52 protein-coding genes, 1 tRNA gene and 2 riboswitches (1 of these 55 only partly in view) are annotated in these 57069 nt (G+C 62.2%); of the genes, 21 read left to right on the top strand and 32 right to left on the bottom strand.

Annotation, left to right across the window (positions count from 1 at the left end):
• The 4 genes from sucC to ACFX4T_RS23225 all read right to left on the bottom strand — a co-directional run.
• A protein-coding gene (gene sucC, locus ACFX4T_RS23240) for an ADP-forming succinate--CoA ligase subunit beta (RefSeq protein ID WP_216926067.1) crosses the window boundary here: on the bottom strand, positions 1-1039 show its 5' portion. It extends 131 nt beyond the left edge of the window; only the first 1039 of its 1170 coding nucleotides appear in the window; it begins with the start codon at positions 1037-1039; its stop codon lies beyond the left edge, outside the window.
• A gap of 265 nt (positions 1040-1304) precedes the next feature.
• Positions 1305-1994 (bottom strand): hypothetical protein, encoded by a 690-nt coding sequence (locus ACFX4T_RS23235; protein WP_377654491.1) that lies wholly within the window; start codon positions 1992-1994, stop codon positions 1305-1307.
• Positions 1995-2017: 23 nt separating this feature from the next.
• Complete coding sequence (gene pcrA / locus ACFX4T_RS23230; protein ID WP_377654489.1) at positions 2018-4570, bottom strand: DNA helicase PcrA; 2553 nt, start codon at positions 4568-4570, stop codon at positions 2018-2020.
• 76 nt (positions 4571-4646) lie between these two features.
• On the bottom strand, positions 4647-5492 hold the full coding sequence (locus ACFX4T_RS23225) for an inositol monophosphatase family protein (protein ID WP_377654487.1): 846 nt from the start codon (positions 5490-5492) through the stop codon (positions 4647-4649).
• A 33-nt stretch (positions 5493-5525) separates the two neighbouring features.
• Between ACFX4T_RS23225 and ACFX4T_RS23220 the strand changes: the two genes are divergently transcribed.
• On the top strand, positions 5526-6152 hold the full coding sequence (locus tag ACFX4T_RS23220; protein ID WP_216926063.1) for a hypothetical protein: 627 nt from the start codon (positions 5526-5528) through the stop codon (positions 6150-6152).
• Here ACFX4T_RS23220 and ACFX4T_RS23215 read toward each other — a convergent pair.
• Positions 6091-6906, bottom strand: a complete 816-nt coding sequence (locus ACFX4T_RS23215; protein ID WP_377654485.1) for a hypothetical protein — start codon at positions 6904-6906, stop codon at positions 6091-6093. The genes ACFX4T_RS23220 and ACFX4T_RS23215 overlap by 62 nt on opposite strands.
• A 239-nt stretch (positions 6907-7145) precedes the next feature.
• A complete protein-coding gene (locus ACFX4T_RS23210; protein ID WP_377654483.1) occupies positions 7146-7949 on the bottom strand; it encodes a hypothetical protein in 804 nt (267 codons plus the stop codon).
• 106 nt (positions 7950-8055) lie between these two features.
• Here ACFX4T_RS23210 and ACFX4T_RS23205 point away from each other — a divergent pair.
• The 3 genes from ACFX4T_RS23205 to ACFX4T_RS23195 all read left to right on the top strand — a co-directional run bounded on the left by ACFX4T_RS23205 (position 8056) and on the right by ACFX4T_RS23195 (position 8992).
• Positions 8056-8128 (top strand) — tRNA-Arg (locus ACFX4T_RS23205).
• A gap of 1 nt (position 8129) precedes the next feature.
• Positions 8130-8588, top strand: coding sequence for a DUF6314 family protein (locus ACFX4T_RS23200; protein WP_377654481.1), 459 nt, complete (start codon positions 8130-8132; stop codon positions 8586-8588).
• The gene (locus ACFX4T_RS23195) at positions 8585-8992 is read left to right on the top strand and encodes an NUDIX domain-containing protein (protein WP_377654479.1); all 408 of its coding nucleotides are present in this window, start codon (positions 8585-8587) and stop codon (positions 8990-8992) included. Before ACFX4T_RS23200 ends, ACFX4T_RS23195 begins: the two co-directional genes overlap by 4 nt.
• A 64-nt stretch (positions 8993-9056) precedes the next feature.
• On the opposite strand, the gene ACFX4T_RS23190 is transcribed toward ACFX4T_RS23195, so the two are convergent.
• Complete coding sequence (locus tag ACFX4T_RS23190; RefSeq protein WP_216926059.1) at positions 9057-10973, bottom strand: ABC transporter ATP-binding protein; 1917 nt, start codon at positions 10971-10973, stop codon at positions 9057-9059.
• 2 nt (positions 10974-10975) lie between these two features.
• Positions 10976-12637, bottom strand: a complete 1662-nt coding sequence (locus tag ACFX4T_RS23185; protein WP_216926058.1) for an ABC-F family ATP-binding cassette domain-containing protein — start codon at positions 12635-12637, stop codon at positions 10976-10978.
• 279 nt (positions 12638-12916) lie between these two features.
• Between ACFX4T_RS23185 and ACFX4T_RS23180 the strand changes: the two genes are divergently transcribed.
• From ACFX4T_RS23180 to ACFX4T_RS23160, 5 genes are all read left to right on the top strand, one after another.
• Complete coding sequence (locus ACFX4T_RS23180) at positions 12917-13639, top strand: hypothetical protein (RefSeq protein ID WP_216926057.1); 723 nt, start codon at positions 12917-12919, stop codon at positions 13637-13639.
• The gene (locus ACFX4T_RS23175) at positions 13636-14343 is read left to right on the top strand and encodes a hypothetical protein (protein ID WP_216926056.1); all 708 of its coding nucleotides are present in this window, start codon (positions 13636-13638) and stop codon (positions 14341-14343) included. The genes ACFX4T_RS23180 and ACFX4T_RS23175 overlap by 4 nt, the downstream gene beginning before the upstream one ends.
• Positions 14344-14585: 242 nt before the next feature.
• Positions 14586-15401 (top strand): amino acid ABC transporter substrate-binding protein, encoded by an 816-nt coding sequence (locus tag ACFX4T_RS23170; RefSeq protein WP_216926055.1) that lies wholly within the window; start codon positions 14586-14588, stop codon positions 15399-15401.
• Positions 15402-16061, top strand: a complete 660-nt coding sequence (locus tag ACFX4T_RS23165) for an amino acid ABC transporter permease (protein ID WP_216926054.1) — start codon at positions 15402-15404, stop codon at positions 16059-16061. It begins immediately after the preceding gene.
• Entirely contained in the window at positions 16048-16887 is an 840-nt protein-coding gene (locus ACFX4T_RS23160; protein ID WP_377654475.1) for an amino acid ABC transporter ATP-binding protein, read from the top strand. Before ACFX4T_RS23165 ends, ACFX4T_RS23160 begins: the two co-directional genes overlap by 14 nt.
• Positions 16888-16940: 53 nt before the next feature.
• Here ACFX4T_RS23160 and ACFX4T_RS23155 read toward each other — a convergent pair whose 3' ends face one another.
• From ACFX4T_RS23155 to ACFX4T_RS23110, 10 genes are all read right to left on the bottom strand, one after another.
• Entirely contained in the window at positions 16941-19967 is a 3027-nt protein-coding gene (locus ACFX4T_RS23155; RefSeq protein ID WP_377654473.1) for an alpha-mannosidase, read from the bottom strand.
• A 171-nt stretch (positions 19968-20138) separates the two neighbouring features.
• A complete protein-coding gene (fdhD, locus tag ACFX4T_RS23150; protein ID WP_377654471.1) occupies positions 20139-21005 on the bottom strand; it encodes a formate dehydrogenase accessory sulfurtransferase FdhD in 867 nt (288 codons plus the stop codon).
• 1 nt (position 21006) lies between these two features.
• Positions 21007-23316: an FdhF/YdeP family oxidoreductase gene (locus ACFX4T_RS23145; RefSeq protein ID WP_377654469.1), complete on the bottom strand. Its 2310-nt coding sequence runs from the start codon at positions 23314-23316 to the stop codon at positions 21007-21009.
• Between the two features lie 57 nt (positions 23317-23373).
• Positions 23374-24717 (bottom strand): molybdopterin molybdotransferase MoeA, encoded by a 1344-nt coding sequence (locus tag ACFX4T_RS23140; protein WP_216926049.1) that lies wholly within the window; start codon positions 24715-24717, stop codon positions 23374-23376.
• Positions 24714-25652, bottom strand: coding sequence for an NTP transferase domain-containing protein (locus ACFX4T_RS23135; RefSeq protein WP_377654466.1), 939 nt, complete (start codon positions 25650-25652; stop codon positions 24714-24716). The genes ACFX4T_RS23140 and ACFX4T_RS23135 overlap by 4 nt, the downstream gene beginning before the upstream one ends.
• A 42-nt stretch (positions 25653-25694) precedes the next feature.
• Complete coding sequence (locus ACFX4T_RS23130; protein WP_216926047.1) at positions 25695-26195, bottom strand: HNH endonuclease; 501 nt, start codon at positions 26193-26195, stop codon at positions 25695-25697.
• Positions 26196-26549: 354 nt separating this feature from the next.
• Positions 26550-27302 carry an NlpC/P60 family protein gene (locus ACFX4T_RS23125; protein WP_216926046.1) on the bottom strand — a complete coding sequence of 251 codons (753 nt, stop codon included), beginning with the start codon at positions 27300-27302 and terminating at the stop codon, positions 26550-26552.
• 98 nt (positions 27303-27400) lie between these two features.
• Entirely contained in the window at positions 27401-28072 is a 672-nt protein-coding gene (locus ACFX4T_RS23120) for a C40 family peptidase (RefSeq protein WP_254186631.1), read from the bottom strand.
• A gap of 61 nt (positions 28073-28133) precedes the next feature.
• Positions 28134-28304: riboswitch (cyclic di-AMP (ydaO/yuaA leader) on the bottom strand.
• A gap of 138 nt (positions 28305-28442) precedes the next feature.
• Positions 28443-29273 (bottom strand): M23 family metallopeptidase, encoded by an 831-nt coding sequence (locus tag ACFX4T_RS23115; RefSeq protein WP_216926044.1) that lies wholly within the window; start codon positions 29271-29273, stop codon positions 28443-28445.
• Positions 29274-29277: 4 nt separating this feature from the next.
• A riboswitch (cyclic di-AMP (ydaO/yuaA leader) is annotated at positions 29278-29519 on the bottom strand.
• Between the two features lie 189 nt (positions 29520-29708).
• Entirely contained in the window at positions 29709-30404 is a 696-nt protein-coding gene (locus tag ACFX4T_RS23110) for a metal-dependent transcriptional regulator (RefSeq protein ID WP_216926043.1), read from the bottom strand.
• A gap of 303 nt (positions 30405-30707) precedes the next feature.
• Between ACFX4T_RS23110 and serC the strand changes: the two genes are divergently transcribed.
• Positions 30708-31838, top strand: a complete 1131-nt coding sequence (serC, locus tag ACFX4T_RS23105; RefSeq protein WP_377654463.1) for a phosphoserine transaminase — start codon at positions 30708-30710, stop codon at positions 31836-31838.
• An 84-nt stretch (positions 31839-31922) separates the two neighbouring features.
• Here the strand turns inward: serC and ACFX4T_RS23100 are convergent, their stop codons facing one another.
• Both ACFX4T_RS23100 and ACFX4T_RS23095 read right to left on the bottom strand, forming a co-directional pair.
• A complete protein-coding gene (locus ACFX4T_RS23100) occupies positions 31923-32555 on the bottom strand; it encodes a DUF3027 domain-containing protein (protein ID WP_377654461.1) in 633 nt (210 codons plus the stop codon).
• A gap of 8 nt (positions 32556-32563) precedes the next feature.
• Entirely contained in the window at positions 32564-32947 is a 384-nt protein-coding gene (locus ACFX4T_RS23095) for a cold-shock protein (RefSeq protein WP_216926040.1), read from the bottom strand.
• Between the two features lie 326 nt (positions 32948-33273).
• Here ACFX4T_RS23095 and ACFX4T_RS23090 point away from each other — a divergent pair, with 326 nt between their 5' ends.
• The 5 genes from ACFX4T_RS23090 to ACFX4T_RS23070 all read left to right on the top strand — a co-directional run bounded on the left by ACFX4T_RS23090 (position 33274) and on the right by ACFX4T_RS23070 (position 40556).
• Entirely contained in the window at positions 33274-33489 is a 216-nt protein-coding gene (locus ACFX4T_RS23090) for a hypothetical protein (protein ID WP_377654459.1), read from the top strand.
• An 87-nt stretch (positions 33490-33576) separates the two neighbouring features.
• Positions 33577-36048: a helicase-associated domain-containing protein gene (locus ACFX4T_RS23085; protein ID WP_223948084.1), complete on the top strand. Its 2472-nt coding sequence runs from the start codon at positions 33577-33579 to the stop codon at positions 36046-36048.
• Positions 36049-36058: 10 nt separating this feature from the next.
• The gene (locus ACFX4T_RS23080) at positions 36059-37717 is read left to right on the top strand and encodes a DNA repair helicase XPB (protein WP_216926037.1); all 1659 of its coding nucleotides are present in this window, start codon (positions 36059-36061) and stop codon (positions 37715-37717) included.
• A 187-nt stretch (positions 37718-37904) separates the two neighbouring features.
• Positions 37905-38378, top strand: coding sequence for a hypothetical protein (locus ACFX4T_RS23075; RefSeq protein WP_216926036.1), 474 nt, complete (start codon positions 37905-37907; stop codon positions 38376-38378).
• Positions 38379-38390: 12 nt separating this feature from the next.
• Complete coding sequence (locus ACFX4T_RS23070) at positions 38391-40556, top strand: multicopper oxidase family protein (protein WP_377654457.1); 2166 nt, start codon at positions 38391-38393, stop codon at positions 40554-40556.
• A gap of 34 nt (positions 40557-40590) precedes the next feature.
• On the opposite strand, the gene ACFX4T_RS23065 is transcribed toward ACFX4T_RS23070, so the two are convergent.
• Both ACFX4T_RS23065 and ACFX4T_RS23060 read right to left on the bottom strand, forming a co-directional pair.
• Positions 40591-40815 (bottom strand): hypothetical protein, encoded by a 225-nt coding sequence (locus tag ACFX4T_RS23065; protein ID WP_377654455.1) that lies wholly within the window; start codon positions 40813-40815, stop codon positions 40591-40593.
• Positions 40816-41016: 201 nt separating this feature from the next.
• Complete coding sequence (locus tag ACFX4T_RS23060; protein WP_377654453.1) at positions 41017-41922, bottom strand: LysR family transcriptional regulator ArgP; 906 nt, start codon at positions 41920-41922, stop codon at positions 41017-41019.
• A 68-nt stretch (positions 41923-41990) separates the two neighbouring features.
• Between ACFX4T_RS23060 and ACFX4T_RS23055 the strand changes: the two genes are divergently transcribed.
• From ACFX4T_RS23055 to ACFX4T_RS23040, 4 genes are all read left to right on the top strand, one after another.
• Positions 41991-42626, top strand: a complete 636-nt coding sequence (locus ACFX4T_RS23055) for a LysE/ArgO family amino acid transporter (RefSeq protein ID WP_377654451.1) — start codon at positions 41991-41993, stop codon at positions 42624-42626.
• 67 nt (positions 42627-42693) lie between these two features.
• Positions 42694-43404, top strand: coding sequence for a response regulator transcription factor (locus ACFX4T_RS23050; RefSeq protein ID WP_026543233.1), 711 nt, complete (start codon positions 42694-42696; stop codon positions 43402-43404).
• 2 nt (positions 43405-43406) lie between these two features.
• Positions 43407-44852, top strand: coding sequence for a HAMP domain-containing sensor histidine kinase (locus ACFX4T_RS23045; protein WP_216926031.1), 1446 nt, complete (start codon positions 43407-43409; stop codon positions 44850-44852).
• A gap of 185 nt (positions 44853-45037) precedes the next feature.
• Positions 45038-45328 (top strand): WXG100 family type VII secretion target, encoded by a 291-nt coding sequence (locus ACFX4T_RS23040; RefSeq protein ID WP_377654448.1) that lies wholly within the window; start codon positions 45038-45040, stop codon positions 45326-45328.
• A 149-nt stretch (positions 45329-45477) separates the two neighbouring features.
• Here the strand turns inward: ACFX4T_RS23040 and ACFX4T_RS23035 are convergent, their stop codons facing one another.
• The 5 genes from ACFX4T_RS23035 to ACFX4T_RS23015 all read right to left on the bottom strand — a co-directional run bounded on the left by ACFX4T_RS23035 (position 45478) and on the right by ACFX4T_RS23015 (position 50061).
• Complete coding sequence (locus ACFX4T_RS23035) at positions 45478-46515, bottom strand: RNase H family protein (RefSeq protein WP_377654446.1); 1038 nt, start codon at positions 46513-46515, stop codon at positions 45478-45480.
• Between the two features lie 208 nt (positions 46516-46723).
• The gene (gene groL / locus ACFX4T_RS23030; protein ID WP_216926028.1) at positions 46724-48349 is read right to left on the bottom strand and encodes a chaperonin GroEL; all 1626 of its coding nucleotides are present in this window, start codon (positions 48347-48349) and stop codon (positions 46724-46726) included.
• Positions 48350-48661: 312 nt separating this feature from the next.
• Positions 48662-48865, bottom strand: coding sequence for a cold-shock protein (locus ACFX4T_RS23025; protein WP_216926027.1), 204 nt, complete (start codon positions 48863-48865; stop codon positions 48662-48664).
• A 191-nt stretch (positions 48866-49056) separates the two neighbouring features.
• The gene (locus tag ACFX4T_RS23020) at positions 49057-49677 is read right to left on the bottom strand and encodes a LytR C-terminal domain-containing protein (RefSeq protein ID WP_377654444.1); all 621 of its coding nucleotides are present in this window, start codon (positions 49675-49677) and stop codon (positions 49057-49059) included.
• Between the two features lie 48 nt (positions 49678-49725).
• Positions 49726-50061, bottom strand: coding sequence for a DUF3263 domain-containing protein (locus ACFX4T_RS23015; RefSeq protein WP_377654442.1), 336 nt, complete (start codon positions 50059-50061; stop codon positions 49726-49728).
• Between the two features lie 108 nt (positions 50062-50169).
• On the opposite strand from ACFX4T_RS23015, the gene ACFX4T_RS23010 reads away from it, so the two are divergent.
• Together ACFX4T_RS23010 and ACFX4T_RS23005 are read left to right on the top strand one after the other, a co-directional pair.
• Complete coding sequence (locus tag ACFX4T_RS23010) at positions 50170-50937, top strand: uracil-DNA glycosylase (RefSeq protein ID WP_377654440.1); 768 nt, start codon at positions 50170-50172, stop codon at positions 50935-50937.
• Positions 50938-50989: 52 nt separating this feature from the next.
• A complete protein-coding gene (locus tag ACFX4T_RS23005) occupies positions 50990-51829 on the top strand; it encodes a siderophore-interacting protein (protein WP_377654438.1) in 840 nt (279 codons plus the stop codon).
• A gap of 31 nt (positions 51830-51860) precedes the next feature.
• Here ACFX4T_RS23005 and ACFX4T_RS23000 read toward each other — a convergent pair whose 3' ends face one another.
• The 5 genes from ACFX4T_RS23000 to ACFX4T_RS22980 all read right to left on the bottom strand — a co-directional run.
• A complete protein-coding gene (locus tag ACFX4T_RS23000) occupies positions 51861-53348 on the bottom strand; it encodes a threonine/serine exporter ThrE family protein (protein ID WP_223948068.1) in 1488 nt (495 codons plus the stop codon).
• Positions 53349-53375: 27 nt separating this feature from the next.
• Complete coding sequence (locus ACFX4T_RS22995; protein ID WP_377654502.1) at positions 53376-54689, bottom strand: peptidoglycan bridge formation glycyltransferase FemA/FemB family protein; 1314 nt, start codon at positions 54687-54689, stop codon at positions 53376-53378.
• 106 nt (positions 54690-54795) lie between these two features.
• Positions 54796-55884 (bottom strand): lipid II:glycine glycyltransferase FemX, encoded by a 1089-nt coding sequence (locus ACFX4T_RS22990; RefSeq protein ID WP_377654435.1) that lies wholly within the window; start codon positions 55882-55884, stop codon positions 54796-54798.
• Between the two features lie 169 nt (positions 55885-56053).
• Positions 56054-56875, bottom strand: coding sequence for a DNA/RNA non-specific endonuclease (locus ACFX4T_RS22985; RefSeq protein ID WP_377654433.1), 822 nt, complete (start codon positions 56873-56875; stop codon positions 56054-56056).
• A 38-nt stretch (positions 56876-56913) separates the two neighbouring features.
• On the bottom strand, positions 56914-57069 hold a 156-nt coding region (locus tag ACFX4T_RS22980), incomplete at its 5' end, for an L-serine ammonia-lyase, iron-sulfur-dependent, subunit alpha (protein WP_377654500.1).

Here is a 57069-nt window from a genome sequence, read left to right as displayed (position 1 = left end):
GAACGACCAGCGGCTTGTTCGCAGCGGATCCGAGCTCAGCAAGGGCACCCACGATGCCCTTTGCCACAGCGTCACAAGCGGTGATGCCACCGAAGACGTTGACGAAAACGCTCTTGACCTGGGAGTCACCCAGGATGACGTCCAGGCCGTTGGCCATGACCTCAGCAGAAGCTCCACCACCGATGTCCAGGAAGTTGGCGGGCTTGACGTTGCCGTGGTTTTCACCAGCGTAGGCAACGACGTCCAGGGTGGACATCACAAGACCGGCGCCATTGCCGATGATGCCTACTTCGCCGTCCAGCTTGACGTAGTTGAGGTCCTGCGCCTTGGCCTTGGCCTCGAGCGGGTCAGCTGACTCCTTGTCCTCGAGCAGTGCGTGGTGCACGTGGCGGAAGTCGGCGTTTTCGTCGAGGGTGACCTTGCCGTCGAGGGCAATGATGTCGCCTGCGCCGGTGCGGACCAGCGGGTTGACCTCAACCAGGGTTGCGTCTTCCTTCTTGAAAACGTCCCAGAGCTTCAGAATGACGTCGGCCACTTTGCCGCGCAGTTCTTCAGCGAAGCCTGCGGCTGCGACGATCTCGTCAGCCTTGGCCTGGTCAATGCCCACAGCGGGATCGATGGCGATCTTGGCCAGGGCCTCGGGACGCTCAACAGCCAGCTGCTCAATTTCCATTCCGCCTTCAACCGAGCACATGGCCAGGTAGTTGCGGTTGGCGCGGTCCAGGAGGACCGAGAAGTAGAATTCCTCGGCGATGTCCGCACCCTGGGCGATCATCACCTTGTTGACGGTGTGGCCCTTGATGTCCATGCCCAGGATGTTGGTGGAGTGCTCAAGCGCCTCGTCGGCAGTCTTGGCAACCTTGACGCCGCCAGCCTTGCCGCGGCCACCAACCTTAACCTGTGCCTTTACGACAGTAACGCCGCCGATCTTCTCGGCAGCTGCCTTTGCTTCTTCAGGAGTGTGCGCCACGATGCCGGCGAGCACGGGTACACCGTGCGCTTCGAACATATCGCGCGCCTGATATTCAAACAGGTCCACGGTTTAGTGTCCTTCTACGTCGAAGTAGTTTTCTGTTCAGCCGGGAACCGCGATGACCGCGATAGCCAGCTGCGGAAAGTACGCGGTAACAACCAGGATTGAAGCCGGTCACATTGCGTAAGGTCCTCTCGGAACTTTAGCCCTTTGAGGAGTCCCGCCAGCTACACACTACCTGTTAAGTGAGTAACCTTACACTTCTATCGGCTGTAGAAAAGCCGCAGAATCACGCGGTTTTTTTGGCCGTTCGTCGTCTGCTCGACGGCGATCACGACGCCGGTTCCAGGTTCCCGCTGACCGTTTTCCCGCCGTCGGAAATCAGCTGGTAGCCCGCCCGGCTGACAAAGAACGCCACTCCACCGGAGACATTTCCGCAGGCAACGCCGTCGTTATAGGCGGAACACCGAAGGCCGTTGCGCTCGATGTTCTGCCCGTCGGCCAACTCGCGCAGCTTGGAAATGGGGCCGCTCCGGCTGCCTTTGGGCCCGAACTCAGACTCCATTTGTGTTACGCCGGAACGACATGAGCCGTAGACAGCCTTGTCCGGCGTCAGGAGAACCGTGCCGCCGAGATAACCCAGGCCCGTTCCGGCGCAGTCGTCTGCGACGTCGGTTAGCTCAGGTTTGGCGTACTTCGCCAATTCGCAGTGCACCACAGGCACCACGGCAAACTTGTTGTTGGCCGCATCAGAATACGAGTTCGGCTCGTACGGAACGTTGAGGTGACCGCCCCTGGAAGAGGTCATGGCACACACGATGTTGCGGTCCGGCGTCACAAATGCGGTGACGTCCTCGCCGGCGGCCAAGGTGGTCTGCTCGGTAACCGGGACCTGCTTGAGCTGTTCCAGCGGAGGCAACGGCGCCGGCGGAACGTAGTCAGGGTCCTTCGTGGAGAACGAGCAGCCCGAGGCTAACACCATGAGCAAAGCGGCAAGAATCCCCAATACAGTCCGTCGCATGCCACCAATTATGCCGTTATGCGTCAGGCATCGATTTTGGTCAACGGCGCGTAGCGCAATAGCAGGCGCTTCTCACCGACGTCGAACTTCACCTTTGCGACGGTCTTGTCGCCCGAGCCCTCGACTCCCAGCACAACGCCGTTGCCGAAGCTTGTGTGGTTGACCTTGTCCCCCACCACCACGGAAATGACTTCCTTTTGCGGCTGCACCCGGTTGCGTGCGACGGCGGCCGGGACGTCGGCGTCGAAACCGGCGGTTGGGCTGGCGGCAACCCCACGTGAGGTGCCTGCGCCCCAGAAAGAGCCGCCGTAACGGTTGGAGCCGATGGGAGCATTACCCCAACCGCCCCCTGCCGCTTGCCGGCTCATGCCCTCACGTTTCCAGTCCACCAACTCGGCGGGAATCTCCTCCAGGAACTGGCTGGCGGGGTTGTACTGGCTTTGGCCCCACATGCTGCGGACTTCGGAGCGCGTGACATAGAGCCGTTTGCGTGCGCGGGTGAGGCCCACGTAGGCCAGTCGGCGTTCCTCGGCCAGTTCCTTGGGATCCGTGGCCGAGCGCTGATGCGGGAAGATACCGTGCTCCATGCCGGTCAGGAAGACCACCGGAAACTCCAGGCCTTTGGCCGTGTGCAACGTCATGAGCGTGACAACGCCCATGCGCTTGGCTTCGGCCACCGCGGCGTCAATATCCCCGCCGGGAGCATCAGGAATTTGGTCGGCGTCGGCCACCAGGGAAACCTGCTCCAGGAACTCGCCCAGCGAACCGTCCGGGTTGTCGCGTTCATACTCGCGGACTACGGCCACCAATTCGGCGAGGTTCTCCACGCGGGACTCGTCCTGGGGATCGTTGCTGGCGCGCAGGCCGGCAAGATATCCGGTCTGCTCGAGCACTGCCTCCAAGGCAGCGGCAGCACCGGATCCGGAAGCCACCTCAGCGAGGTCATCCAGCAGCTTCACAAAGCCCAGGACTGCGTTCACAGAACGTGTTGCCATGCCGGGCGCTTGGTCGGCACGGCGGGCCGCGGCCATAAAGGACGTTCGATCGCGTTCAGCCAAGGCAGCCACGGCACCCTCTGCGCGGTCGCCAATCCCTCGCTTGGGTTCATTGAGAACCCGGCGGAGGTTGACGTCGTCGTCAGGGTTTACCAGAACGCGCAAGTACGCCAGGGCGTCCTTGATTTCCTTGCGCTCGTAGAACCGCGTGCCGCCCACAACCTTGTAGGGCAGGCCTACCCGGACCAGCACGTCTTCAATGGACCGTGACTGGGCGTTGGTGCGATAGAAGATGGCGACATCGCCAGGACGCAGCCCTTCCTCGTCCTGAAGCCGGTCGATTTCCTTGGCAATGAACTGGGCTTCGTCGTGCTCGTTCTCCCCGACGTAGCCCACGATCTTCTCGCCGTCTCCCTCTGCCGTCCACAACCGCTTTTCCTGGCGGTTGGGGTTCCGGGAAATTACGGAGTTGGCGGCGGTAAGGATGTTCTGCGTGGAGCGGTAGTTTTGCTCGAGTTTGATGGTGCGCGCGTTGGGGTAATCGGCCTCGAACTCCACGATGTTGCGGATGTCCGCACCACGGAAAGCGTAGATGGACTGATCGGAATCTCCCACCACAGTGAGTTCGCTGGGTTCGACGTCGGTATCGGTTCCCAGGCCAACGATCTCTCTGACCAACGCGTACTGGGCGTGGTTGGTGTCCTGGTACTCATCGACCAGCACGTGCCGGAAGCGACGGCGGTAAGACTCAGCGAGCGCGGGGAATGCGCGGAACATGTAGACGGTTTCCGCGATGAGGTCATCGAAGTCCATGGCATTGGCTTGGCGCAGGCGCTGGGTGTAGCCCTTGAACACCTCTGCCACGGCTTGCTCGAAGGGGTCATTGTGGTTTGCCGAGGAGACGTAGGAGTCGGCGTCGATTAGCTCGTTCTTGAGTGCGGAAATCTTGTGCTGGATGGCCTTGGGCGGGAACTTCTTGGGATCAAGGTCCAGGTTCTTGGACACAAGGGTGATCAGGCGCAGGGAATCCGCGGAGTCGTAAATGGAGAAGTTCGAGTTCAAGCCCACGTTGGCAGCCTCGCGGCGCAGGATGCGCACACAGGAGGAGTGGAACGTGGAGATCCACATGCTCTTGGCTCTGCCACCTACCAAGGCCTCGATACGTTCGCGCATCTCCGCAGCGGCCTTGTTGGTAAAGGTGATGGCCAGAATTTCGCCGTGGTGCGCACGCTTGGTGGCAATAAGGTAGGCGATCCTGTTACTCAGGACGCGGGTCTTGCCCGAGCCCGCGCCCGCAACGATCAGCAACGGACTGCCGGCGTGCTTCACGGCTTCTTCCTGCTGCGGGTTCAAGCCTTGGAGGAGGGCGTCGGCGGATGGCAGCCTGCCTGCCTCCTGATGACCCCAGGCGCCGGAAGCAGGACTTTCGTTTGTGCCGCTGCTGGACCCACCGCTGCCCTCGCCGAACCGGGCACGGGAAGCACCGCCGCCCGCGTGCGAAAGCTCCGGGGCAGCCTTGGTTGCGGCTTTGGAGCCTGCGTTGAAGGGGCCGTCTGCGTAGGGGTCGAACAACATATCCATGGTGACTACCAGTCTAGGCGGTGCCTCTGACACTCAAGGGCCACCCCAAAGTCAGCCCCGCCCAGGCGATCAAAAACTACGCAAACTGCGGTACAGAGGTGAGGGCGCCACTCAGCTCGCGGACCGCCGTCGGGCCTCCTGCGATGAACCAGTTAAGGCCGTTGACCTGCACGACGGCGGTGTCCCCGCCTGCAGCGCGGACGATCGCCTTGCCGGGAAGCCAGTCCCACTCCGGGCAGCTGTGCTGGAACCAGCAGCCGAGCTCGCCATCGGCCACCCGGCCGAGGTCGCACGAGCCCGAACCAAACATTCGAAGCGCTGCAGCGGAGACAGCAGCGGCATGCCAGGGCATGGCAGTTCGTGGGTCCGCCAACCAGGTGGGGTGGATGTAGGTTGCCGCGCAGATTTGGCCCACGGAGAGGTCTCCGGAACCTGAAATGCGTTCGCCGTTCAGGCTGGCCGGATGCTCCTCGCCGCCCAGCCAGAGCTTGTCCAGTTCGGGCTGGTAGATAGCCCCAAGCAACACGTCCGGGTCCGCAACCCGGTTGCCGCCGCGATCTGAGTCGTCGCGCTTAAGGGCAATGGCCGAGCACCAGTACGTGGAGCCGTGAAGGAAGTTGTATGTTCCATCCACCGGATCGATCACCCAGGTCCGGCCACTCGTGCCGGCAACAGAAGCGCCTTCCTCGCCCAGGATCCCATCTTCCGGCCGGCAGCGTCGCAATTGTTCCAGGACGTAAGCCTCGGCCGCGTGATCGGCTGCCGTGACGACGTCGGACACGGACGTCTTGCGCGTACCCTGTAGTCCGCCCATCCGCATGAGCAGCGCCAGTTGGCCTGCCTCGCGGACCAGTGCGCTGGCCAATTGGTAGTCATCAAGTGACGGATCGAGTTCAGTTGCGGTGTGCCTGCCGGTGGTCATGGTCCCAGCTTATGTGGCGGGATAATGAATGACATGGCCAAGACACCAGCGCAGCGCATCAAGAAGCACGGAGCCAAGGCAGTGGTCCCCGAACACTCCCTCCCGTCCGTGATCAATCCCACCACGCGGAGGACCCCCGAGAAGGCGCAGAGCAACTCCAAGCTGATCGTCATCGCGGGAGTTGTGGCCAGCCTGTTCCTGTTCTGGTACCTGCACCTGCTCACGCTGAACCAGATGACGCAGCTTTCAGGTGGCCTGGCCATGCCGGATTCGCTGATCGGTGGGTTCTCCCAGGACTACGTCGCCCAGCTTCGCGCCGCGATGGACGAGGCCGCCCGGGGCCAGCTGAACTACGTCCATAAGACTGCGGGCACGCTCTTTCCACTGATCTTCGGCTTCAGTTGGCTCCTGCTGATCGGCACCAACGTTGCGCGCAAAGCGTGGCGCTGGGCAATGTGGGCCGCTCCCCTGCTGTTTGCGGTGGCCCACTTGTGGTCCAACGTCGCCATCGATTCGATGCTGGCTATGGAAACGCCCGACGCCGGTTCGGTTGCCCTGGCGTCCACCCTCACCATTGCGTCGTGGGTACTGTTCCTCATCAGCCTGCTGTGCGGTGCGGCGGCGGTGTTCCTGGGATTGAAGAACGCAAAACAGCCCTGACAGCTTTCCGTTCCCTTGTGACGCGGTGAGCCACTACCAGGCCCACCAAGGACAACCCCAGGATGATCGGATATGCCATGGTGCGCTCGATGGCGCCGGGCTCCTCGACGCGCAACTGCACCGCAAGGACGTAGATGGTTGCTCCCAGGGAAACTACTCCGAACAACAGCACTATCCACGACATCTGCGTATGCCCCCGCCACACTAGGCCAAGTATCACCAAGGACAGCGGTCCGGCGATGAAGTACAGCCCCGCACCGGTCAGATGCAGCGCGAGGTCAGTGTCTTCGGGGATCAAGCCAACCATCGCCTGGCCTATGCCCGCAACGAGGATCAGTGCCCTGACTCCCCACGCTGCAATCCAAGGAAATGCCGCGGCTGGTGATGCCATCCTTGGCCGGATCACCCGGGCGCCCGGTTCAGCCGCCACAGAGAGGACAGCCGAGCTCAGCAGCACTGCCCCGAGCACCATGGCAACCCCTTGGAGCACGAACGAGGCATTCATCAGCCAATTAAGCGGCGAGCACACCTCGTAACCGTTAAAGGGACCACAGTGGGCAGCGCCAAGGTCACTGATGACGTGGGCACGCCGGTCATAACCTGGATTGCCTTGCCACACAGCCATCGCCGTGGCTTCCACAACGAAATAGTGGATGAGGGTGATCGCGGCCCAACCCCCAATCAGCTCGCGCCGGCCAGCGAGGTCAGGCAGAAGTCCCCGGTCCCCGCCGAGCGGACCACGCGCCGTCGTCATAGCGCCAGAATAGTCCCGGAGTACCGATGGTGCACCCGTTCAACGCCACGGACCCCTAACGTCGGATGCGCAAGGCTGGACGAAGCGGACGAAATAAAAACGATAGTGTTATCCCAGTGGGCCAACCGCCCACCCCTCCGTTAAAACAATTGACCCGCCGGCCAGCGGGTCATTGTTTAGGCGCAGGGCACCTATGTTGTGCGATCAAGGGTCTAGTCCTTGGTGCTCACACATCAAGACTAGGCCCCCCGGGCGGATTTTCTCTTCGCGGCTTTCCGCACGGTGCGCACCCGTTGGGCGATGACCAAGCCGGCAACAGCCAGGCCGATGGTCACGGGGTAGCCCATCAGCCGTTCCAGTGTTCCGGGCTGGGGCACTTCCATTCCCGTGATCCCCCCAACGATGAGCGCTCCGATACACAAGGAGCCACAGGCTGCGATGAACCAGCTCATCGGGGTCTGCCGGAACCAGAGGATGCCTAGCAGCAGCAATGCGAAGCCACCACCAATGAAGAACATCAGGGCGCCCGCGAAATGCCATGGGGAGCCGACATCCTCTGGCACCAGGCCAACGATTACCGTCCCGCCGCCCGAAACACCCGTGAGTATTCGGATGGCCACAGCCATGATCCAGGGCTTGGCCAAGACCCTGGTCCGGGGTTCTTCGTCGGCCGTGGTGGCGTGGAAGCGCTGGGCATGCACGCCCGGACGCGCTGCCACGCACAAAAGCCCTGCGGTCAGGAACACCGCACCAAGGATCAATGCAAGGCCCTGGACAACAAACGAGGCGTTCATCAGCACATGGAGTGGTGAGCAGACGGCCCGGTCCTCGTAGACGCCGCACGAGGCAGCACCGAGGTCGCTGATGAACCCGGTAGCTCTGCTGTAGGGCTCCGGACCGGCCCAGGCCTCGATAACGGCAGCCTCGGCAACGAAATACTGGACCACGCTCAACTGGGCCCAGCCGCCAATGTTTGCCCGTGTTGCGCGGACATCCGGAAGGAATGTGCCGGTGGTTTCCGGTGGTGTCGCATGCCCTCTCATGACCGCCAGCCTAGCCGTGTTCGGGCACCGGCCCGGCAGCTTGTATGCTTGTAGTCGTGTCCGGCCATGGAGCTCCGTAACGGGACTCCGGGCGATGGACACGCAGGCCCTCGTAGCTCAGTGGATAGAGCACGGCTCTCCTAAAGCCGGTGTCGTTGGTTCGATTCCAATCGAGGGCACTTGAACCACCAGCAGCCCCCACAGGACTTGCGCGGCTATTTGGCTGGCGCGTGGAATGTGGAGCGGACTCTCCTGGACCGGGCCTCCGGCACCCGCGGAACCTTTACCGGCGTCGTGCGTTACACGGAAGGGCCCGACGGCGGCCTCCAGTACCGCGAGGACGGAACCATGCACTGGCCCACCCACACGGGCGCCGCATTCCGCGAATATCTCCTCAAGCCAGGACCTCAACTGGATTCCATGGACGTTTTCTTCCCCGACGGCCGGCTCTTCCATGTGATGAGCTTCGCGGAGCAGGCCAACCAGGACAAACACTGGTGCGACCCCGACGACTACTACGTGAACTACACCTGGGAGGGGCCGGATGCATTCAGTTTCACGTGGGATGTCCGCGGTCCCGCAAAGGATCTGCTGCTGGAATCGCATCTGGTTCGAATCAAAGCCGGGAGGCAAGCGTGAGCGTTACTGATGTGATCGTGGTCAGCGCCGTGTGCGTTTACAACAAGGAGGGCCGGCTCCTGACCGTCCGCAAACGGGGCACGGACAAATTCATGCATCCAGGCGGCAAACCCGAGGCCGGTGAATCCGCCGCGGAAGCTGCAGCCAGGGAATTGTTCGAGGAAGTAGGCATCGAGGTAGCCCCGGAGGACCTCGAACCCCTGGGCGCTTGGCTCGCAGTGGCTGCCAACGAGGCCGCAACCAACATCGAGGCCACAGTCTTCACGGCTCCTGGAACCTGGGAAGCACACCCTTCGGCCGAGATCGCAGAGATCCGTTGGCTGGACCTCGCAGCACCGTTACCCGAGGACCTCGCACCCCTGCTGACGGACCACGTTCTCCCTGCGCTCGCCTCGCCTAAGTAGGAGGTCACCCAAGTAGGTCGCATTTGTGCGCGTTTTGAGCCCTCAAAACGCGCACAAATGCGACTTAGTTGGGCTCCGGGACAGCTTCCTCGGCCACCGCCGTGGCTTCCGCGAACTGGGTCCGGTACAACTCGGCGTAGCGGCCGTCGGCAACAAGCAACTCCGTGTGAGTGCCGCGCTCCACGATCCTGCCGTCCTCTACCACCAGGATCACGTCTGCCGCACGGATCGTGGACAACCTGTGGGCAATCACGACGGCGGTACGCCCCTCGAGCGCTTCCCCCAAGGCCGCCTGGACGGCGGCTTCATTGGTGGAGTCCAACGCGGCGGTTGCCTCATCCAGAATCACGACGCGCGGCTGCTTGATGAGCAAGCGGGCGATGGTGAGCCTTTGCCGTTCGCCACCGGAGAGCCGGTAGCCGCGCTCCCCTACAACTGTCTCAAGGCCATCGGGAAGGGACCGGATCATGGGTTCCAGGCGTGCCCGCCGGAGCACCTCCCACATGTCCTCTTCCGTGGCATCGGGCCGGGCGAGGCGCAGGTTGGATGCAATGGTTTCGTGGAACAGATGGCCATCCTGGGTCACCATGCCCAGTGCGTCGCGCAGGGAGTCAAACTGAAGGTCCCGGACGTCCACGCCGGTGCCAGGCCCGCGCCCACCAAGGCGCACCGCTCCGGAGTCGACGTCGTACAGGCGGGACAAGAGTTGGGCCACCGTGGACTTTCCTGCGCCGGACGAGCCCACCAAGGCCACCGTCTGTCCCGGCTCAACGCGGAAGCTGACACCATGCAGCACTTCCTCGCCGCCGCGTGTGTCCAGGGTGGACACGTCTTCCAAGGAAGCGAGGGACACCTTGTCCGCCGACGGGTACGAAAAGCGGACGTCGTGGAATTCCACGGCCACGGGTCCGGACGGAACGGCTACGGCGTCCGGCTTTTCCGTGATGAGCGGCTGCAGGTCCAGGATCTCGAAGACCCGCTCGAAGCTGACGAGTGCGCTCATGATTTCCACGCGCGCGTTGGAAAGCGCGGTAAGCGGCGCGTAGAGACGCGTCAGGAGAAGGGCCAGGACAACTACGTCGCCTGGTGCCAGTTGGCCACCAAGGGCAAGCCAGCCGCCCAATCCGTAAACGAGGGCCAGGGCCAAGGCCGAGACCAAAGTCAGCGCAGTGACGAAGGTGAACTGCAGCATGGCGGTGCGGATGCCGATATCGCGTACGCGGCCGGCCCGGGCAGCAAACTCCCGGGATTCCTCGTCCGGCCTGCCGAAGAGTTTTACCAATGTGGCGCCGGGAGCGGAGAACCTTTCGGTCATCTGCGTACCCATGGCAGCGTTGTGCGCGGCTGCCTCGCGTCGGAGGTCTGCCAGCTTGGAGCCCATGCGCCGGGCAGGTATGAGGAAGATTGGCAGCAACACCATGGCCAGAACGGTGACCAGCCAGGACGTGTTGAGCATGACGATCAGAGTCAAGGCGAGCGCCACCACGTTGCTCACCACGCCGGACAAGGTACCGGCGAAGGCTGACTGCGCCCCGATGACGTCGTTGTTCAAGCGGCTGACCAATGCGCCGGTGCGTGTCCGGGTGAAGAAAGCGACGGGCATGCGCTGCACGTGGTCGAACACGCGCGTCCGGAGGTCCACGATGACGCCCTCGCCGATGGTGGAGGACAACCATCGGGTCACCAGTCCGACTCCAGCCTCGCCAACAGCCACAATCGCAATGAGGACGGCCAGCCAGATCACTGTTCCCACATCTGCCTTGGCAATGATGGCGTCAACCACTTGCCCGGCAAGCACGGGCGTGGCGACGGCGAGGAAGGCGCCTGCGATCGAGGCAATAACGAAGGCTATGAGTTTGCCCTTGTGGGGTGCGGCAAAGCCCAGGACACGTTTCAGCGTCTCCTTCGAGAAGGGTTGCGAGCCGCTCTGGGCACGCGTTATCTTGTGCAGCGAGCTCCAGGCAACGCCATCCATGCTCATGGTTACTTCTCCTGGCCGGGGATGTGGTGAAGCTCCTGGACACGGCCGTTTTCCAGGTGCCAACGCGAATCGAGCCGCACGTTTTCCAGCAAGCGGCGGTCGTGAGTGACGAGGAGGAGCGCACCTTCGTAGCTTTCCAGCGCCTCTTCCAGTTGCTCGATCGCAGGGAGGTCAAGGTGATTGGTGGGCTCGTCAAGCACCAACAGGTTCACGCCCCGGGCCTGCAGGAGGGCCAGCGCAGCACGGGTTCGCTCTCCCGGAGACAACGAATCAACGGTCCGCGAAGTGTGGTCGGCTTTGAGGCCGAACTTGGCCAGCAGCGTGCGGACGTCCGCACTGTTCCAGTCCACCAACACGGCTTCGACGGCGTCGCCAAGCTGCCGTCCGCCGTCGAGCAGTCCGCGGGCTTGGTCGATTTCGCCGATGGCGACAGACGCACCCATGGAGGCCTCGCCGTCGTCGGGCTTCCGGGTGCCCAGCAGCAAGCGCAGGAGAGTGGACTTACCGGCGCCGTTGGGCCCGGTGATTCCGATGCGCTCACCGCCGTTGAGCTGCAGGTTGACCGGCCCCAGCGTGAAGTCGCCTTGGCGGACCACTACGTCACGAAGGGTGGCGACGACGGCACTTGAGCGGGGTGCCTGGCCGATGCTGAACTGCAGTTGCCATTCCTTGCGCGGCTCCTCCACCTCGGTGAGGCGGGCGATGCGCGACTCCATCTGGCGGACCTTCTGTGCCTGCTTTTCGGACGACTCGGTACTCGCGGCCCTCCGGATTTTGTCGTTGTCAGGGTTCTTCTTCATCGCATTGCGGACGCCCTGGGAGCTCCACTCGCGCTGCGTGCGTGCACGGGACACAAGATCGGCTTTGGTGTTGGCGAACTCTTCATAGCGTTCGCGGGCGTGGCGCTTGGCGACGGCACGTTCTTCGAGGAACGCTTCGTAGCCGCCGTCGTAGACAGCCACGGAATTCTGGGCGAGGTCCAGTTCCACCACGGTAGTGACGCAGCGCGCCAGGAACTCACGGTCGTGGGAAACCAGAACCACTCCCCCGCGCAGGCCCTGTACGAAAGCCTCCAGCCGGGCCAGGCCATCGAGGTCCAGGTCGTTGGTGGGTTCATCAAGAAGGACAACATCGAAGCGGCTGAGCAGCAGGGCTCCCAAAGCAACCCGGGCAGCCTGCCCGCCGGAGAGGCCTGTCATGAGGGCATCGGTGCCAAGCTCAAGGCCAAGATCCGCCAGTACAGCAGGAATCCGGTCCTCCAGGTCTGCAGCACCGGATGCCATCCAGCGGTCAAAAGCCAAGGAGTATGCGTCATCCGTTCCGGGAGCCCCGGAACCAAGGGCCTCGGCCGTGGCTTCCATCTCCGCAGTGGCCTGGGCACAACCAGTGCGGCGCGCAATGTAGGCTGCGATGGTTTCGCCTGCGGTGCGCTCATGTTCCTGGGGCAGCCAGCCAACAAAGGCGTCCGACGGAGCCAGATTGACGGTCCCCTCCTGCGGCTGGTCCACGCCGGAGAGGATGCGCAGAAGCGTGGATTTGCCAGCGCCATTCGCGCCCACCACGCCCACCACATCACCGGGAGCAACGGTGAGGGAAAGCTTCGAAAAGAGCGTGCGGTGGCCATGACCACCGGAAAGATCCTTGGCCACCAGTGTTGCAGTCATTCTCTATTCCTCTCGCAGCGCCATCAGGCGCTCGCGTCTACATCACCAGCGCGGTAAAACAAGCGCGGGTTCACCTACGAAACGCAGCCACACTGCCCGTGATTCCCATGGGCATGGAAAAACCCGCTGGTCCGGACTTGGGGGGTGTACGGACCAACGGGTTCAAGCATCAAGCATAATTCAATGTGGCGTCGGCGTAAAATCAATCCGTACCTTCGCTCCGGCTCCTTTTTGGATCGGCCCGGACTTGCCCGTTTGAAATACCCCAGAAAGCCCTCCATGCCCTTACCGTCCAAGGCGTTCCAACGCTGGCTTCACGGCGTTGCACCCAACGCCAGCACAGCGGACGTCTGCAGGATTTCCGGGATAAAACGGACAACGCTGGCCCAACAGCTGGTCCGCGGCAAGGTGGCAGAGTCAACGCTGGTCAGCATTAGCCGGGGCTATCACATCAGTCCTGTACAAGCCCTGGCCACTTTTGACCTCTATGCAGATCTTCGGGGCGATCCCGTCCCGCCCACGCCTGATGAACTGGTGAGCCAGATTGCGACCATGGATTTGCTGCGCGCGGTAGTGGAACGCAGTGAACCGGGATCCGTCTCTGTCGCAGGACTGTCGCCAACACCGCACCCCACCGCGGTGCGCAACTGGGTGGATGCAATCGACGACGGCGAGTTGCGGCACCGGGTCAGCGAAGCCACCGGCATCGCACCACAGAACTTCTCCGCCCACCTGACCGCCAACAGGCTTCCTCCAGAGCTGGCCATCGCAACGTCGCGGGCTGCCGGCGTCGGGCCAGCGGGCGGGCTGGTTGCTGGTGGGCTGCTCACAGAGGCCGAGGCCGGCTGGTCCCCCAATGGGCGGCAGGAGGCCCTGGACCGGATGACCCTGGGCGAACTGGTGACCCTCGCCGGTGAGAGGCTTCAGGCGCTGGGCAAGACCTTGCGCCGCCAAGAACAAGACCATGAACGAACTGAACGAATTTGGGAGAACCTCGGATGACGGCTGTCCTGCCTTGGGCAACCTTGCTGGTGTGCCTGGCAATCACCATCGCACGGATTCCGAGCCTGCTCAGGGGTGAGAACCGGGTAGTTTTCTACATTTTCGCGCTGATCACCCTGGATATCCTCCTCAGCATCGAAGGCCCGTACCTTGCCATCGATGCCCTGCTCGGCGGAGTTAACGTCACCAACCTGATCCTGCGGTTCCTGCTGTACGGTACGTTCCTGCTGATGGGCATCAAGATTGCCATGGGCTTCGCTTCCACGTCAGCGGAACGGGCCATTCGTGGCCCCTGGGGGTTGGCAGTCCTGGGAATCACGGTGGCATTGACCACGTTTTTCTTTGTCATCACGGACACCCGCGGTTCCACGGCGGGAATGACGGGGCTGACCTGGGGACCATCCATGGAGGCCTATGCGGCCCTGGGCCGCTTCTATCCTGGATACGTATCAGCCTGTTTGCTGCCCGCCATCTGGCGGACCATCGTGGGCCGCTACCCAGCGCTGCTGCGTGCGGCATCGGCCCTGCTGTTTGTTGGCCTGGCGTTGCTGTTGGTGTCTCAACTCTTCCCACTGATCCCGCTGGTGCACCTGTGGCTGCGTTCCCTGATTAACTACTCCGCAGTGCTGGCGACCGCCATTGGGCTGGCCGGGATCTGGTTTTCCAAGGCATTTGCCCGGCGCAAAGCAAGACGCACAGCGTAAGACTTTCACAAAACTATTAGATCGTGGCACAATCATGAATGTGTGAACGCGGTTGCAGCCTGGCACCGGAATCAGAGAACGGGTTTCCGGTGAACGTGGCGCCCACGTGATCACAATTGGGGGGATGAGTGGTGGCGGGCTGTTGGGGACCGCCCCCACTCAGCCTTTTTAACCACACGTTCAGCGGGCGTCCAAGCCTTCCCTTCCGGGAATCCGCGTTTGCCCGTGACTAAGATGGCTCCATGACCAGCCTTCGCTCCCGCCGTTCTCTTTTCGCCGCTACCTTGGCCGCCGCTGCCCTTGCACTCTCTGCCTGCGGTGGCGGTTCCACTCCAGCCCAGTCCGGTGGCGATACATCCTTGTCCGATGTGAAATCCAAGGGCGAACTCGTCATCGCAACGGAAGGAACCTACCGCCCGTTCAGCTTCCACGCCGAGGGCGCTGGTGAATTGACGGGCTTCGACGTTGAGATTGCCAAGGCCGTGGCTGAAAAGCTGGGAGTGAAGGCGAGCTTCCAAGAGACGCAGTTTGATGGCATTTTTGCGGGCCTGGACGCCAAGCGGTTCGATACCATTGCCAACCAGATCTCCATCAATGACGAGCGTAAAGCCAAGTACGAGTTCTCCAAGCCCTACACCGTCTCCACCGGCGTTGTGGTGACCAAGAAGGACAACTCCAGCATCAACAGCTTTGCTGACCTCAAGGGCAAGACCACCGCGCAGTCGCTGACCAGCAACTTCTACAAAATGGCCGTAGAGGCCGGCGCCAACGTTCAAGCAGTTGAAGGCTGGGCCCAGTCTGCCACCCTCGTACAGCAGGGACGCGTGGATGCAACGGTGAACGACAAACTCACCTACCTGGACTACGCGAAAACCACCCCGGATTCCGGTTTGAAGGTGGCCGCCGAAGCACCGGACAAGACCGAGAGCGCCCTGGTGTTCCGAAAGGGTTCCACAGAGCTGACCAAGGCTGTAGACAAGGCGCTGGATGACCTCCGGGCAGATGGAACCCTGGCAAAGATCTCCGAAAAGTACTTCGGTGCGGATGTCACCAAATAAATGAACTGGGACCTCATCTGGAGTTCCTTCGGGCCGATCATCACCGGTGCCGTAACGGGCACCATCCCCCTTACCCTGGCCTCCTTCGCTCTGGGCCTGGTGCTGGCTTTGGTGGTGGCGCTGTTGCGGCTTAGCTCGAATTGGCTGCTGTCCGGCATAGGTCGCTTCTACGTCTCGGTCATCCGCGGTACTCCCCTGCTGGTGCAGCTGTTCGTGATTTTCTTCGGCCTTCCCAGCATTGGCATCCGGCTGGATCCCTGGCCGAGCGCCATCATCGCCTTCTCCTTGAACGTGGGAGGCTACGCTGCGGAGATCATCCGGGCTGCGATACTTTCGGTCCCCAAGGGCCAGTGGGAAGCCGGCCACACCATCGGGATGTCCCACCCCCAAACCCTGGTGCGCATCATCCTTCCGCAAGCGGCACGCGTGTCCGTTCCACCGTTGTCCAACACCTTCATCTCCCTGGTCAAGGACACCTCGCTCGCATCACTCATCCTGGTTACTGAACTCTTCCGCAATGCCCAGCAAATCGCTGCGTTCAGCCAGGAGTTCATGGCCCTTTACCTGCAGGCAGCCCTGGTTTACTGGGTCATCTGCCTGGTCCTTTCCACTGCGCAGTCCGCTGTGGAAAGGAGATTGGACCGCTATGTCGCCCACTGATGCACCCCAACAGCGCGAACCACGCGTCACGTCAGTCCTGAAGGCCCGGAACCTCGCGAAAGCCTTCGGCAGCAACGTAGTGCTCCGCGACATCGATATCGACATCCGCCGCGGCCAGGTGGTGGCCCTCATCGGTCCCTCAGGTTCGGGCAAGACCACTGTTCTGCGCTCGCTTAACGGCCTTGAAATCCCCGACGCCGGTACTGTCACCTTTGGCGGCACCGGCCGGGGCCCGGGCTCCGGCCCGAGCAGCGAGACCTCCGATGACCTCTCGATCGACTTCGGCACCAAAGTAGGCAAGAGGGAGATCGCTGCGCTGCGGGACCGCAGTGCCATGGTGTTCCAGCACTACAACTTGTTCCCGCACATGACGGTCCTGAAGAACATCATCGAGGGTCCCGTGCAGGTCCAGAAGCGCCCGAAGGCAGAGGCCATCGCCGAAGCCGAACGATTGCTGGAGCGGGTGGGCCTGGCTGACAAGCGGGACGCTTATCCGTTCGAGCTCTCAGGCGGACAACAGCAGCGCGTGGGCATCGTCCGTGCCTTGGCACTCCAGCCCCAACTGCTGTTGTTCGACGAGCCCACGTCGGCGTTGGATCCTGAGCTCGTCGGAGACGTCCTGGGCGTCATCAAGGAACTCGCCGAAGAAGGGTGGACCATGGTGATCGTGACCCATGAGTTGGCCTTCGCCCAACACGTGGCGGATGAGGTCATCTTCATGGATGGCGGCGTTGTAGTGGAGCGTGGCCCAGCTGCCGAAGTGCTGCGCGCACCCCGGCAGGAACGGACCAAGTTGTTCGTGAAGCGGCTGCAACACGACGTCTAAACCTCTTGGCGCAGGTCTCCTAAGCGCGCCCAGCATTCAGGCGCGCCCAGCCTTTATCGGGCGAACCGCAACGTGACCAATTGGAACGGGCGCAAGACCAGCTCGGCTGCGTCCTGCCCCACAGTCACTCCAGGGGCCTCTACCGGCCGTTCCAGCAGGTCCGTGGCCAGGACGCCCTGAGCTTCAAAATTCGCCCTGACTACACCGGCTGAGCGTTCTCCCAAGGATTCGTAAAGACGCACAATGACGTCTCCGGAGCCATCTTCAGCCAGCTTCACTGCCTCCACTACCAAGGCAGGGTTGGACACTGACAGCAGGGGTTCCACTGGCTTGCTACCAGTGACATAGCGGGGCTTCAGGTTGGTGCGGTAGCCCTCCTCCACGGCATCCCCTATTCCCGCTCCAGGCCTGATGGACAGTTCAAGGGTGTGCTCGCCGCGATCTGCTTCAGGGTCCGGGAACCTTGCGGAACGCAACAGCGAAACACGGACGTTGGTGGTCGTCCCTCCGTCTCCGCGGACAGCCCTGGTGACGTCGTGCCCATAGCTGGAGGAGTTGCTGACGGCCACGCCATAACCGGGCTCGGCAACGTGGATCCAGCGATGGGCGCAGATCTCGAACTTCGCAGCATCCCATGATGTGTTCGTGTGGGTCGGCCTGAACACGTGGCCGAACTGGGTCTCGGAGGCCGAGCGGTCCGCCCGAACATCCAGTGGGAAGGCCATCTTGAGCATTTTTTCGCGTTCTTGCCAGTCCACTTTGGTGGAGATAACCAGCGACTCCGCACCGGCCTCGAGCGTTACCCGTTGCGTGATGGTGGAGGCACCAACCGTACGCTTGACCACCACGACGGCGCCTGCCTCCGTGCGCTCAAGATCGATGGTTTCCGCCTGGGTCACTTTGGTGACGTTGCGCCGGTAGAACTCCTCGATGTCCCAGGCGTCCCATTCATTCGGAGTATCCCTGAACAGCTCAAGCAGGTTGCCGGGCTGGCCGGGCACCATCGCCTCACGGCCGGTGGCGTGGTCCATGAGTGAGGTCAACAAGCCGTCACTGTCCAAGGCAGCGCGGATGATTCCGTTGTCCAGGATGTAGCCGCCGTCCTTTTCGCGGGCATCAACAACTGCCTCCGGCTTCACGGCTTGCGCAGCGGCCAGCGCCGGCACGCCACCCCTCTTATGCGGGGCAGCATTGAGCAGGAACTGCCTGTCTCCCTGGCCGACGAGCGCTTGGGCTGCCTGGCCGATGATGGCCTCGAGATCGCGGGCGATCGCCTCGTAATTCCGCTCGGCATCCTGGTGGACCCACGCAATGGAACTGCCCGGCAGGATGTCGTGGAATTGCTGCAAGAGCACCAACCGCCAGAGCCTCTTGAGCTCCGTTTCGGGATAGGCGTAGGCGTCGCCCAGGCGCACTGCAGCCGTGGAGCACCACAGTTCTGCCTCACGCAGCAGGTGCTCGCTGCGCCGGTTGCCTCGCTTCGTCTTCGCCTGGCTGGTGTACGTTCCGCGGTGCATCTCCAGGTACATCTCGCCCACCCACACCGGGAGGTTCCGGTACTCGGCTTCGGCGGCCGTGAAGAAGTCCTTGGCCGTGCCCATCCGGACCTTGGGGGAACCTTCAAGATCCGCCGTGCGGTGTGCAGCCGCCACCATTTCGCGTGTGGGACCACCACCGCCGTCGCCATAACCGAAGGGAACCAAAGACATGGTGCCGCGGCCGTGGTCACGGTAGTTGCGTTCCGCGTGCGCAAGTTCGCGCGCATGGAGCTCAGCGTTATACGTGTCTACCGGCGGGAAATGGGTGAACAGCCTGGTGCCATCGATTCCTTCCCACGTGAAGGTGTGGTGCGGCATCCGGTTCACCTTGTTCCAGGAAATCTTCTGCGTAAGGAACCAACGCAAACCCGCGGACTTGACGATTTGTGGCAGCGCTCCTGAGTAACCGAAGGAATCGGGCAGCCAGGCTTCCTGGCACTCCACGTCGAATTCCTTCAAGAAGAAACTCTTGCCTTCCACGAACTGGCGGGCCATGGCCTCGCCACCAGGCATGTTGGTGTCCGATTCAACCCACATGCCACCGACGGGCACGAACTGCCCGGCCCGGACCTTTTCCCGAATGCGGACAAAGAGCTCAGGGAAGAATTCCTTGATCCAGGCCATCTGCTGGGCTGAGGAGCACGAGAAGACGAAGTCGGGGTCCTCGTCCATGAGGGCCACCACGTTGGAGAACGTGCGGGCACACTTGCGGATGGTTTCACGGACGGGCCACAACCAGGCGGAGTCGATGTGCGCATGACCGGTGGCCACGAGTTCGTGGGCCGAAGCATAGGCGGGACGGCTCAGTACTTCCGCCAACGCCTCGCGGCCTGCGGCAGCCGTACCTGCGACGTCATCCGGATCCATGATGTCCAGCATCCGTTCCAGGGCCCGCAGGATTTCGTGGCGGCGCGGCAGGTCCATGGGGAGCTCGTGCATGAGCCCGCTCAATGTCCAAACGTCCTGGTTGAGTTCCCACACCGTCTCGTTGAGTTCGGCAATGGCAATCCGGCCCAGGCGATACCGGGGTTCGTCGCCGGAGGTCGCCTTATCCCCCAAAGGAGTAGGGGCGAATGACCAACCCTGCGCGACATCCGGGTTGGCTGCCGCTTCTACATAGAAATCCACGGACAGTCCGCCGCCGAGCAGCTTCAGCGGAACGTGGTAGTTACGCGGTGAGATCGCCTTGATGATGCTGGCATCGGCCCGCCAGGCCGTGCCTTCACATTGGAACCCCGGCACGTCGCTGTTGAAACCCAGGTCCACGATGATTTCCACCGCCGTCCCCTCGGCTGAACCCCAGCCTTCTGGAACTTCGCCCTGGAGCCTGAGCCACTTGGTGCTCCACGGCTTACCCCAAGGTGCGCCCGGCTCCTGGGGCGTGAAGAGCTGGCGAATGGCCTCCGCTGCGGGCACGGGTTCTCCAGGCGCGTCCCAGCTGCTGAGCTGCAGTGGGACGGACCTACCGTAAATGGCCGGAAGAAGGCGTTCCCGAACGAATCGATCGAGACGCTGTTCAGTGATCCGGCGGTCGTCGTGCAATTAAATCCCCCTAAGCATGGGCTGGTGGCAAAGCGTCATGGCCGGCTGGCGAACCGGCATCTGATGGACGGCGTTAGTAGTGGACACGGCGATTCCAATCGATGGATAAAATCTACGTTGTTCCAGCTCAATAGCCAAGTGATTGAGGACTATCCGCAGTGAATGGGGCCCTCAGCCCGCCTCCACCCCTACGATCCTGTCCCTCCCTGCGTAGACATTCAGGCTCGCACCGCGGCTGAAGCCCACCAACGTGATACCCGTTTCGTCCGCGAGCTCTGCCGCCAGGCTTGACGGAGCGCTGACGGCCGCAAGGACAGGAATGCCCGCCATGGCCGCTTTCTGGACGAGCTCGAAAGATGCCCGGCCGGATACCTGAAGAACTGTTCCTTTCAGGGGCAGCTTGCCTGCCCGCAAAGCCCAACCCACCACTTTGTCCACGGCGTTGTGGCGACCAACGTCTTCCCGCAGGCACAGCAGCTCGGAAGTACCGTCGTCGTGAATCCTGAAAAGGCCGGCGGCATGGACGCCACCTGTTTTGGCGAAGACAGCCTGCGCCTCACGCAACCGGTCCGGGAGGGCAGCCAGCGCCTTTACGGGGACCGTGACGTCATCATCCTGGGGACTGTGATGCGAGGACTTCCGGACGGCGTCGATCGAGTCAGTGCCGCAAATGCCGCAGGAGCTCGAAGTGTAGACGTTACGGCCGGTGTCCGGACGTTCGACGTCGGGTCGCAGCTGTGCGTCCACGACATTGAAAGTCTGTACGCCGTTCTCGTCCTCCCCTGCGCAGAAACGCTCCGAGACCAGTTGCCCCGGCTCCCAGATGATGCCCTCCGAGACAAGGAACCCGGCCACCAGATCGAAGTCGTCGCCAGGGGTCCGCATGGTCACAGAGAACGACATATCGCCAAGACGGATCTCCAAGGGTTCCTCGACAGCGAGGACGTCTTCCTTGTATCGGACAGGGTGTTCCAGGGCCTGGGGCGATCCGTCCAGAACGAACTTATGAAGCTTTCGGCGCTGGGTCACACGTCCCATGTCAGGATCCGCTCTCCTCTGGGTGCTTGACGAACCGTACAGTCATGGCCTTGTAACCGGGTGTGTTGGATTCGCGGGCCACAAGCTCCCGGTGCACCAGGGCGTTGGCCTCCGGGAAGTATGCGGCAGCGCAGCCCTTGGCCGTGGGGTATGCGATCAGCCGGAACTTGTTGGCTCGCCGCTCCGTGCCGGCAAAGGTGGAAATGACGTCCACCAGGTCACGGTCCTTGAATCCCAGGCCAGCGAGGTCTTCCTCGTGGACCAGGATCACCCTGCGGGCATCCGAGACCCCGCGGTAGCGGTCATCAAGGCCGTAGAACGTGGTGTTGTATTGGTCGTGGCTGCGCACCGTCTGAAGGATCAAATGGCCCTCTGGAGCTTCGAGGTACTCAAGCGGACTTACCGAGAACCGTGCTTTGCCGATGTCAGTGGCGAACGTACGGGTATCCCGTGGCGGGTTCGGGAGGACAAAACCGTTCTTCGTCCGGACCCTGGCGTTGAAGTCCTCGAACCCCGGGATAACACGTGAGATGTGGTCCCGGATCACGTCATAGTCCTCTGCCATGGCGCGCCAGTCCACGCCGTGGTCATCCCCGAGTGTCGCTTGCGCCATGCGGGCCACGATGACGGGTTCGCTCAGGAGGTGCTCTGAGATCGGAGCCAGCCTGCCCTGCGTCTTGTGGATGACCGACATCGAGTCCTCTACGGAGAGGAACTGCTTGCCCTTGGGGTGTTTGTCGTCAGTGTCCGTACGTCCCAGCGTGGGCAGGATCAGTGATGTCTTCCCGTGCACCACGTGGGCCCGGTTCGGTTTGGTTGAGATGTGGACGGTCAGCCCCGCGGTCTTGAGTCCGGCTTCCAAAGCTGCTGTGTCAGAACCGGCTGCAGCAAAGTTGCCGCCCATGGATACGAAGACATCCACGTCCCCCTTTTCCAGGGCGTGCTGGGTTTCCACGGAGTCGTATCCGTGATCGCGCGGCATCCGGAATCCGAACTCCCTGTCCAGCGCGGCAAGGAACGGTTCACGTGGCTTCTCCCAGATGCCCATGGTGCGGTCGCCCTGGACGTTCGAGTGGCCACGTACGGGGCAGGCGCCGGCTCCGCGCTTGCCGAAGTTTCCCTGGAGCAGGAGCAGGTTGATGATCTCCTTCAGGGTGTCCACCGAGTGCGGCTGCTGGGTCAGGCCAAGCGCCCAGCAAATAATGGTTGCCTTGGATTTGGCCATCAGTCCGGCCACAGTGACGATTTCCTCGCGCGACAAGCCCGTTGCGCGCTCCGTTTCCTCCCAGTCCAGCTGGGACCGTGCCTTCGCGTACGCTTCAAAGCCCTCAGTCTGTTTCCCGATGAAGGACTTGTCCACCACAGTCCCCGGATTCCGCTTCTCCTCCTCCAGGAGCAGGTGGCCCAGTGCCTGGAACAGGGCAAGGTCGCCACCGACCTTGATCTTGAGGAACTCGTCAGCGATGGTTGTTCCGCCGCCGATCACGCCGTTGAGTGACTGGGGGTCCTTGAAGTTCAGCAGCCCGGCTTCCGGAAGGGGGTTCACGGCAACGATCTTTCCGCCGTTGTTCTTGCAATCCCGCAACGCGGACAGCATACGGGGGTGGTTGGTGCCGGGATTCTGTCCCACCACGAACACCAGTTCGGCGTGGTGGATGTCTTCCAGCGAAACGGTTCCCTTCCCGATGCCGATGGTCGGGTTCAGCGCGCTGCCCGAGGATTCGTGGCACATGTTGGAGCAGTCCGGCAGGTTGTTGGTGCCCAGGCTGCGGGCGAACAACTGGTACATGAACGCAGTCTCATTGGCCGTCCGGCCGGAGGTGTAGAAAACACAGCGATCCGGCGTGGTGGCATTGATATGCTGCCCGATCAAGGCGAAGGCATCAGTCCAACTGATCGGGGAATAGTGGGTATCCCCCGGCTTTAGGACTACAGGCTCGGAGATCCGGCCTTGGCTCCCCAACCAGTACTCGGTCTTGTCTTCAAGATCGGCGATGGAATGTTCAGCCCAGAAATCGGCCCCCACCGTCCGGGTGGTGCTTTCCTCGGCGATGGCCTTGGCGCCGTTCTCACAGAATTCCGCGGGACTGCGGCGTCCCGTGATGGATTCTGGCCAGGCGCAGCCCGGGCAATCAAAGCCGTCATGCTGGTTAACCCTGAGCATTGAGCGGACCGTGCGGGCTACTCCTGCCTGGGAGTAGCCCCTTTCCAGGGCGACAGTGACAGCTTTGAGGCCTGCCGCAGCCTTCTTGGGCGGTTGGATTTGCAGGTCATCTTCATTGATGTCCTGTTCGGGAGCATGCCTGTTCATGAGTCCATCATTGCAAGCCGGGGCACCCGGTTACCACCTGCGTCCAGCCCGGGAGCCTCAGGCTTCCAGCGCACTCCAGTCAACGGGACCGGAAGGAGCCTTCTTTTGTTGCCGCGCTGGCGCCTTGCGTTGTTTTCCTTCAGCCGATTTGGGCGAGGGCAAAGGCCTACCCCATGGCAGGGGAAATGCCGGAACCAATTCGCCCATTTGAACGCCGTGCGGCGGCACTACCATGACGCCATCTGCTCCTGCCAGCCCGCGCATCATCCCGGGTCCTGCATGCTGCGCTGGCGAAGCCAATCCGTAGACCAGTTTGAAGGGCATCAGACGCGTGCGACCCGGATCGGCGTCGATCATTGAACCGCTGGGAACCTCGCCGACTTCCTCCAGCTTCCCGTGGCCGAGTGCTGCGAGGAGCGGGCCTCCCACCGTGAACAACGCCATCATGGCGGCCAATGGATTCCCGGGCAGGCCCAGGACGAAGCGCCCGTCCGGAAGCTCCGCCAACACGGCCGGGTGCCCGGGGCGCATGGCAATGCCATCAATCAGCAGCCGGCCGCCCAGTTCAGCCACGGCTCTCCTGAAGTGGTCCGTCCCCGAGCGTCCGGTCCCGCCGGTACTAATAACGACGTCGGCCGGCGGCTCCGCTGCGGCATATGGTTCTGCGGGTTCAGGCTCGGTGTCCTGCAAAGCCGCAAGCCAGTCGTCGTAGTTGTCGCCTACCTTAAGTTGCTCCCCGGCAATGCCACCCAGGAGTTCGACGACGGCGCCAAGCTGAGGTCCGAAGGTGTCACGCACCTTGCCCGGTACGGGAACGCCCTGCGTCACCACTTCCGCGCCGGTCAGGAGGAATCGCACCAAGGGTTTCCCCAGGACCTCGAGCTCATCCAGGCCGGCCAAGGCGGCCAAGGCAATGTGCGCAGGATTCAGCATGGTTCCGGCTTTGAGCAGCACGTCCCCTTCTGCAGCTTCTTCGGCAGCCTTGCGGATGTGCTGGCCATTGCGTGGCTCCCCCGGCTTCGCGGCCCCGCCGAGCGCAAGTATCGGAAGGCCGTCGTCGTCGGTGGTGATAACGCCGCTTTCGGTGCGCAGAACAGCCTTGCCGCCTGGCGGAATGAGGCCCCCGGTAACGATGGGACTGGCCTGGTGTGGAGCGAGTCTGTGGCCGGGCTCAACAAGAATCCATGGACCCGTTCCGTTGACGGCCCAGCCGTCCATGGCGGAGGACGCATAGTGCGGCATGTCCTGTATGGCGACCGCATCCGAGGCAAGCGTCCTTCCCAAGGCGGCCTTGAGCGGCACGGGGCTTGGCGGGATAGGAGCAGCGACGTCGAAGGCGCGCTGCCGGGCCTCATGCCATGTGTGTGCCGCGTTGTGGCCCTGTCCGGGGGCCTCGGTCATTCCGTCTCAGTCCCGGGCTCCAGGTATTGCTTGGCAACCTGACGGGCCAGGTCAAGGGCAGCGCTCATGGCGGTATCGTCCGCCGCTTGTCCGATCCCCCTGGCCATACCAGCAGCGTAACCAGCGATGAACGTAGTCAGGGGCGCGGCAGGCCGCACCACGGAGTGCGCGGCAACTCCTGCCACTGCGAGGACATCATTGATGTCCACTTCAACGCCCTCAAGCTCAAATGCCTGCAACAGCGCGCGGCACCAGTCCTCGAGCGTCTCTTCCTGGCTCTTCATGTCCGCCTCCTGCTCGTCGTGTATGCCCAGGGCCGCAGCGTCCTCCCACGTGTCCACATCATCGGTAGACCCATCGGGAACGGTAACGGCCAGCAGGTTCAGCCTAGCAAGCAGCCGGAACACAGAAGAGTTCGTTAACCCCGAAGTTGCAGAAGCTGCGGCAACTTCCCTTTCCAACGCCCGGGTGCTGTAGATCCCCAGGAGAGGCTGTTGCCGGCCATCGGCTGAGACGGCCATGGCGCCTTCCACTTCAGGGTGGCCACGCAATCCTTCCCATAGGGGCCCAATGCCCCTGGAAGCGTGCGGCATGTCGCACGCCAGGACGAGCGTCCACGCCGCTGGGCTGACTGACTGCTGAAGAGCGGCTGCCTGATGAATAGCCGCCGCCTCATGAAGGGCGGCCAGCCCAGCAGCAATCGCAGCGGCAGGGCCCGCGAAGGCCGGCTCCTCCTGGGCGATAAGAACTCCATCAGGCAAGACGCCGACGATACCAGGGGTGTCCGGACCAACCACCACCACACCGGAAGCCCCCCGCGCCGCCTGCAGGGCATGAGAAAGGAGGCTGGCGCCGTCGAACGTTAATCCGGGCTTGGGCACGCCACCGAGGCGGGTGGCCCTGCCACCCGCCAGAATCACAGCGTTGAACTCCATCCGCCCAGATTACCCGGACGGCGGGAGCGCAACAGAAATCGATCAGGCGGCGGATTCCGGCAACAGGAACGGGTCCCAGTCCGGCGCAGGTTTCTCGAGTTCTTTGATCTGCCACATGGTTCCTGTGGGCACGCCAGGTTTGAAACGAAGTTTCCAACCCATCTCGGCGAGCGTGTGGTCACTCTTGGCGTTGTTGCATTTCAAACACGCCGCAACCAGGTTTTCCCAGGAATCCGCGCCGCCCCTGGATTTGGGGTGGACGTGGTCTATGGTGTGGGCTGTTTTCCCGCAATAGGCGCAGCGATGGCCGTCGCGGCGGAGGACCCCGCGGCGGCTCACGGCAGTGATCCTGTTGTACCGGGGCCGGATGTAGCGATTAAGAAGAATCACGGATGGTCTTCCGAGAATCTCCTGTGGCCCGACGACAGGCTCGTCGCCTTCGGCCACCACGCTAGCTTTTCCAGTCAGCACAAGGACCAGCGCCCGGCGGAAGGTTACTACCGCCAGCGGTTCATATCCAGCATTCAGAACGAGTGTGCGCATGCACGTACCTCTTCACGGCCGCACCCGTCAGGGGCACGAGGGCCGGCTGCCCTCTGCTTGTACGGGCTGTGGATCGACAACACAAGGGTAAGCACTTATATGCCGTATCAACGAATTTTTCCGCCGTTTCGCCTGCGGTGTTGGCGAAAGTTCATGTGCGGGACACTTTTGCTGAGGACGCGGAAGTTCGCTAGAGCCACCCAAACGGGCCGGCGACACCTATATTTGGGCGTCACCAGCCCGTCTGAGTGGCAGCGACGTAAATGGGTGTCACCACGAGGTTGAGTCGCCGCGATAGTTAAAGCAGAACACCCCGCCGGCCTGCGCCTGCGGGGTGTTCTGTGGAGTATTTGATCAGCCGTTGACGCGGATGAAAACCGGGCCGGAGCCAACGTTCACGCTGAACAGTGCCGTGGTGGATCCGTTCCATCCACCGTGGACTGCCATGCCGTTGCCGACGTAAACAGCGATGTGCGCCATTCCGCCGAAGCCACCGTTGGCATAGTAAGCAAGGTCGCCGGGCTGGGCTTCAGCTGCACTGACCGTGCGGCCGAGGGAGAGGTAGCCGGCCGGCCAATCGTGGAAGTGAATACCGACTGCGGCCAGCGAGTTGGTCACCAGCATGGTGCAGTCCTGCGTGACGCCGAGCTGTGCGTAGGCCGCTGCAGCGATAGCCGCACCGAGGCCGCTGGATGCAGCAGGCGCCTTGGCTGCAGACGCATCCGAGTTGACCGCCAAAGTAGCGGTGCCACCGGCTGCCGGAGCTTCCTTGGCTGCGGCCTTCTCGACGACGGGAGCCGGGGCTTCCACAGTCTTGACCACAGGGCGCTCGTAGGAGATGGCAACGCTGGAATCGGCAGCAATGGTGGCCTGGGCAACCGACTGCACGTCAAGCGCAGACGCAGATGTAGATTCCCGCTGGACGTTGGTGTCGGCAGCATTTGCAGCAACGCCGCTGGTCAGGACAAGGCCCGATGCAGCTGCGATCACTGCTGCCTGACGGCCAACGCCACCGGCGTTGTCGCTGACAGCCTTGGCGATGACGGCAAGTGAGCTGGTCTTGGGGGCCTCAGCTCGATGCCGTGCAACCTTGTGTGCACTGGTCATGATTACTCTCTTTTCGTATCCGCGCACGCTGGGATCGCACGCGGGTAATGGGCTGCCAGCACTTGGGGGGCATGCTGGCTTACCCCGAATGGGATTTTCTAGCGGAGGGTGTAGAACGAGGATGTGCCGGTGGAAGCCACGGAGTGCAGAAGCGTGCCCTGGCTGGGGTTCAAAGCGCTGATCATCATGCCGTTGCCGACGTAGATGCCCACGTGGGCTCCACCGTTCTGCACGACGAGGTCGCCGGGGGAAGGGGTGCTGGTGGGCGTCATGATCGTCCAGGCATTGACGCGGGGGATGCTGATGCCGGCCTGGGCGTAAACCCACTGGGTGAATCCGGAGCAGTCCCAGCCGTTGGGGGAAGTGCCGCCCCAAACGTAGGGGTGGCCGATGCCGGTGTAAGCAATTGCTGCAAGTCCTGAGGCCGCGGCGCTTGAAGCGGCATCCTTGGCGCTGGAGGACAGGGAAGCGAGGGTGCCGTTCGCTTGGCCTTCGGTTGCCGTGCGCTGGGATGCCCGCTGAACCTTGGGAGCTTCCTTGGTAGCCACAACGGGGCTTTCGAAGGAAACCGTTGCGGTGGGCTCCGCGGTAACAACTGCGGTGGCGACCAGCTGCTGGGTGCTGGAGGATTCTGACTTGGAGACGTCGGTGTCAGCGGCCTGGGCCGGGAGTCCAACGCTGAGAACGAGCCCCGAGGCTGCGGCCAGAACGGCAGCTTGGCGGCCTACGGTGCCTGCATTGGTTGAGACAGCCTTGGAAAGGGTGTTCAACGGGTTCGTGCGAACCAATTCGGCGCGATGGCGCGCAGGGGTAGTGCGTGATGACACGAAGGTAGCCTCTCCCAATGCCTGCGAGGTGAGCTGTCGGATTCGGATGGGAGTCATCCGGCCGCGCCGCTTCAAGGAAGCTTTTGCGACTTAACCCCAAGGTCTTCTGACTCGAAGACCAAAATTGGTTCCCCCGCCCCTGCCAGACGATTTTTGCGAACGGACCTTGAGTGGTGGCAGAGCTAGGCAATCCACTCAAGTGCATCGGCCCCCTAAAAAGCCGATGCGCTTTAGACGGTACAACAGATGTTCGTGAATGTCACATTCAGGTCACGGGGCGTGTCATGAATGCGATAGACAACCATCAACTTGCTTACAGCCAGCCCATGGGATCTACGACTTCGCCGTTTACCTGGACCTCGAAGTGCAGATGGCAGCCGGTAGATGCTCCTGTGGTGCCGCTCAGCGCGACGGTATCGCCGCGGCTGACAGTCTGCCCCACCTTGACATTGAAGGACGACAGGTGGTTATACGTGGTCTCAAGGCCGTTGCCGTGATCAATCACGACCCGGTTGCCTCCGCCGTACTCATGCCACCCGGCGAACGTGACCTTGCCCGCAGCTGCGGCGTGAACAGCGGTGCCGCACTGGGCTACGAAGTCCTGGCCACGGTGGAAGTCGCCAGTGCCGCCGGTAAGGGGGCTGACACGGTAGCCAAACGGCGATGCCGTGACCAGCTTGTCCAGCGGACTTCCCAAGGTGCCAAGTGAGGAGGCGCGCTGTATGCTTCCCGCTGACTGGGCGCTCAACAACTGCTTGAGCTTGCCGTCCGGGTCAGCGGCGGTAGCGACTGCTGCACGACTGAAATCGATTTTGGCAGAGGCTGCTGCAGAAACTTCGGGCTGACTGCCACCGGGCACGGAGAGGGCCGACTCGGCCTGGCCGGACTCGGACGTGGCCATGACGGGGCTTGTGGCAGGCAGGCCTACAGTCAGGGCAAGTCCGGTGGCGGCAAGCGCGACACCGGCCTTCTGCCCGACACCACTGGCTGCGGCGAAGTCGGCTACCTGGCGCAACGGGCTCTTACGGCGGCGCACCTGACGCGGGGTGTCGCGTGGCCGGATCTCCATTGCGGCGCGGGCTGGCCGCAGCTCAGCAGCGGGGCCGGACGCGCGGCGGCGGCCCCTGACGTTCTGCGATGTCAAACTCTGTTCCTCTCTGGAAAGCCTGCGAAGTTAGCTGTCGGATTCGGGTCAGAGAGTTCAAAGACCCGGTCCGCACGAAGCGCAAACGGCACACAGGTGTCCCCGGAAGGACTTGCGTTAGTAGGCACTTCTGCTGCGGACTTCACCCCAAGGCTGCTTCTTTAGGCAGCCGCTTGTGGTTCCCCCGCCTCTGCCAGTAGTTGATGACACACCCGATCTGCTGGCAGAGCTCGGCTCCAGATCAGGTAACGCTTTGGTATCGGCGCTAGTAGATAACTATAGGCGATTAAAGCCCGCAGTAATAAATTCGTTATCTTTCCAAACGACCGTGTTGTGGGTGTCCCCATATCATCAGTCGCGGAAATCCGCAGGTCACGCGCGTGCCAGCCATCCCAAAGTGAGGTTTGACACCCCCGCGGTCCGGGAAAGTCAGAGTCAGTTGACGGCCACGAAGACGTGCGCAGCTACCTCGGGAGGCAGCTCCAGTGCTCCTTCAATGCCAGGAACGCGGACGGAGATGTACTCCCCCACCCGCTCCAAGGAGACACTCGCGCCGGGACGAATTCCGCCTTCATCGAGCTGGGTGAGGAGCTCGGGCTCAACCTGGATGGGTTCAGCAAGCCGGCTGACCACTACACGGGAATCGGCAGCGTACCCGTCCATCGCATGCAGCAGGTTCACGTCCAGGCGGGCAAGGGGCTGGTTGGCGAGACCGCCAAGGGCTTCCAAACCCGGGATGGGGTTGCCATACGGTGACTCGGTGGGGTGTTCCAACAATTCATAGAGCCGCCGCTCCACCCGTTCACTCATGACGTGCTCCCAGCGACATGCTTCGTCATGAACGTACGCCCAGTCCAGACCAATGACGTCCGCCAGGAGCCTCTCGGCAAGGCGGTGCTTCCGCATGACTTCGGTTGCCCGCTTGCGCCCAACTTCGGTCAGCTCCAGATGGCGGTCGTTGGACACAATCACCAGGCCATCGCGCTCCATGCGTCCAATGGTCTGGGAAACCGTGGGACCCGAGTGCCGCAGACGCTCCGCAATGCGTGCTCGAAGAGCCACGATGTTCTCTTCTTCAAGCTCCAAAATGGTCCGAAGATACATCTCAGTGGTATCGATCAGATCCGTCATCCAGCTCAGCTCTCCTCGAACGCATTTCTTGCGTAATCTCCACCGTACCGCGTCCCAGCCAAGGTGGACGGTGTCCAACCGACACCTCAGGAACGTAACCCCAGCCTAGCTTATTTGGAATTACTCTGGATAATTTTTCCCTTGGCCGCAATGCCTGTGGTGCTCCGGCATTCCACGTGGCGGACTATGACAACCGCAGATTCCTGACGGTGGGTCCGGTCAGGCAGAATGAGGGAGTCGAAGGGGCAGCCGATGCCACCTGCCCACCTCCCCCTCTCTAACCGATACCCATTGGAGCCACACGTGAGCGACAACAGCATCACTATTCCCGCCGACCTGCTGCCCAAGGACGGACGCTTCGGCGCGGGACCGTCCAAGGTCCGCCCGGAACAGGTCCAGGCCTTGTCTGCCGCATCGACCACCATTCTTGGCACGTCCCACCGTCAGGCGCCGGTCAAAAACCTGGTGGGTTCGGTCCGCGAAGGGCTCAGCCAGTTCTTCCGTGCACCTGAGGGCTACGAGGTTGTCCTCGGCGTCGGCGGTTCCACTGCTTTCTGGGATGTAGCGGCTTTTGGGCTGGTTGAGAAAAAGGCCCAGCACCTGTCCTTCGGTGAGTTCGGTTCCAAGTTTGCCGCGGCCACCAACAAAGCCCCCTTCCTGGACGCATCCTCCATCATCAAGTCCGAGCCCGGCACGCGGCCGGTCTCCCAGGCGGAGGCTGGCGTTGACGTCTATGCCTGGCCCCAGAACGAGACATCAACTGGTGTTGCAGCCCCCGTCAAGCGCGTCGAGGGCGCCGACTCTGGTTCGCTCGTCCTGGTGGACGCTACCTCGGCCGCCGGCGGGCTGGACGTGGACGTCGCCGAATCGGATGTCTACTACTTCGCCCCGCAGAAGAACTTTGCCTCCGACGGCGGCCTGTGGCTGGGCCTGTTCTCCCCCGCGGCGTTGGAGCGCGCCGCCCGGATCAAGGCCAGCGACCGCTGGATTCCGGACTTCCTGGACCTGCAGACCGCTATCGACAACTCCAAACTGAACCAGACGTACAACACACCTTCGCTGTCCACGCTTGTGACTTTGGACGCGCAGGTACAGTGGCTCAACAGCAATGGTGGACTGGACTTCGCCACTAAGCGCACAGCAGACTCTGCCAGCCGCATCTACTCCTGGGCCGAGGCTTCCGAGTACGCCACACCGTTCGTCGCGAAGGCTGAGGACCGCTCCAACGTCATCGCCACCATCGACTTCGATGACTCCATCGATGCTGCGGCAATCGCCAAGATCCTGCGTGCCAACGGCGTCGTGGACACCGAGCCGTACCGCAAGCTTGGGCGAAACCAGCTTCGTATTGCCACTTTCGTCGCTATCGAACCGGACGACGTCTCAGCCCTGCTCGCCAGCATCGACTACGTCGTGGGCGAACTCAAGAAATAAAACTGAAGAAGTAACTGCCGCGGAATTCCACGCAAGGGCAGGAAACGGCGCCGTCCCGGTTCTTACCGGACGGCGCCGCTGCCGTTAATCGCCCAGGCGGGCGTCGTCATCGTCATCGTCATCGTCAGTTTCGGGATCGGATGCTTCGGCGGCGTCGTCTTCATCAGCCTGCACTGATTCCTCGGACACTTCCTCTACCGTCTCCTCCACCAACGGAGTCTCGTCTTCCGGACGGACACGCTTTGCCCACGGGACCCATTCCGGGGCCAGGATGGAATCGTCAGAGGGCAAGAGGCCGAGCTCGCTCACTGTGACGATCTTTGAACGGGAATTGCGCGTGATCACGGCATACCACTGCCACCCGCCGTATCCCGCTAGCTTCGACTCGAACAAGTGCGTGACCACGCGGTCGCCCTCGGACTTTGCGCCTACGTGGGCACCTACCTCGCCGGGGCTCGCGATAGTCTCCACCGCTTCCCGCGCGGCGTCGACGGCGGCGGCCAGGAACGCATCCGGCTTGCCAGTGCGCCACACAGGGATGCCGGCCCGCGGCTTCGCTGCGACCGGCTTCCGCGCAGGGGTGTCGCTGTTTTCAGGGGCTTGCCCGATGACAGGACTTCCCCCGGTGACAGGGACGTCGGCGGCGGAAGTGACGGCCTCAGGGTTGGCCTGCGCGTCCCTTCCGGCCTGTGTATCCTGTGCGGATTCCGAAGTCATGGCGGTTCCTAGGCTTCCAGCTCGTCGGCAACCTTGCGCAGCGCCATACCGATGGCCTTGGCCTTGTTGCCTTCCGGGTACTTACCGGAAGACAAAGTACCGGACAAGTTATCCAGCACGGTCACGAGGTCCTGCACCAAAGGCGCAAGGTCCTTGGCGTTCATGCGTTTGGCCTTGGCGATGGAGGGCGTCTTGTCCAGGACCCGAAGGCCCAATGCCTGGGCACCGCGACGGCCATCGGCCACGCCAAATTCCACACGCGTACCGGCTTTGAGCTCGGTTACGCCTGCGGGCAGTGATGTCTTGGGCAGGAATACTTCCTGACCGTCCTCAGCCGCGAGGAATCCGAAGCCTTTTTCCTTGTCATACCACTTGACCTTGCCGGTGGGCACGTAATCAACCTTCTTCGTTCTTGCTTTGGAGACACGTCGCACCGCCACCGCATCCGCAGGGATTTGCGGGATCGAGGGAGGACAGCACGGTCCGTGTTGGTCTATTACTTCAAGGTTATCCTGCCGGACCACCTATTCATGCTTTGCCGCCGCTTTGCGGCGCCTTTGCTTCACCCTTGCAGCGCCTTTTGCCCCAGGACTTGCTGCACCTTTCACTCAGGCGTTGCTGCACCTTTCCTGCACCCTGACTGCACACCGGCCCGGATGGAGACCGCCCAGTAGCCAACAGCTCTGGTTCGTGTGGCCCTGCTGCTAGCGTTAGGCGCATGACTTCCCCGGGTTACCGCCGCCCCCTCATGATCGTTGCCGCCGTGATCGCCATCCTCTCCTTGGCTGCAGTGGGCGCGGTCATGGCCATCGCCTTCAACGGCGGAGTGGCGCCGGTGTGGATCACGTCCACCGCCCTTTATGGGCTGCCGGTTGCCTTCATGCTTGCCGTAATCCTGGTTTTGGATGCCGTCCGTCAACGGCGCCGGCAATAGCGATTCAAGCGCCGTCAATAACGAATCAACCGGGCCGGCTTTACCTGGGCCACGCACGAGTGGCCCGGTGGCGGTAACGTTGGATTGATGTCCCTAATTCGCGCGCTCAGCAAGGAACTGGAAGCGCGCAGCGACAATTCGCTGCGGGCCTTGTTTGCCGCGCGACCTGACCTGATTTCTCCCATGGCCCCGGACTTCGCTGCCTTGGCGGCCAGGGCAAGTGCGCGAGTAAGCGTGCAACGCGTGTTGGAGCGCCTCACGAAGCCCGAAATGCAGGTTCTGGAAACTCTCCACCTGTGCACGAATGCCGATACTGGCCACAGTGTTTCCGCCGCCGGACTCAAGAAGGTCATTGCCGGTTCCACTCTCTCTGCGCTGGAACCCATTCTCGCCAAACTCCAGGAGTTGGCGCTGATCCACCGGGCCGATCCGCCAGCGGCATCAAATTCACAGCCAAATTCCCGGCAACGGTTCTACCTTCCAGTTGGAAGCCTGAAGGATGTGATCGGCATCTATCCGGCAGGCTTGGGCCGAAGCTACACCGAGTTGGTGAGGTTGCAGCCGGCTTTCGCCCAACGCGTGGTCCAGCTCGTAGCCGAGCTCCATCACTGCGGCCTGGACATCCACCCCGCCAGCACGCCCATGGACGCCGCCTTGTCCCTACAGCGCTGGACGTCGAGTCCAGAGACCGTGCGCGCGATTCTGGCCACGGCGCCCGAGAGGACCCTCGGCTTGCTGGACAAGTTCGGCAGCTGGGCCATGGGCGCGGTCCCCCAAGCTCAACGACGGGCCTCCGTGACCCACGAAAGCGCCGACGTCGGGCCTGTCGACTGGCTGCTGGCCCGCGGCCTGTTGGTTCCCTTGGACGCCGGCCACGTCGAATTGCCGCACAGTGTCGGCATCGCCCTTCGCGGTGGTGCGATCATTGACGACTTCACCCTGAGCCCTCCGGTTCCGGAACTGGGTCACACGAGTGCTGCCCTCCGGCGCAATGCCGCGATGGGCGCCATCGCCGAGACACTACGGCTCACCAGCGAGGTGCTGTTCTCAGTCCGCGAGCAGCCATTGGCAACCCTCCGGAGCGGCGGCGTGGGCGTGCGTGAGCTGCGGCGCCTTGCAGAATCCATCCGGTGCGGCGTCCACGAAACTGCCCTCCTGCTTGAGTTCTGCGCACTGGCCGGCCTTGTGCGGCTGGACGTTGACAGTTCCACGTGGATCCAGCCGCCATCGTTGGAATGGCTCTCCCTGCCACGACAGGAACAGTGGCTGTGGCTGGTGAACGCCTGGTTAGCCAGCGAGCGGGCACCCTCCATGGTGGGCCAGCCCCTCCCGGGGTCGACCTCCGGGTCGCCATCCCATCCAGGTTCGGCCGGCAGCACCATCAATGCATTGTCCGCGGAGGCACAAAGGCCCGATGCTCCAGTGGTCCGGCGCAGGATTCTGGAGATCCTCAATGAACTGACGGTTGAGGCGGCCGCTCCGGATGGCAAAGCACCTGTCCTGGACGCGCGCGCGGTGCTGCAACGTGCTGAATGGACGCAGCCCCGGATGTCCCGCCGGTTCAGCTCCCTGGTGAGGGGGATCCTGGAAGAAGCCACTTTGCTGGGCTTGATGGGGTCCGGGGCCTTCACACAGTTGGGGTCTGCCATCGCGCTCGGCCATCCGGAGGAGGCGATGACCCTCCTCGGCGAACACCTGCCCGCCGCTGTCAACCACATCCTCCTTCAAGCGGACCTCACAGCCGTGGCACCCGGTTACCTTGCGCCCGAGCTCAGCGAAACGCTGCTGCTCATGGCTGACGCCGAAGGCCAGGGCCCGGCGTCGATCTACCGTTTTTCCACGGCAAGTATCCGCAGGGCCCTCGACGCCGGCCAGGATGCGGAATCGCTGCTGGCGTTCCTCCGCGAGCATTCAGCCACCGACGTGCCGCAACCGCTCGCGTACCTGGTGCAGGACACAGCCTCCCGACACGGACGTTTGCGGATCGGTTCCAGTGCCAGCTTCATCCAAAGCGACGACGAATCGGCCATCACTGACCTGTTGCAGGAGGCCCGCACGTCTGCGCTGAGCCTGGTTCGGATCGCGCCCACCGTGCTGACGTCCTCCGCCAGCCCCAAGGAGACTGCACGTGTGCTTCGCGAGCTGGGACTGTCCCCTGCCGTCCAGGACTCGGAACCCGCCGTCGTGCGCTTTAAGCGGACGGCAGCAGTGCCAGGCAGCGCGCGTCCGGTCTACACGGCACCGCGGACGGCCCCACCGGACGACGACGTCGAAGCTCAACTTTCGGTCCTGCGGCAGCATCGAGCCGTCCCGGCTGATGCGACAGGGGAAGCCTCTACGCAGCTCGGCTTGGAAACGCTTCAGAAAGCCATCCGGCTCAAACAGGCCGTGACCATGAACGTGGTGGACAGCCTGGGGAACGCAAACACCGAAACCGTGGTGCCCGTCTCCGTCTCCGGTGGCCGAGTCAGGGTCTTCGATCCCGGCAAGGAAACCGAACGTGTGCTGTCCATCCACCGGATCATCGATGTAGAACCAGCAGGAGAGCTGCGCAAGTGAGGATTCAAGAGTGACCGACGGTCCACTGATCGTACAAAGCGATAAAACCATTCTGTTGGAAGTCGACCACGAGCTCGCTACAGAAGCCAGGCACGCCATTGCGGCATTTGCTGAACTGGAGCGCGCTCCCGAGCACATGCACAGTTACCGGCTGACGCCTCTTGGGCTCTGGAACGCCCGCGCCGCCGGACTCGACGCCGAGCAGGTGTTGGATACGCTGCTGAAGTACTCCCGCTTCCCGGTCCCGCATGCATTGTTGATCGATATCGAAGAGACCATGTCCCGCTATGGCAGGCTTCGCCTCGAAAAGGATCCACAGCACGGTTTGGTGATGCGTACTGACGACTACCCCGTACTGGAGGAAGTCATCCGCGCCAAGAAGATCGCCCCACTCCTTGGGCCCAGGATCGATGGCGAGACTGTGGTGGTTCATTCCTCGCAGCGAGGCCAGCTCAAGCAGCTGCTCCTCAAGTTGGGATGGCCGGCCGAAGACCTCGCCGGGTATGTCAACGGGCAGCCGCACCTGATCATGCTCGATGAAACGGGCTGGCAGTTGCGCCCTTACCAAAAATTGGCAACCGAGAACTTCTGGGCCGGCGGCAGCGGCGTCGTCGTTCTTCCTTGTGGCGCGGGAAAGACCCTGGTGGGCGCGGCCGCCATGGCGACGTCCTCCACTACAACGCTGATCCTGGTCACCAACACGGTTTCGGCACGTCAGTGGAAGGACGAACTGCTCAAGCGGACGTCCTTGACCGAAGATGAGATCGGCGAATATTCCGGTGCGGTCAAGGAAGTCAGGCCCGTCACCATCGCCACCTACCAGGTACTCACAACCAAGCGCGGTGGACTTTACCCGCACCTTGAACTCGTGGACGGTCATGACTGGGGCTTGATCATCTACGACGAGGTGCACTTGTTGCCCGCCCCGATCTTCCGGATGACGGCGGACCTGCAGGCCCGGCGACGGCTCGGGCTTACGGCCACATTGGTTCGCGAGGATGGCAGGGAGGGCGAGGTCTTCAGCCTGATCGGGCCCAAGCGCTACGACGCTCCATGGAAGGACATCGAAGCACAGGGCTACATCGCACCGGCCGATTGCGTTGAAGTCCGTGTCGATTTACCACGCGACGAGCGCGTGGCCTACGCCATGGCCGACGACGCCGACAAATACCGGCTGTGCGCAACCTCCGAGACAAAGACCCAACTGGTTGAGCAGCTCGTGGCGGCGCACAAGGGTGAGCAATTGCTGGTCATTGGCCAGTACATAGACCAACTGGACGAGATCGCAGAGCGGCTGGATGCTCCCTTGATCAAGGGGGAAACCAGTGTCAAAGCCCGGCAGAAACTTTTTGACGCCTTTCGCAAGGGCGAAATCCAGACGCTCGTGGTGTCCAAGGTTGCCAACTTCTCCATCGACCTCCCGGAAGCTTCAGTAGCCATCCAGGTTTCGGGTTCCTTCGGGTCCCGCCAGGAGGAGGCCCAACGACTGGGACGCCTGCTGAGGCCCAAGCAAGACGGCCGTTCCGCGCGGTTCTACTCCCTCGTTGCCCGCGACACCCTGGATCAGGACTTTGCGGCCAAGCGCCAGCGTTTCCTGGCTGAACAGGGATATGCGTACCGGATCATGGACGCCAAGGATGTGGGCAAGGACGCTGCCACAGACGAATAGCCGTTAGGCCATTGCTATTTATCTCCAGCAATTTTAGGATTCCAAGTGAAGCTCTCCGCCCGTAACGGCTGCCCTTGGTCCAGGCAGCCTGGCGGCCAGTCGTCGGCAGTGGGGGTAGCCCGCAGCCAGGGTGCCGACGATTCGTAGGCCTTGAAGAATCTGTGTCTTTTTTACCAGAGGATTCCCTATGCGTAAGACCCTCCTGGTCCTGTCGGCAATCATCCTGCTATCAGGGCTTGCCCAGCTCTTTTTTGCCGGCTATTTCCATTTCCAAAACAGCATTGAAGCCCAGCACGAAGCGGGCGTCTATCACGTAATGAACGGCCAATACGTGCTGCGCTATTCGGCACTGTTGGCTGTGATTGTCGCGGCTATTGCCAAAGCCGGATCCCGGACTATTTGGCTTGCCGCCGGCATTTTCCTCATGACGTGGGTGCAGCTGTTCATCTTCATCATCGGCGGCATGCTCACCGGATCGTCCGAAGATTTCATCACGCCCTCCGGGTCGTGGGTGGCTGCCATCCACCCCGTCACAGGACTGCTGATCATCTTCATGTCCTACTGGTTGTTCAGGCGTGCCCGTGCGCTTGCACTCAACCCCCAGCCCCTTCCACCCAAGGCAGCAGCATCGGATGCTTCCGCCTCGTCCGCTACGGCGTGACCAGCGGCAGCTGTGAATATTTCACAGCTATTGGCCGTCGACTTGGTGCTGGCCGTCCTTGCCGCCGGCGCCTGGATAGCCGCCGCCTGGATGGCCATTTCTTCTACAGCTGACAAGAGGCCAGCCAAGCCACGCGTTGTCGAGTTGGCACTTCTTCTGTTGGGCTTGGGCGTCGTTGCCACGGCGGCGCGCTACGCCTTGCTCCCCGCTTTGGCGGCGGGCAGTTGGTGGTTTGCCAGCGAACGCACAACCATCAGCCTGCCTCTGACCGCCATCCCCGCGGCTTGGGCCGCGATGGCCGGTGTTCCGTACTTGCTGAGGAGACGGAACACCGGCCCACCACGTTCAAGGGAGCTGCCCGGACGCATTGGCCGAACCCAGGAATGGGCTGTTCTCGCCATAGTGTCGGCCGCGGCTTCGGCTATTGCCTCACTCGCACTGGCCTTCGTCCTCGGCCCGTTCCCCGCCCCGTGGACGCTGGCGGTTCTCTTGTTCCTGGTTGCAGGGACTGTGATGATAGCCAGGCTCGCGCTGTTCCCTCCGTTCCAGCGTTCGCCCGCTCCGCCCGCTCCTCCCGCTCCTGCCGACGGGAGCGTCTCACCCGGCGGGGGGCGCATGGTTCGCAGGCGCATGGTTGGCAGGCGCACGACGGCGGCTGCTGCAGTCGCCGGACTCATGGCCTGCACCGCTTTAGGTTCGGGAGTCTTTGCCTGGCTGGGTAGCCGGTCCGCCGATGGCGCGGTGATTACGGCCGCCGTCGGTCATCACCGAGGTGTCCCCACTGCACCCGTGGTGGCCCCAATTCCGGTAACCAGCCTGCTGGGCGACCTCCCTGACAATGCCGTGGTCCGGCACTATGAACTCACTGCCCGCACGGAACACATAACCTTGCCCTCCGGGGAATCCACTGATGCATGGACCTTCGGAAGCCTCCCCGGGCCGGGCATTGAAGCGCAACTGGGCGAGGTTATGGAAGTTGTGCTTAGGAACCAGGACGTGAGCGCTGGCGTGACTTTGCACTGGCACGGTTACGACGTCCCCAATGCCATGGACGGCGTGGCCGGGGCAACCCAGGACGCCGTCATGCCCGGGCAGTCCATGACCTACCGGTTCCTTGCTGCCCAAGCTGGCACATATTGGTACCACACGCACCAAGACTCGGCCGAAGGTGTCCGCAAGGGCCTCTACGGCACATTCGTCGTGCACAACCCCACACTGCCGCGCGCGGACACTGACATTGTGGTGGCGGGACACGACCTCGGCGGTCTGGGGTTGCTGGGCTCCTCAGACCGTAGCAGTATTCATGAGGCCGCTCCGGGCTCGAGCGTTCGCGTTCGTCTCATCAACACTGATTCCCTGCCACAGCGTTACCTTGTGGACGGAACGGCGTTCAAGGTTGCGGCAGTGGACGGAACGGAGGTGAACCAGCCTCAGGAGGTCACGGGGAAGCTATTAAGGCTTGGAGCCGGAGGAAGGATGGACGTCACGTTCACAATGCCCGAATCCGAGGTGACGCTCCGCTCTGACTCGGCGGCCAGCGCCGTCGTCGTGGTTGCCCCGTCCGGCTCGGGCCCGGCCAGCTCGGCTGGGGAAGGCGCCCATACCGCAGGGAAGGCAGACGACCTTTCGGAGAACGCGGCCGACGTCCCGGAGAAGGCACAGCCGGGCGTCTTTGCGAGGACCCCCGTCCTGGACCTGTTGCACTATGGCGAACCTGTGGCTGGCACACCGGCACCCGCAGAAAATGTCCGGGAGGAAGTACTGGTGTTGGATCGCCAGTTCCGCTTTGTTGACGGAGTTCCGCGCTACGCGTTTACGGTGAACGGCGCAGCCTATCCCTTGGTGCCATCCATTGAGGTGGCCGAAGGGGACACCATAAAAATGACGATCGTGAACCGCACCGCGGAGCCACACCCCATGCATCCGCACGGACACCACGTTCAAGTACTCAGCAGGAACGGCGTTGCCCCAAGTGGATCGCCGCTGATCCTCGACACCGTGGACGTGCTGCCGGGCGACGTATGGGAGCTACTGCTGCACGCGGACAATCCGGGCATCTGGATGGATCACTGCCACAACCTGGACCATGCTGCAGAAGGAATGATGATGATGCTGAAGTACGAAGGCGTGTCGTCTGACTTCGTACACGGCGGCCATGCCCACAACCGGCCTGAATAGGACAGCTGGCGGGGCGGACGTCCGGCGTACGGTCTCAGGCAACCATGCGGCTGGCGTGCGGGATTGCAATGTGATCCACGACTGCCCAGCAATCGGCGTCATGGAGCTGCGCGCTGGCGAAGCGCTCGGCTGATGCCAGGTCCGGAAATTCCTCGCGCCTGATGTGGTCCGAGTCTGTATCCAGGTACGTCACGTGGAACTCGACGTCCGGGGCTTTTTCATTCTGGTGAATGCTGATAGGGGCTGCTTCTTTTGCCATGTTTCCAGTGTGGAATGGGGCACCGACATTTTTAGGAGCATCCGTGGGCGTGTTCGGATCTTAACCCTTGTCTTAACTCTTAGGGCCGTTGCTTCCTGACTGTCTTTGATGTCCGGGACACTCGAAGGCAACTGAAATGGGTTGCCAGGAGGAAGCGCAGGCAGCAAAGCGGGTCACGACCCATCACCTGGAACGTCTGGACTAGGGCGTCCGAAGGTACTCGGCGGAGACTTCGCGCACTACCGAGCTAAGGACGTCGAGCACTCTCGATGCCGTCTTCCAGCGCTGCCAGTAGAGCGGAACATCAAAGGGGCGCTCGGGAGCGAGTTCAATCAAGCGCCCGTCAGCAATATCCGGCCCACATTGAACTTCCGGAATCAATCCCCATCCCAAGCCCAAGCGAATGGCGTCGCCAAAGTCCTGCGAAGCCGGCACGTAGTGTCGCGGCCCCTTCTGTTGTGCTTTTGAAGCATCCGGCCACGATTCCACGAAGGCCCACTGATAGGTGTCCTTACGGTCGAAATCCACGGTTGGTGCCGTATTGAGCTTGCCTCCGTCCACCCCATCTGCAAACCAACGATCAACAAAGACTGGAGCTGCCACTGCCCGGTAACGCATGACCCCGAGGCTCTCCACACGGCAACCCTGCACCGGATCCGGGGTGGCCGTGACTGCGGCCATGACGGTCCCCGAACGCAGCATCGAGGTGGAGTGTTGTTCGTCGTCGCGGTGCAGGTCAAAGGTGATGTTGAGGTCGCTGGGTACACGGGCAAGTGCTTGCAGGAACCAGACCGCAAGCGAGTCCGCATTCACGACGATTGGCACAGCCAGCTGCGGACCATCCGTGCCCAAACCCAACTCAACGCTCGCGTCTGCTTCCAACTGGGCCACTTGGCGGGCAAGGCGAAGCACCACTTCGCCTGCTTCTGTGGCCTGCGCCGGATTGCTCCGCTGGAGCAGGACCCTTCCGGACGATTGCTCAAGCGCCTTCAAGCGTTGGGACACCGCCGACGGCGTGATGTGGAGCCTGCGCGCAGCTGCATCCAACGTGCCTTCCGAAAGGACGGTGGCGAACGTGAGCAACTGCTCTGAGGGAAACTGCGGCATAAGGAAATCTTACGGCACATGAAAAACATTAGCTGGTCTAAGTCTCCTGCGACCCATAGTTTCGAAGGGTGACTTTCTCTGACTTCTTCAACTCGGCAGGCCTCGGCCTTGTGACGGGTCTTGGCCTAATCGTTGCTATCGGCGCCCAAAACGCCTTCGTGCTTCGGCAAGGAATCCTCGGCAAACACATAGGTGCGGTGGTCGCAGTTTGCGCACTCTCAGACGCCATTCTTATCGCCGCCGGGGTGCTTGGCACTGGCGCACTTATAGCAGTCGCTCCTGCCGCCGTCGTGATTCTGCGCTTTGTGGGGGCTGCGTTCCTGGTGGCTTACGCGGTGCTTGCTGCCCGTCGCGCTCTTCGCCCGCAGTCGCTCGATTCTTCCGATACGGCGTCCACCGATGCCGACACCAAACGTGGCCTCGCCGCGGTCCTCACCACGGTCCTGGCGTTGACGTGGCTAAACCCGCATGTCTACCTGGACATCGCGCTTATCGGTTCGCTGGCCAGCGCCCAGGGCAGTCCGTTGCAATGGTGGTTTGGTGCCGGGGCGATGCTGGGAAGCGTCCTCTGGTTCTCCTCCCTGGGCTTTGGTGCCAGGTTCCTGCGGGGCTTCTTCGCGCGCCCCACGTCCTGGCGAATCCTGGACGGCGGGATCGCAGTCACCATGGGAGCCCTCGGCGCAGGCCTCGCACTGGGAGCCTAGCGGCGCGCCAGCCTTCTCACATCAAGCATCCAGATAACTCACAGAAACTGGGAGCATCATGGGTGTCATGAAAAAGAACGGCCCCGAAGCCAAGCTCCTTGTCGTCGACGACGAACCCAACATCCGCGAGCTTCTCTCCACGTCCCTGCGGTTTGCAGGTTTCGAGGTCGTTGCCGCATCCAATGGGCGCGAAGCCCTGGCCGCCGCCGACCTTCATGCCCCCGACCTCGCAGTCCTGGACGTCATGCTGCCCGACATGGACGGCTTCACGGTGACGCGTCGGCTCCGTGCCGCGGGCAAACACTTCCCTGTTCTGTTCCTGACGGCAAAGGACGACACCGAGGACAAGGTAACGGGCCTGACTGTGGGCGGGGACGACTACGTCACCAAGCCATTCAGCCTTGACGAAGTAGTGGCCCGCATCCGCGCCGTACTGCGCCGGACGCAGCCCCTTGAGGACGACGACGCCGTGATCCGGGTGGACGACCTCGAACTCGACGACGACGCCCATGAGGTCCGACGCGGTGGCACGGTCATTGAGCTGTCCCCCACCGAGTTCAAGCTCCTGCGCTACCTCATGCTGAACCCCAACCGCGTTCTCTCCAAGGCACAGATTCTCGACCACGTGTGGGAATACGACTTCAACGGCGACGCCTCGATCGTTGAGTCGTACATCTCCTACCTGCGCCGCAAGGTGGACATCGACCCCGATGCCGCAGCCCTCATCCAAACCAAGCGCGGAGTGGGCTACGTGCTGCGAACGGCAGAGAAGCGCTGACGTTGCTGCAACGCTGGAAATCGGCGTCCCTGAGGTCGCAGCTCGTCGCCATCATCATGGGGCTGCTCCTCCTCGCGCTGGCCGCGACGGGTGCTGGCACGCTGACGCTCGTCAAGAGCTACCTGCAAGGCCAGGTGGACGACAAACTCAAGGCCGCCGTCGCGCTGGCCCAGGACCAGCAGTCATTCGACAAGCTGTCCGAGCCGAACCCTGCCGTACCCACGGACTACTCGCTAACCCTGTACGTTCCAGGGCTTTCGCCGTACCCCTTTGGCGGCATGCAAGACGACCGTCCGGCGATCGCGAACATCACTCCTGCCGAGGCCAAAGCGCGTGGCAATGCACCGTTCCAGGTGCGCGGCACCGCCGGTAGCAACTGGCGTGTCGTCGCCGTGGGCGTCGTGGCCAACGGGCAGAACGGCGTAGTGATTATCGGCCTGCCGCTGACGCCCGTGGACAAAGTCATGGAACACGCCGTGCTGGTGGTGGTGGGCGTTGGCCTGCTGACCCTGGTTCTGGCGTTCTTCATCGCTACTTGGACTGTGGCACGATCCTTCAGGCCCCTGGCAAGGGTGGAGAAGACAGCCGCAGCGATCGCCGCAGGCGACCTCTCCCGACGCGTGGAAATCGACAACCCCCATACAGAGGTGGGCCGGCTTGGCGCTTCATTGAACGCAATGTTGGCCCATATTGAGGCCTCCTTTGCGGCGCGCGCCGCTTCGGAAGCCCGGATGCGCCGCTTCGCTGCGGACGCTTCCCATGAGCTCCGGACTCCCTTGGTCACTATCCGGGGTTTCTCTGAGCTTTACCGCCACGGCGCGCTGGCGACTCCCGAAGACGTCGCCACCGCCATGGGCAGAATCGAAAGCGAAGCCAAGCGGATGGGTTCCATGGTGGAAGACCTGCTCCTCTTGGCCCGGCTGGACGAGCAGCGGCCGTTGCAGCTCAAGCCGGTGGACCTTCAGTTGTTGGCGCACGACGCCGTAGTGGATACCAAAGCCTCATCGGGCAACCGGAACATTACGCTCATCGGGCTCGACGGATCGTCCCCCACCCCAGCCCCGGTCCAGGGGGATGAGGCCAAACTTCGGCAGGTTATCGGCAACTTGGTGGGCAACGCCCTCCGCTACACGCCAGAGGGCACCCCGATAGAACTCGCAGTTGGTGTTCGGACCAGTCCTGAAGGCGCGTTTTCGGTCATCGAAATACGGGATCACGGGGCCGGCATTCCGGAGGCTGAGACCAACAAGATCTTTGAACGCTTCTACCGCGCCGATACCTCCCGCACCCGCGAAACCGGCGGCAGTGGCCTCGGACTGGCCATTGTGGCTGCCATCGTTGGCTCGCATGGGGGCAGCGTCCGGGTGAAAGAGACCGACGGCGGCGGCGCAACTTTGGTGGTCAGCCTCCCGTTCCGCGAGGAGCCCGCGGAGCTGATATCCCAATAACGCCGATATGCCAGTCATGCTGGCGTCCCCCGTGGCGGCGTTACCTCTAGCGGCCCTTCAACAGAGCCGTTATCCACATAGCGACGAACGGTTGTTCCCCGGCCCCAGGCGGCTGCCTAGGCTCAATGTTGTGGCCACGCATACCGCCGCGACCAGCGGAACATCATCGTCGAAAGGCATTACCCATGAGCGTCATTTCCGTCGACACTGAGCTCCTTCAGCTCAAGTCGTCCAACGTCAAAGCAACCGTTGACCGCATCAGCACGGACGTGCAAGCCATGAAGCAAGGACTGGACGAGCTTCAAGCCACGTGGAAAGGTTCCGCTGCCACCAACTTCCAATCGCTTGTCCTTGAATGGTCCCTGACGCAAAACAAAGTCGAGGGCTCACTGGCGTCCATCAACATGGCTTTAGCGTCGGCGGCCGCAAGCTACCTCGAAGTGGAGCAGGGCAACACCCAGCGGTTCGCCTACTAAGGGGCTCCACGGTCAAGCTACACACGAGGTCCAGCTACCTATAAGCTCCTGCGGGGCCGGCTGTCTTCCCCCTGTGCAGCCGCCCCGCAGGTCATCAAAGCCCATTGCTTGCTTCCCTGCTTGCCTCCTGTGCTGTGCCTCCAGTTGGGTCAGTTTTCGGGGGTTCCCTGATGGAATCGGAGCCGCCACTGGCCTCGGTCCAGCAGCCAAACGGAACTGCGGAGGGCCGAACCTGAATGCGCGAAACTGCGGTAGTTCAGCAGGATAGTGTTCTCACTCAGGCGATCGGCGCTAAGAACTTCCAACTCAATGGGTTCGCCTGGGTCCTCCTCAAGGGCGACCATCATGGCGTCCCGGGTCCAGAAGCGACCGGAGCTTCCAATCTCGGCAAAGTCGGGATGAAGCAATACTCCAATCCTGCCGATGTCAGTGCGCACGTCGGGGCGCAGGAGCTCGCGCTCCAAGGCAACCACGATTTCCTCTGCGGGCACCTCCCGGGCGGACGCATCCTCGTCCAGTTCACTGAAGAGATCCGGCTGGCCGAAGATACCCGACTCCCCAAACAGCGTGGGTTCGGAGTGGGACTGGAAGCTGAGCCCAGCTCTGGTCTGGGGACCTGTAGCGGTTGTGGGAACGGGAGCGGTTGTGCGAACTGGGCTGGTGCTCGTAACGCTGCCGGCGGCCGCTGCGGCAGGAACAGGCTCGGCCAAGACTTGGCCTGAACCCGTAAACCCTGGTCCGATTGGAGCTGCCGTGCCCTGCTGGAAGGCGGTGGCTACGGCGCGTGCGCGCTCGTCTGCTGCCTCGTTGAGGTCATGTCCGGCGTGGCCCTTGACCCATTCAAATGTGTATTTGCGCCCGACGATTGCTTGGTCGATATCCTTGAGGAGGTCAACGTTCAAGACGGGCTTTCCGTCAGCCTTGCGCCAGCCCTTCCGCTTCCATCCGGGCATCCACTTGGTGATGCAGTTGATGACGTACTGGCTGTCGCAAAGGATCAGCAGTTCTTCTTGCGGAACGTGGGCGGTGGAGCGGAACAAGTCCAGGACAGCCATGAGCTCGCCCATGTTGTTGGTGCCGTGGGGCCAACCTCCTGCGCGCCAACAGGAGTCGTCAACATACCAGGCCCAGCCGGCCGGCCCAGGATTGCCGAGGGCAGAGCCATCGGCGGCAGCAATAATCGTCATGCCTTCAATCCTGCCAGACCACACAGACACTGAAAGCGTGCTAGTGCCAACTGGGGACAGCACCTCCCGCTACGGGCCCTCATAAGAGCCCGATCTGTCCCCTATTTGGTTTTACGCCTACTTGGTTCTTAACGCCGACTGCGGTCCCCACCAAAATGGTGGGGACCGCAGTCGTTGCTCTAATGCGTGACGCTACAGCTTAGGAGGCTTAGAAGCCGCCCATGCCGCCCATGTCGTCGCCACCGGCAACCGGAGCGTTCTTCTCAGGCTTGTCGGCAACTACAGCCTCGGTGGTCAGGAAGAGACCAGCGATGGAAGCAGCGTTCTGGAGAGCCGAGCGGGTGACCTTTACGGGGTCGTTGACGCCGGCAGCCAGCAGGTCTTCGTACACACCCGTGGCAGCGTTCAGGCCGTGGCCGGAAGGCAGGCCGCGAACCTTATCGGCAACAACGCCCGGCTCGAGGCCAGCGTTGAAGGCGATCTGCTTCAGCGGAGCGTCGATGGCAACCTTGACGATGTTGGCACCGGTTGCTTCGTCACCCTGGAGGGTGAGGTTGGCGAATGCCTTGGCGCCAGCCTGGATGAGGGCAACGCCACCACCGGCGACGATGCCTTCTTCAACAGCAGCCTTGGCGTTGCGGACTGCGTCCTCAATGCGGTGCTTGCGTTCCTTGAGCTCAACCTCGGTTGCGGCACCGGCCTTGATGACTGCAACGCCACCGGCCAGCTTGGCCAGGCGTTCCTGCAGCTTCTCGCGGTCGTAGTCGGAATCGGAGTTCTCGATCTCGGCGCGGATCTGGGCAACACGGCCTGCGATCTGCTCGGCGTCGCCGGCACCTTCAACGATGGTGGTCTCGTCCTTGGTAACAACAACCTTGCGGGCGGTACCGAGGAGTTCCAGGCCAGCGTTCTCCAGCTTGAGGCCAACTTCTTCCGAGATGACCTGGCCACCGGTGAGGATGGCGATGTCGGCGAGCTGTGCCTTGCGGCGGTCACCGAAGCCGGGAGCCTTGACGGCTACAGACTTGAAGGTGCCACGGATCTTGTTGACGATCAGGGTGGCCAGGGCCTCGCCCTCGATGTCTTCAGCGATGATCAGCAGCGGCTTGTTGGACTGCATGACCTTCTCCAGAACCGTGACGAGTTCCTTCACGTTGGAGATCTTGGAGTTCACGATCAGGATGTACGGGTCCTCGAGGACCGTTTCCTGGCGCTCAGCGTCAGTGACGAAGTAAGCGGAGATGTAACCCTTGTCGAAGCGCATGCCTTCGGTGAGTTCGAGCTCCAGGCCGAAGGTGTTGGACTCTTCGACCGTGATGACGCCTTCCTTGCCCACCTTGTCCAGGGCCTCGGCAATGAGGCTGCCGATTTCCGGGTCGCCGGCGGAGATGGAAGCCGTAGCTGCGATCTCTTCCTTGGTCTCGATCTCCTTGGCGGAGGCGAGCAGCTCGGAGATGACGGCCTCAACGGCCTTCTCGATGCCGCGCTTCAGGGACAGGGGGTCGGCGCCGGCGGCAACGTTGCGCAGGCCTTCCTTGACCAGTGCCTGGGCGAGAACCGTAGCGGTGGTGGTACCGTCGCCAGCGACGTCATCCGTCTTCTTGGCAACTTCCTTGACCAGCTCAGCACCGATCTTCTCGTAAGGATCGTCCAGCTCGATCTCCTTGGCGATGGAAACACCATCGTTGGTGATCGTGGGGGCGCCCCACTTCTTTTCGAGGACGACGTTGCGTCCACGCGGGCCGAGGGTGACCTTGACGGCGTCGGCGAGGATGTTCAGGCCCCGCTCGAGGCCGCGGCGTGCCTCTTCATCAAATGCAATGATCTTGGCCATAACGGCGGTAGTCCTTTCGGGACAGTCGTTAAGAAGGAACCTGTCAGATGGAGTGCCCGCGACGGACGGTCCTTTGCTTGCGGCCTCTGTATGCCCCGCGCTCCGAACCTCACCCCACCAAGGTGTTTCTTGATCCTCCTCCGTTTCGAGAGCCGTCCACCGCCGGCGTAAACCGGGCCGCAGTTAGCAGTCGAAGCGTAGGAGTGCTAAATCAATAATTAGCACTCGACCGGGGAGAGTGCAAGCAGAAGTGCCACTTTGCGCTATAAACAAAGGGGTTTCAGCCGTTAGCTGACGTGACGGCCGAAGGGACTATGCCACGCGGACGCTTTCGGCCTGCGGACCCTTCTGGCCTTCGCCTAATTCGAACTCCACCCGCTGGCCTTCCTCAAGAGCGCGGAAGCCTTCCATCTGGATAGCGGACCAGTGCACGAAGACGTCGTCGCCGGAGTCATCCACAGTGATGAAGCCGTACCCTTTTTCGGCATTGAACCATTTGACGGTTCCCAAAGCCATGATGCCCACACTTTCACAGTAGCCAAGACCGGTTGCCGGGATCTCCGGACCGGAATCAATCCACTGTAACCACAGTCACTATCCGCGCGCTGCCGCGGAGGGGTCCAGCATGACTTTTGTTATTGAGGCTTAACCGAGTTGCCGCTTTGAAGGCTTGGAACCCGGTGAAAAACGGCTGAAAGTCAGCGAAATTACTGGTAGCCAGGTCCCACAACAACAACCAGCGGCTGCTGTATTTCGGGAGATTCAACAACCGCAGAAATACCCAGAAGCTTGCCGAGCGCTTCTGCGTTCGTCTTCTGACCGGGCACGTTGTAGAAGACCACGGAAGACTGCTGCGGCAGGCCTCCCCAGTTCCCCACAGTTCCCAGTGTCCAGCCGTCGCCTTGGACCAGCCCTGCGACGCGGCTGGCAAGCCCGGCCGTAGCCGTGCCGTTGTAGACGGCTACAGCGACGGCCTTGTCCACGGGCGCGGAAGAAGGAGTTGCCGAGGTCTCGCCCGAGGGTGTGGTACCCGGGCTCGGCTCACCGGAAGCGATGGGGGCGTTGCTTGATTCGGTAGGTGCAGCAGACGGGGAGGTTTCGCTCTGCTGGGGCGCCGGCGTCGAAACGCTTGTGGACGCACCGGGGGCCACCAGGCCAAGCCGCGGAAGTATCAGGAAAGCGACGAGTCCCAGCACCAGGGCGACGGCTCCTACGGTCAGTACCGGCCACAAATTGGGGCGGACCGTCTCTTGGGCGTCACGGTGCACACCCTGCCGGGAGCTGTTCTGTGGGACCCGGTCGAATTCATCCTTGGCAAATTTGGTCATGGTGAAGCCTTGTCCTTGCTGGTTGCTGCTGACTATCAGCCGGGCGATTTACGCGTCGGACCCCAAACGGCGCGCTGTCCGCGCACGTTGGCGCGACGTACGTAGTCTACGCAATCTCTTCACAAGCATTGGATCGTGGGCCAACGCATCTTCCGTATCGATAAGTGCGTTCAGGATCTGGTAGTAGTGCGTGGCGGAGAGATTGAAGAGCTCACGGATCGCCTGTTCCTTGGCGCCGGCGTACTTCCACCATTGCCGCTCCAACGCCAACATCTGCTGATCACGGTCACTCAAAGGTGAGTCGCTGCGGGTCTCTGCCGCCAGGTCTTCAAGTGCCAAAACGGTAGACTGCGGCGCCATTGGTTCCGGTGCTGGTTCTGCCACGGCACACTCCTTGACGCTGATTGGGGGAAAATGTCCTACCCCCATGTTACGGGCGAATAACAACGCTGTCATTCGCACCGCCGATGCCATGGAGGAGACAATGACAGGGTGACTGGTGAGGATGCACTGTTTGACCTGGAACCTGCCGGCGTTGCCGACTCGGGCTTCGCCGAGCTTGTTGACCAACCCCTGGAAGAGCTCATGGCCGCGGATTGGGCGGACGCGTTGCGCCCCGTGGAAGGCCAACTCCGTGAAGCTTTGGCCTTTGTTGCCGCTCAGGCTGCCCAAGGGATCCAAGTCCTTCCTCAAGCTACCAACCTTCTCCGGGCTTTCTCCCGGCCACTGGCTGACGTCAAAGTACTCATCCTTGGCCAGGATCCGTACCCAACCCCGGGACACGCCGTCGGGCTTTCCTTTGCCGTCTCGCGGCATACGCGGCCGATCCCCCGAAGCCTGGCAAACATCTATCGCGAACTCCACGAAGACCTCGGGCTGCCGCCACGCATCCACGGCGACCTCACAGCTTGGACGGACCAAGGCGTCCTGCTGCTGAACCGCGTCCTGAGTGTCGCGGCAGGGAGCGCTGGCTCACACCGCGGCAAAGGCTGGGAGGCAATCACGACGGCGGCCGTCAGGGCGGTAGCCCATCGCACCGACGACGCGGGACGCCGGAGTCCCCTGGTAGCGATTCTGTGGGGGAAGGACGCCGAAGCGGTCATGCCACTGCTGGATGGCACCCCGGCAATCACTTCGGTGCACCCGAGCCCCCTTTCGGCATCCCGTGGTTTCTTTGGTTCCAAGCCGTTCAGCCGAGCCAACGAGCTGTTGTCGGAACAGGGCGCAGAGCCCGTCAATTGGGAACTACCCGTCTTGTAACCTTCGACTCATACCCAGGTGACACCCAACGATTTAGCTTAGGCTTGCCTACATGGCTGCTCTCCCCGTCACCTCGTCCGCCACCCGGAACACGCGCCCGCAGGTTAACCTGACCGTCCTGCGCAAAGAATGGCTCTCACCTCACATGGTGCGGATCGTCGCTGGCGGCCCAGGGTTCAGCGACTATGCGAACAACGAATACGTGGACCGATACGTCAAGATCGTTTTTCCGCAGCCCGGCGTTGATTACCAACTTCCGCTGGACCTGTGGGCCATCCGCGAGACGATGCCACGTGAGCAATGGCCGCATACCCGGACCTACACCATCCGCTGGGCCAACCTTGAAGAACGGGAACTGGCCATTGACTTCGTAGTCCATGGCGACGAGGGCCTGGCGGGGCCTTGGGCAGCGGCAGCCGAACCTGGGGACCCGCTGGTTTTTACCGGCCCCGGTGGTGCCTACAACCCCGCGCCCGACGCCGATTGGCACCTCTTCGCAGGCGATGACGCCGCGATTCCAGCCATCGCAGCCTGCATAGAGGCACTTGCCCCGGAAGCCCGTGGATTTGCGTTCCTCGAGGTGGACGGTGCCGAGGATATCCTGCCTATCTCTGCTCCTGCCGGCCTGGAACTCCGTTGGCTGCAGCGCAACGGAGTGCCGGCCGGATCAAGCGAGTTGTTGCTGGACGCGCTTCGCGACATGCAGTGGCTGCCCGGCCGCGTAGACGTCTTTGCGCATGGCGAAAGGGGCTACATGAAGGGCCTGCGCCAGATCTTCTTCTCCCAGCGCGGCCTGGAACGTTCGCAGGTTTCCCTCTCCGGCTACTGGGCCCAGGGCCGGGTAGAGGAAGTTTTCCAGGCAGAGAAGAAGCTTCCCGTAGGACAGATTTAACAGCGGGACTGATCTAGCGGCCAGAAGTGATCTAGCGCCGCCGTACCCTGCGGCGCTCGTTGCTGGACAGACCCTTTGTGAGCGGCCGCGCCAAGTTGTCCCCCAGCACGATTCCTGCAGCAACTCCCAGGACGATCGCGCCTGCATTCAGCATGCCTCCGGCACCCTGAAGAATGTCCGCTTCCTCGATGGTCAATACATACATTGAACGGAATATAGTCAGGCCGGGCAGCAGAATGAGCGCCGCCGGAACAGCAACCACAAGTTGGGGAGCACCAAGTTTTAGCGCCACTACCCGAGCCAGCAGGCCGATGGCCACCGCCGAAACTGCCGGCGACAAGCGGTCGCCGAACCCTGCAGTGGTAGCCCCCCACAAGACGAAGAAGCCGACCAAGCCGACCGCCGCCGTCGGGAGTAACAAACGCATCTGCGTCTGTTCGGTGACGCCGATAGCCACTACCGCTATCGCAATCAGAATGGCTTGGCCCCACAAAGGATACGCATCCGGGAATGTTTGGGTGACGTCCAGGACTGCGCTGCCCATGAGGGTCCCGACCACGACGGCGACGGCGATACCAGCGACGATCGCGCCGAAGGTGAGCAGCGTGGAGAGGAATCGTCCTGCTGCCGTGACGGGGAAGCCGTTGATGGCGTCCTGCACGGAGGACACAAGCCTCCCTGTTGGAAGCAACAACAGGATCCCGCCCGCAACCACAATGGACGGAGCAATGTCCGCGCCCGCCCACCGCAACATGAGCGCGATGAATGTAACCAGGAACGAGCACGACATGGTGATGAAGAAGTCCGGGGTGCGCCACCGGCTCAGTTGTCGCGCAACCAGGCTGATCAGCAAGTTGGAGCCAAAGGCCAAGGCTGAAGCGCCCGGACCGCCGCCCAGTACGCCCACAAACACCGCGGCGAAGACAGCGAAGGCAACCGTGACCATCCAGCGAGGGAAGGGCTTGGCACTCCGGACGATGTCATTCAACCGACGGACTGCCTCGTCGCGGCCAACTCCCCCGGCCACAATGTCGGTGACCAGTTGATGCACTTGGGCGAGGCCGGCGTAGTTGTTGGTCCACGAGCGCACCACACGCAGCAACGTGATGGGGGTCTGGTCCTTTGGCGCATAATTGATGGCCACCGACTGGTTGGTGATGTCCACTTCAACGTTCTTCAAGCCAAGGGCGGCAGTCACCGCAATCATGCTGGTCTCAACTTCAAGGGCGCCTGCACCGTAGCGGAACATGACTTCGGCCAGATGCAGGGCGAAGTCGATGGTCTTGCGCGCTGAGGCGTCGACGCCGACCACCTGGATCGTTGGGTTGGCGTAGGGACTTCCCGCGAGCCGGTCCACGATGTTCATGGGGGCTGTGGGCGGGCTATCGCCCTGCACCAAGCGCATCAGCATGCGTTTGGCATTGGCGTTCTGCCGGATTTGCGATGGCCGCATCGGTTGGGTCTTGGGCAAGCCGTCAGTGTGAGGCCTGCCGCCGGAGCCCTCAGGGCGTTCAGTCACGCAGTGTTCCTCCCTTGGCTTCGTTGATTAGTTCTTCCCCCGGAATTTACTCAGCAGGATTCCAGGCTCCGGCAATTTTGCCAGGACCGTCTTGGCGGCAGCTGCAAGCTTCCTGACCGCCTGGTAAGCGGTGAACACTGGCACGTTCACTGGTGCAACGAAGTCGCCCACCAGTTGGACCACTTCGCCGCCGAAGCCCTTCTTGAATTCGTAGCCGCCGTGACCGGTTTCATCCTGGCCCTGAATGCCGAACGTGCCGTAGAAGTTGTAGCGGGAGTAGCCATTGTTGAGCGCGTGCAGCATCATGCCCCAGTAAAGCGACGTAGCTCCGTTGAAGTAGATGTAGTCCTGGACAGTACCGCCGATCACGCACACGATTTCATCGCCGGAGCAAGCGAAGTGGATTGCCGCAACGGTAGCCACGCCCACCGAGTCGGGGAAGCGTTCAATATCCTTGAGGCTTCGCTCGTAGCTGTCCACGAGGTCCTGGACCACCTTGATGCGATTGGCCTTCTTCTTGCTCCCGGTTTCCTCGACGTCGCGCTTGAGGTCCGCGAGCGTCTTGGCTTCGGCATCCAGACGCTCGGTGATCGACGCCCGGTATTCGGGGATGTTGATCTTGGCCATCATGAGCTTCGTGAACTCATCCGAGGTATTGCGGAGCAGTTGCTCGTAGTAGTCACGCTCGCGGTAGGTGAAGCCCTTTTCGTCGCCGGCAGTGCTCAGCGCGTTGTAGAAGTCGTCCAGCGTTTCCAGCGTGGCCTGCTCCAGGTAAACGCCGTTCTTTTCGGCCTTCCGGATGGCCTTGCGCGTGCGGTAATTCATGCCCATGATGAGCTCTTCAGAATCGACGATCCCGTCCAGCTTCTTGACGAACATCCAATTGATGTTCGCGAAGTTCATCTCAAAGCCCTGGTGCTTGAAGCCCAACCCTGCCAGTACCTTCAGCAGTGGACGGTTGTCCTCAACCTCCGGGTGCTCGGCGCCGTCCTCGTCGCGGGCGATGTACTTGACGTTCGGTGAGATCCCCAGCTCAGCAGCCTTTTTCGAGGCCGCATGCTTTTTCAACTGCTCGACGACGAACCGCACCGCTTCGGCGTCGTTGTAGTCCAGCAGTGGTCCCTTTGCGCAGTCGCAGACCTTGTAGCCAAAGCGGTTGGCGGTGTAGACGAGCTTTCCGGCGGCGATCAGGCTGCCACCGCGGGTCACACCAAAGAGCTCCACCTCCTGGCCGCGGGCACGCTGGAAACGCGCCAGGTCCACGGACTGGATGAAGCTGCCTTGCGGGTGTCCCTTGGCAAATGTCTCGAAATCAGCGTCACTGAGAATCACGAATTCCATGCCGGTTCCAGCCTCGATCGGAGTCAAAGAAATTACCTCACCTAGATAGATTTGCGCCCGTTGGTGGCCGGGGCTGGCCTGAAGTGTGTTGGGTTGGTGCCGGTTCTCAGTAGAACTGTCCGCCGGTTCGCATAGTTTCCAGTCGGCGGAAGACGCGCTCTGCACCCTTGAGCCACAGCTTGTAGCGGATGGGTCCCAGGACAAGGTCATAGCAGCCGACGAAGTCCGTCACGGTCTTGGTGAAACTCGTCTTGAACAAACCCATACCGAACAACGGGTGGGTCTTGTCCTTGATTCGGGCGGCAGGCGGCGTGCCACAGAAATCGTACTCAACGCAGCCCAGATCCTGCATCCGCTGGATCGCAGCCCACTGGACCAAATGCGAGTCACCGTATTGCTTGCGGTTCTGCGTGGAGCCGCCATCCTTGTAGGTTGCCTTGGAACCATAGTTGATAACGAAAGCTCCGACGCTGGGTGCGCCGTCCTCGTAGACAAAGAAGAAGTGCCCTTGGCCCCGGCTGCAGAATTCTTGCCAGAAACGGGAGTAGTACTCGTAGCTCCGCAACGGCATGGCACCCTTGGCGTTCACTGTGTCCTGCATCAGGGCGTAGAGCTTGCGGTAGCTGTCCTCGCCAGGCTCAGCCGGAAGGACTTCGCATCCTTCACGTTCTGCCCTGCGGACCGCGTTGCGGGCCCGCGATGAGATGCTGCGGAGCACTTCATTGGCCGGGGCCGAAATATCCAGCAGCGCTGTTGAGTCGTTGGACTGGATGTTGGGGGCTTTCATCAGCCCGGCGGCCGCGAGCTGAGCCGTCGCCTCGCTGGATGCAACGATGTCTGGCTCAATCTTGATGGAGAACACATTCATCTTCTGCCCACGTGCCAGTGCAGCGATTGAGCCAAGCATCGGCTTGATGTCATCAATGGACGAAGCGTCCGGTCCCTTGATGAGGTACCAAAGGCGGCCAAGGACAGGGAACTTCTTCTCAAGGAGCAGGTTGTAGCTGGAATATTCGGCGGTCTCCAGAACCAGGCGGCGGACCAACCAGCCGTTGCCATCCTTGACTGCCGCATATGCGTCCGACTGCAGCATGTTGCCGCCATTGGGGTTGGCTGTGACGTGCTTGTCCCAGTTATCGATTTCCTCGGCGGTGGCAAAGCGGGCGGTAAATTCTCGCAAGGTGGCCGTGTCCAATCTCAGGGTTTGGTGCAGTGTTCAAATCGGTGCTCAGAAGCAAGTGCCCATGCGGACATGCAGCCTCAAGTCTATCGGGCCGAGGAAAATAGCCCGACTCCCGGTGAGTTGCCCATTCGAACTACGCGAGAATAGCTTGGGCCGGATCATAAAGGGGGCGTTCGTGTCCTTACAGCCGGATCTGATCAGGGCTCTCCAACTTGATGGCTTTCGGTTGCTTCCCGAGTTCCCGCTGGCCGCTGGCCAGCCGGTCCGCGTTGGCGAGTCTGCTGAGACTCAGTCCGGTCAGGTCTGCGATCTGGCCGATGGGAACCTGGAAGGTCCGGAACGGTCCCAAGGGCGGCGGTTCGCCTTCCAGGAGCCGCTGGTCGATGGCCCTCTTCAGCTCAACTTTGCCAAGCAACGGAGACTGGTCCAACACAAAGCCCGCGGCGGCGAGCTTGGCATCGTTGGTCCATGCTGCGATTTTCCAGAACTTCCGCGGAACCTGTACGCCTCTGTAGGGAAGGTCGTCGTCGAGAAGTACGGGTCCGGTGAACACCGAAAGCTTGGCGTCGTACGCGTCCGCGTGCTCCAACACGTGGTCCTCGAGCCCCACCCAGAGTTCCTTGCCTTGGTTGAAGTCGTCCACCTGCGGTGCCGCGTTGGTAAAGACGAAGGTGTCCTGATTGGCTTTCTTGACCGTGGCCTCGTCACCCCAGACGGGATCCAGGCGCCGCACAAGATGCCCGCGATCGAAGGCATTGTTCTTGTAGACGTCCGGCCCGGCCTGCTGCTCTTTGGGGATCCTGTCATCGAAATGCCATGTGCCCTCGCGAGCCAGCGGACTCAGTTCCTTGCCGTTGATGTTGACGCCGACGATCGCCGCGAGTTTCCGGGCAGCCCGGAAACGCACGGAGAAGTGGATGTAATCCAAAAGAATCGTCGTTGCCGACGGACTGGGCAGCTCAAGGCGTGCCCGCAAGAAATCCCTGTCGTATCCCCCGCTCATGGATACAGCATGGCACTAGGGACTGACAGTAAACAGACTCAGCATTCGACGACGTTGACGGCCAGGCCGCCCATCGCGGTTTCCTTGTATTTGGAGGACATGTCCTTGCCCGTCTCACGCATGGTCACGATGACCTCATCCAGCGACACCCGGTGCGTCCCGTCACCCCAGAGCGCCATCTTCGCCGCGTTGAT

This window comes from Paenarthrobacter sp. YIM B13468 (assembly GCF_042788025.1).
Lineage (GTDB): Bacteria > Actinomycetota > Actinomycetes > Actinomycetales > Micrococcaceae > Arthrobacter > Arthrobacter aromaticivorans.
Note: the sequence above shows the minus strand (reverse complement) of the source record. Positions and strands in the feature narration are given on the sequence as shown.

What these genes read in the sequence shown, in the direction of transcription:
- ACFX4T_RS23085 (WP_223948084.1), top strand. Translation starts at nt 33,577, where the DNA reads ATGTCCCTAATTCGCGCGCTCAGCAAGGAACTGGAAGCGCGCAGCGAC.
- ACFX4T_RS23165 (WP_216926054.1), top strand. Translation starts at nt 15,402, where the DNA reads ATGAACTGGGACCTCATCTGGAGTTCCTTCGGGCCGATCATCACCGGT.
- ACFX4T_RS23065 (WP_377654455.1), bottom strand. Translation starts at nt 40,815, where the DNA reads ATGGCAAAAGAAGCAGCCCCTATCAGCATTCACCAGAATGAAAAAGCC.
- ACFX4T_RS23180 (WP_216926057.1), top strand. Translation starts at nt 12,917, where the DNA reads ATGCCCTTACCGTCCAAGGCGTTCCAACGCTGGCTTCACGGCGTTGCA.
- ACFX4T_RS23100 (WP_377654461.1), bottom strand. Translation starts at nt 32,555, where the DNA reads ATGACTTCGGAATCCGCACAGGATACACAGGCCGGAAGGGACGCGCAG.
- ACFX4T_RS23110 (WP_216926043.1), bottom strand. Translation starts at nt 30,404, where the DNA reads ATGACGGATCTGATCGATACCACTGAGATGTATCTTCGGACCATTTTG.
- pcrA (WP_377654489.1), bottom strand. Translation starts at nt 4,570, where the DNA reads ATGGATATGTTGTTCGACCCCTACGCAGACGGCCCCTTCAACGCAGGC.
- ACFX4T_RS23020 (WP_377654444.1), bottom strand. Translation starts at nt 49,677, where the DNA reads ATGACCAAATTTGCCAAGGATGAATTCGACCGGGTCCCACAGAACAGC.
- ACFX4T_RS23225 (WP_377654487.1), bottom strand. Translation starts at nt 5,492, where the DNA reads ATGACCACCGGCAGGCACACCGCAACTGAACTCGATCCGTCACTTGAT.
- ACFX4T_RS23135 (WP_377654466.1), bottom strand. Translation starts at nt 25,652, where the DNA reads ATGGAGTTCAACGCTGTGATTCTGGCGGGTGGCAGGGCCACCCGCCTC.
- ACFX4T_RS23035 (WP_377654446.1), bottom strand. Translation starts at nt 46,515, where the DNA reads ATGACGATTATTGCTGCCGCCGATGGCTCTGCCCTCGGCAATCCTGGG.
- ACFX4T_RS23145 (WP_377654469.1), bottom strand. Translation starts at nt 23,316, where the DNA reads ATGAACAGGCATGCTCCCGAACAGGACATCAATGAAGATGACCTGCAA.
- ACFX4T_RS22995 (WP_377654502.1), bottom strand. Translation starts at nt 54,689, where the DNA reads ATGGAATTCGTGATTCTCAGTGACGCTGATTTCGAGACATTTGCCAAG.
- ACFX4T_RS23040 (WP_377654448.1), top strand. Translation starts at nt 45,038, where the DNA reads ATGAGCGTCATTTCCGTCGACACTGAGCTCCTTCAGCTCAAGTCGTCC.
- ACFX4T_RS23125 (WP_216926046.1), bottom strand. Translation starts at nt 27,302, where the DNA reads ATGACCAGTGCACACAAGGTTGCACGGCATCGAGCTGAGGCCCCCAAG.
- ACFX4T_RS23090 (WP_377654459.1), top strand. Translation starts at nt 33,274, where the DNA reads ATGACTTCCCCGGGTTACCGCCGCCCCCTCATGATCGTTGCCGCCGTG.
- ACFX4T_RS23140 (WP_216926049.1), bottom strand. Translation starts at nt 24,717, where the DNA reads ATGACCGAGGCCCCCGGACAGGGCCACAACGCGGCACACACATGGCAT.
- ACFX4T_RS23170 (WP_216926055.1), top strand. Translation starts at nt 14,586, where the DNA reads ATGACCAGCCTTCGCTCCCGCCGTTCTCTTTTCGCCGCTACCTTGGCC.
- ACFX4T_RS22985 (WP_377654433.1), bottom strand. Translation starts at nt 56,875, where the DNA reads ATGAGCGGGGGATACGACAGGGATTTCTTGCGGGCACGCCTTGAGCTG.
- ACFX4T_RS23005 (WP_377654438.1), top strand. Translation starts at nt 50,990, where the DNA reads ATGGCTGCTCTCCCCGTCACCTCGTCCGCCACCCGGAACACGCGCCCG.
- ACFX4T_RS23160 (WP_377654475.1), top strand. Translation starts at nt 16,048, where the DNA reads ATGTCGCCCACTGATGCACCCCAACAGCGCGAACCACGCGTCACGTCA.
- ACFX4T_RS23025 (WP_216926027.1), bottom strand. Translation starts at nt 48,865, where the DNA reads ATGGCTTTGGGAACCGTCAAATGGTTCAATGCCGAAAAAGGGTACGGC.
- ACFX4T_RS23075 (WP_216926036.1), top strand. Translation starts at nt 37,905, where the DNA reads ATGCGTAAGACCCTCCTGGTCCTGTCGGCAATCATCCTGCTATCAGGG.
- ACFX4T_RS23215 (WP_377654485.1), bottom strand. Translation starts at nt 6,906, where the DNA reads ATGACGACGGCGCGTGGTCCGCTCGGCGGGGACCGGGGACTTCTGCCT.
- ACFX4T_RS23175 (WP_216926056.1), top strand. Translation starts at nt 13,636, where the DNA reads ATGACGGCTGTCCTGCCTTGGGCAACCTTGCTGGTGTGCCTGGCAATC.
- ACFX4T_RS23220 (WP_216926063.1), top strand. Translation starts at nt 5,526, where the DNA reads ATGGCCAAGACACCAGCGCAGCGCATCAAGAAGCACGGAGCCAAGGCA.
- ACFX4T_RS23130 (WP_216926047.1), bottom strand. Translation starts at nt 26,195, where the DNA reads ATGCGCACACTCGTTCTGAATGCTGGATATGAACCGCTGGCGGTAGTA.
- ACFX4T_RS23210 (WP_377654483.1), bottom strand. Translation starts at nt 7,949, where the DNA reads ATGAGAGGGCATGCGACACCACCGGAAACCACCGGCACATTCCTTCCG.
- ACFX4T_RS23190 (WP_216926059.1), bottom strand. Translation starts at nt 10,973, where the DNA reads ATGAGCATGGATGGCGTTGCCTGGAGCTCGCTGCACAAGATAACGCGT.
- ACFX4T_RS23185 (WP_216926058.1), bottom strand. Translation starts at nt 12,637, where the DNA reads ATGACTGCAACACTGGTGGCCAAGGATCTTTCCGGTGGTCATGGCCAC.
- ACFX4T_RS23235 (WP_377654491.1), bottom strand. Translation starts at nt 1,994, where the DNA reads ATGCGACGGACTGTATTGGGGATTCTTGCCGCTTTGCTCATGGTGTTA.
- groL (WP_216926028.1), bottom strand. Translation starts at nt 48,349, where the DNA reads ATGGCCAAGATCATTGCATTTGATGAAGAGGCACGCCGCGGCCTCGAG.
- ACFX4T_RS23050 (WP_026543233.1), top strand. Translation starts at nt 42,694, where the DNA reads ATGAAAAAGAACGGCCCCGAAGCCAAGCTCCTTGTCGTCGACGACGAA.
- ACFX4T_RS23060 (WP_377654453.1), bottom strand. Translation starts at nt 41,922, where the DNA reads ATGCCGCAGTTTCCCTCAGAGCAGTTGCTCACGTTCGCCACCGTCCTT.
- fdhD (WP_377654471.1), bottom strand. Translation starts at nt 21,005, where the DNA reads ATGGGACGTGTGACCCAGCGCCGAAAGCTTCATAAGTTCGTTCTGGAC.